General features: G+C 31.6%; 51 protein-coding genes. 20 read left to right on the top strand and 31 right to left on the bottom strand.

All coding sequences use genetic code 11. The features are described from left to right. Nucleotides 1–204 precede the first annotated feature (204 nt). Nucleotides 205–1,209, top strand: coding sequence for an IS30 family transposase (locus ABD766_RS08110; RefSeq protein ID WP_344816200.1), 1,005 nt, complete (start codon nucleotides 205–207; stop codon nucleotides 1,207–1,209). A 233-nt stretch (nucleotides 1,210–1,442) separates the two neighbouring features. Here the strand turns inward: ABD766_RS08110 and ABD766_RS08115 are convergent, their stop codons facing one another. The 10 genes from ABD766_RS08115 to ABD766_RS08160 all read right to left on the bottom strand — a co-directional run bounded on the left by ABD766_RS08115 (nucleotide 1,443) and on the right by ABD766_RS08160 (nucleotide 11,179). Further along, nucleotides 1,443–2,984, bottom strand: a complete 1,542-nt coding sequence (locus tag ABD766_RS08115; RefSeq protein WP_298303206.1) for an acyl-CoA carboxylase subunit beta — start codon at nucleotides 2,982–2,984, stop codon at nucleotides 1,443–1,445. Between the two features lie 102 nt (nucleotides 2,985–3,086). Continuing rightward, a complete protein-coding gene (gene accC / locus ABD766_RS08120) occupies nucleotides 3,087–4,529 on the bottom strand; it encodes an acetyl-CoA carboxylase biotin carboxylase subunit (protein ID WP_425556575.1) in 1,443 nt (480 codons plus the stop codon). An 80-nt stretch (nucleotides 4,530–4,609) separates the two neighbouring features. Continuing rightward, nucleotides 4,610–5,095, bottom strand: coding sequence for a biotin/lipoyl-containing protein (locus tag ABD766_RS08125; protein WP_344816202.1), 486 nt, complete (start codon nucleotides 5,093–5,095; stop codon nucleotides 4,610–4,612). A gap of 151 nt (nucleotides 5,096–5,246) precedes the next feature. Continuing rightward, entirely contained in the window at nucleotides 5,247–5,792 is a 546-nt protein-coding gene (locus tag ABD766_RS08130; protein ID WP_344816203.1) for a YceI family protein, read from the bottom strand. Nucleotides 5,793–5,809: 17 nt separating this feature from the next. Then, nucleotides 5,810–6,157, bottom strand: a complete 348-nt coding sequence (locus ABD766_RS08135; protein ID WP_344816204.1) for a hypothetical protein — start codon at nucleotides 6,155–6,157, stop codon at nucleotides 5,810–5,812. Nucleotides 6,158–6,160: 3 nt separating this feature from the next. Further along, on the bottom strand, nucleotides 6,161–7,024 hold the full coding sequence (locus ABD766_RS08140) for a DUF5777 family beta-barrel protein (RefSeq protein WP_344816205.1): 864 nt from the start codon (nucleotides 7,022–7,024) through the stop codon (nucleotides 6,161–6,163). 11 nt (nucleotides 7,025–7,035) lie between these two features. Continuing rightward, nucleotides 7,036–7,422: an OB-fold protein gene (locus ABD766_RS08145; RefSeq protein WP_344816206.1), complete on the bottom strand. Its 387-nt coding sequence runs from the start codon at nucleotides 7,420–7,422 to the stop codon at nucleotides 7,036–7,038. Nucleotides 7,423–7,485: 63 nt separating this feature from the next. Beyond that, entirely contained in the window at nucleotides 7,486–8,253 is a 768-nt protein-coding gene (locus ABD766_RS08150) for a T9SS type A sorting domain-containing protein (protein WP_344816207.1), read from the bottom strand. A gap of 6 nt (nucleotides 8,254–8,259) precedes the next feature. Beyond that, nucleotides 8,260–8,772, bottom strand: coding sequence for an ankyrin repeat domain-containing protein (locus ABD766_RS08155; protein ID WP_344816208.1), 513 nt, complete (start codon nucleotides 8,770–8,772; stop codon nucleotides 8,260–8,262). A gap of 202 nt (nucleotides 8,773–8,974) precedes the next feature. Further along, nucleotides 8,975–11,179 (bottom strand): B12-binding domain-containing radical SAM protein, encoded by a 2,205-nt coding sequence (locus ABD766_RS08160; protein WP_344816210.1) that lies wholly within the window; start codon nucleotides 11,177–11,179, stop codon nucleotides 8,975–8,977. A gap of 113 nt (nucleotides 11,180–11,292) precedes the next feature. Here ABD766_RS08160 and bshC point away from each other — a divergent pair, with 113 nt between their 5' ends. Beyond that, entirely contained in the window at nucleotides 11,293–12,885 is a 1,593-nt protein-coding gene (gene bshC / locus ABD766_RS08165; RefSeq protein WP_344816211.1) for a bacillithiol biosynthesis cysteine-adding enzyme BshC, read from the top strand. A gap of 81 nt (nucleotides 12,886–12,966) precedes the next feature. Beyond that, nucleotides 12,967–13,386 (top strand): nucleoside-diphosphate kinase, encoded by a 420-nt coding sequence (locus ABD766_RS08170; protein ID WP_008253880.1) that lies wholly within the window; start codon nucleotides 12,967–12,969, stop codon nucleotides 13,384–13,386. Between the two features lie 83 nt (nucleotides 13,387–13,469). Here ABD766_RS08170 and ABD766_RS08175 read toward each other — a convergent pair whose 3' ends face one another. Further along, nucleotides 13,470–13,766: a DciA family protein gene (locus tag ABD766_RS08175; RefSeq protein ID WP_344816212.1), complete on the bottom strand. Its 297-nt coding sequence runs from the start codon at nucleotides 13,764–13,766 to the stop codon at nucleotides 13,470–13,472. Nucleotides 13,767–13,773: 7 nt separating this feature from the next. Beyond that, nucleotides 13,774–14,211, bottom strand: coding sequence for a hypothetical protein (locus ABD766_RS08180; protein WP_344816213.1), 438 nt, complete (start codon nucleotides 14,209–14,211; stop codon nucleotides 13,774–13,776). 104 nt (nucleotides 14,212–14,315) lie between these two features. Between ABD766_RS08180 and ABD766_RS08185 the strand changes: the two genes are divergently transcribed. After that, nucleotides 14,316–15,395 carry a serine hydrolase domain-containing protein gene (locus ABD766_RS08185; RefSeq protein ID WP_344816214.1) on the top strand — a complete coding sequence of 360 codons (1,080 nt, stop codon included), beginning with the start codon at nucleotides 14,316–14,318 and terminating at the stop codon, nucleotides 15,393–15,395. A 12-nt stretch (nucleotides 15,396–15,407) separates the two neighbouring features. Here ABD766_RS08185 and ABD766_RS08190 read toward each other — a convergent pair whose 3' ends face one another. From ABD766_RS08190 to ABD766_RS08240, 11 genes are all read right to left on the bottom strand, one after another. Continuing rightward, complete coding sequence (locus tag ABD766_RS08190; protein ID WP_344816215.1) at nucleotides 15,408–15,596, bottom strand: hypothetical protein; 189 nt, start codon at nucleotides 15,594–15,596, stop codon at nucleotides 15,408–15,410. Between the two features lie 26 nt (nucleotides 15,597–15,622). Further along, entirely contained in the window at nucleotides 15,623–16,576 is a 954-nt protein-coding gene (gene ftsY, locus ABD766_RS08195; RefSeq protein ID WP_298303240.1) for a signal recognition particle-docking protein FtsY, read from the bottom strand. Between the two features lie 133 nt (nucleotides 16,577–16,709). Beyond that, on the bottom strand, nucleotides 16,710–16,862 hold the full coding sequence (locus ABD766_RS08200) for a DUF4295 domain-containing protein (RefSeq protein WP_298303242.1): 153 nt from the start codon (nucleotides 16,860–16,862) through the stop codon (nucleotides 16,710–16,712). Nucleotides 16,863–16,906: 44 nt separating this feature from the next. Then, entirely contained in the window at nucleotides 16,907–17,089 is a 183-nt protein-coding gene (gene rpmG, locus ABD766_RS08205; RefSeq protein ID WP_344816217.1) for a 50S ribosomal protein L33, read from the bottom strand. Between the two features lie 27 nt (nucleotides 17,090–17,116). Beyond that, a complete protein-coding gene (rpmB, locus tag ABD766_RS08210) occupies nucleotides 17,117–17,353 on the bottom strand; it encodes a 50S ribosomal protein L28 (protein ID WP_035126302.1) in 237 nt (78 codons plus the stop codon). Between the two features lie 74 nt (nucleotides 17,354–17,427). Further along, on the bottom strand, nucleotides 17,428–18,678 hold the full coding sequence (locus tag ABD766_RS08215) for a CinA family nicotinamide mononucleotide deamidase-related protein (protein WP_344816218.1): 1,251 nt from the start codon (nucleotides 18,676–18,678) through the stop codon (nucleotides 17,428–17,430). 253 nt (nucleotides 18,679–18,931) lie between these two features. Continuing rightward, nucleotides 18,932–19,276: an Hpt domain-containing protein gene (locus tag ABD766_RS08220; protein WP_344816219.1), complete on the bottom strand. Its 345-nt coding sequence runs from the start codon at nucleotides 19,274–19,276 to the stop codon at nucleotides 18,932–18,934. Next, the gene (locus ABD766_RS08225) at nucleotides 19,276–19,887 is read right to left on the bottom strand and encodes a fumarylacetoacetate hydrolase family protein (RefSeq protein ID WP_344816220.1); all 612 of its coding nucleotides are present in this window, start codon (nucleotides 19,885–19,887) and stop codon (nucleotides 19,276–19,278) included. Before ABD766_RS08225 ends, ABD766_RS08220 begins: the two co-directional genes overlap by 1 nt. A gap of 58 nt (nucleotides 19,888–19,945) precedes the next feature. After that, nucleotides 19,946–20,716, bottom strand: coding sequence for an exonuclease domain-containing protein (locus ABD766_RS08230; RefSeq protein WP_344816221.1), 771 nt, complete (start codon nucleotides 20,714–20,716; stop codon nucleotides 19,946–19,948). Between the two features lie 133 nt (nucleotides 20,717–20,849). Beyond that, nucleotides 20,850–22,157: a dihydrolipoamide acetyltransferase family protein gene (locus ABD766_RS08235; protein ID WP_344816222.1), complete on the bottom strand. Its 1,308-nt coding sequence runs from the start codon at nucleotides 22,155–22,157 to the stop codon at nucleotides 20,850–20,852. A 76-nt stretch (nucleotides 22,158–22,233) separates the two neighbouring features. Continuing rightward, on the bottom strand, nucleotides 22,234–23,358 hold the full coding sequence (locus ABD766_RS08240) for a glycosyltransferase family 2 protein (RefSeq protein WP_344816223.1): 1,125 nt from the start codon (nucleotides 23,356–23,358) through the stop codon (nucleotides 22,234–22,236). A 39-nt stretch (nucleotides 23,359–23,397) separates the two neighbouring features. Between ABD766_RS08240 and ABD766_RS08245 the strand changes: the two genes are divergently transcribed. Then, entirely contained in the window at nucleotides 23,398–25,254 is a 1,857-nt protein-coding gene (locus ABD766_RS08245) for an ABC-F family ATP-binding cassette domain-containing protein (RefSeq protein WP_344816224.1), read from the top strand. A gap of 73 nt (nucleotides 25,255–25,327) precedes the next feature. After that, nucleotides 25,328–26,107, top strand: a complete 780-nt coding sequence (locus tag ABD766_RS08250; RefSeq protein WP_344816225.1) for an O-methyltransferase — start codon at nucleotides 25,328–25,330, stop codon at nucleotides 26,105–26,107. Between the two features lie 58 nt (nucleotides 26,108–26,165). Here the strand turns inward: ABD766_RS08250 and ABD766_RS08255 are convergent, their stop codons facing one another. Further along, entirely contained in the window at nucleotides 26,166–26,843 is a 678-nt protein-coding gene (locus ABD766_RS08255) for a hypothetical protein (protein ID WP_344816226.1), read from the bottom strand. Nucleotides 26,844–27,000: 157 nt separating this feature from the next. Here ABD766_RS08255 and ABD766_RS08260 point away from each other — a divergent pair, with 157 nt between their 5' ends. The 7 genes from ABD766_RS08260 (at nucleotide 27,001) to ABD766_RS08290 (ending at nucleotide 34,602) form a co-directional block, all read left to right on the top strand. Beyond that, a complete protein-coding gene (locus tag ABD766_RS08260; protein ID WP_344816227.1) occupies nucleotides 27,001–27,699 on the top strand; it encodes an ABC transporter ATP-binding protein in 699 nt (232 codons plus the stop codon). A gap of 194 nt (nucleotides 27,700–27,893) precedes the next feature. Continuing rightward, nucleotides 27,894–28,463, top strand: a complete 570-nt coding sequence (locus ABD766_RS08265) for a cob(I)yrinic acid a,c-diamide adenosyltransferase (RefSeq protein WP_344816228.1) — start codon at nucleotides 27,894–27,896, stop codon at nucleotides 28,461–28,463. Nucleotides 28,464–28,657: 194 nt separating this feature from the next. Continuing rightward, nucleotides 28,658–28,879, top strand: coding sequence for a DUF2795 domain-containing protein (locus ABD766_RS08270; RefSeq protein ID WP_022828503.1), 222 nt, complete (start codon nucleotides 28,658–28,660; stop codon nucleotides 28,877–28,879). Between the two features lie 106 nt (nucleotides 28,880–28,985). Continuing rightward, the gene (gene secA / locus ABD766_RS08275) at nucleotides 28,986–32,336 is read left to right on the top strand and encodes a preprotein translocase subunit SecA (protein WP_344816229.1); all 3,351 of its coding nucleotides are present in this window, start codon (nucleotides 28,986–28,988) and stop codon (nucleotides 32,334–32,336) included. A gap of 75 nt (nucleotides 32,337–32,411) precedes the next feature. Next, nucleotides 32,412–32,753, top strand: coding sequence for a hypothetical protein (locus tag ABD766_RS08280; RefSeq protein WP_344816230.1), 342 nt, complete (start codon nucleotides 32,412–32,414; stop codon nucleotides 32,751–32,753). A 6-nt stretch (nucleotides 32,754–32,759) separates the two neighbouring features. Beyond that, the gene (gene pepT / locus ABD766_RS08285; protein ID WP_344816231.1) at nucleotides 32,760–34,013 is read left to right on the top strand and encodes a peptidase T; all 1,254 of its coding nucleotides are present in this window, start codon (nucleotides 32,760–32,762) and stop codon (nucleotides 34,011–34,013) included. A gap of 13 nt (nucleotides 34,014–34,026) precedes the next feature. Then, complete coding sequence (locus tag ABD766_RS08290) at nucleotides 34,027–34,602, top strand: YdeI/OmpD-associated family protein (RefSeq protein ID WP_344816232.1); 576 nt, start codon at nucleotides 34,027–34,029, stop codon at nucleotides 34,600–34,602. 69 nt (nucleotides 34,603–34,671) lie between these two features. On the opposite strand, the gene yajC is transcribed toward ABD766_RS08290, so the two are convergent. From yajC to ABD766_RS08305, 3 genes are all read right to left on the bottom strand, one after another. Beyond that, on the bottom strand, nucleotides 34,672–34,947 hold the full coding sequence (yajC, locus tag ABD766_RS08295; protein WP_344816233.1) for a preprotein translocase subunit YajC: 276 nt from the start codon (nucleotides 34,945–34,947) through the stop codon (nucleotides 34,672–34,674). An 18-nt stretch (nucleotides 34,948–34,965) separates the two neighbouring features. Next, nucleotides 34,966–35,874, bottom strand: coding sequence for a transcription antitermination factor NusB (gene nusB, locus ABD766_RS08300; RefSeq protein ID WP_344816246.1), 909 nt, complete (start codon nucleotides 35,872–35,874; stop codon nucleotides 34,966–34,968). 118 nt (nucleotides 35,875–35,992) lie between these two features. Further along, the gene (locus ABD766_RS08305; protein WP_298303278.1) at nucleotides 35,993–37,096 is read right to left on the bottom strand and encodes a Glu/Leu/Phe/Val family dehydrogenase; all 1,104 of its coding nucleotides are present in this window, start codon (nucleotides 37,094–37,096) and stop codon (nucleotides 35,993–35,995) included. 194 nt (nucleotides 37,097–37,290) lie between these two features. Between ABD766_RS08305 and ABD766_RS08310 the strand changes: the two genes are divergently transcribed. From ABD766_RS08310 to ABD766_RS08325, 4 genes are all read left to right on the top strand, one after another. Beyond that, nucleotides 37,291–39,048, top strand: coding sequence for an ABC transporter ATP-binding protein (locus ABD766_RS08310; RefSeq protein WP_344816234.1), 1,758 nt, complete (start codon nucleotides 37,291–37,293; stop codon nucleotides 39,046–39,048). 68 nt (nucleotides 39,049–39,116) lie between these two features. After that, a complete protein-coding gene (locus ABD766_RS08315) occupies nucleotides 39,117–39,497 on the top strand; it encodes a PUR family DNA/RNA-binding protein (RefSeq protein ID WP_298302381.1) in 381 nt (126 codons plus the stop codon). 67 nt (nucleotides 39,498–39,564) lie between these two features. Then, the gene (locus ABD766_RS08320) at nucleotides 39,565–40,356 is read left to right on the top strand and encodes a WG repeat-containing protein (protein WP_344816235.1); all 792 of its coding nucleotides are present in this window, start codon (nucleotides 39,565–39,567) and stop codon (nucleotides 40,354–40,356) included. A 12-nt stretch (nucleotides 40,357–40,368) separates the two neighbouring features. Further along, complete coding sequence (locus ABD766_RS08325; protein ID WP_344816236.1) at nucleotides 40,369–40,584, top strand: hypothetical protein; 216 nt, start codon at nucleotides 40,369–40,371, stop codon at nucleotides 40,582–40,584. A 387-nt stretch (nucleotides 40,585–40,971) separates the two neighbouring features. Here ABD766_RS08325 and ABD766_RS08330 read toward each other — a convergent pair whose 3' ends face one another. Further along, the gene (locus ABD766_RS08330; protein WP_344816237.1) at nucleotides 40,972–41,307 is read right to left on the bottom strand and encodes a tRNA-binding protein; all 336 of its coding nucleotides are present in this window, start codon (nucleotides 41,305–41,307) and stop codon (nucleotides 40,972–40,974) included. A 116-nt stretch (nucleotides 41,308–41,423) separates the two neighbouring features. On the opposite strand from ABD766_RS08330, the gene glgA reads away from it, so the two are divergent. Together glgA and ABD766_RS08340 are read left to right on the top strand one after the other, a co-directional pair. Beyond that, the gene (gene glgA / locus ABD766_RS08335; RefSeq protein WP_344816238.1) at nucleotides 41,424–42,650 is read left to right on the top strand and encodes a glycogen synthase; all 1,227 of its coding nucleotides are present in this window, start codon (nucleotides 41,424–41,426) and stop codon (nucleotides 42,648–42,650) included. 11 nt (nucleotides 42,651–42,661) lie between these two features. Further along, nucleotides 42,662–43,933, top strand: coding sequence for a glucose-1-phosphate adenylyltransferase (locus tag ABD766_RS08340; protein WP_344816239.1), 1,272 nt, complete (start codon nucleotides 42,662–42,664; stop codon nucleotides 43,931–43,933). A gap of 5 nt (nucleotides 43,934–43,938) precedes the next feature. Here ABD766_RS08340 and ABD766_RS08345 read toward each other — a convergent pair whose 3' ends face one another. The 3 genes from ABD766_RS08345 to ABD766_RS08355 form a co-directional block, all read right to left on the bottom strand. Further along, complete coding sequence (locus ABD766_RS08345) at nucleotides 43,939–44,493, bottom strand: hypothetical protein (RefSeq protein WP_344816240.1); 555 nt, start codon at nucleotides 44,491–44,493, stop codon at nucleotides 43,939–43,941. A gap of 76 nt (nucleotides 44,494–44,569) precedes the next feature. Continuing rightward, on the bottom strand, nucleotides 44,570–44,869 hold the full coding sequence (locus tag ABD766_RS08350; protein WP_344816241.1) for a c-type cytochrome: 300 nt from the start codon (nucleotides 44,867–44,869) through the stop codon (nucleotides 44,570–44,572). A gap of 86 nt (nucleotides 44,870–44,955) precedes the next feature. After that, entirely contained in the window at nucleotides 44,956–45,888 is a 933-nt protein-coding gene (locus tag ABD766_RS08355; protein ID WP_344816242.1) for a peptidylprolyl isomerase, read from the bottom strand. An 87-nt stretch (nucleotides 45,889–45,975) separates the two neighbouring features. Here ABD766_RS08355 and ABD766_RS08360 point away from each other — a divergent pair, with 87 nt between their 5' ends. After that, a complete protein-coding gene (locus ABD766_RS08360; RefSeq protein WP_344816243.1) occupies nucleotides 45,976–46,776 on the top strand; it encodes a class I SAM-dependent methyltransferase in 801 nt (266 codons plus the stop codon). Nucleotides 46,777–46,965: the final 189 nt, after the last annotated feature.

Genomic DNA, 46,965 nt, shown 5'->3' on the forward strand with positions numbered 1-46,965 from the left:
AAAACGAGTTATAACAGTGGTTTGGCAATATTGCCGTTTAGTTTTTCAGCGGAAAATCCGCAATTAAATCATATTTATTTTTTCAATTCACGTTCACGGTTCGGCAACATCGCCAAGCCACAAACGTTGTGAGCCATTTGAAACAACTAAGGACGAATTCAATAACTTAATGCAACAAATGATAAATTTTATCTTTGTTGAATTATGGAAAAATTACGCAGACGATTAAACTTAAATGAACGGATTGTTATTGAGACTTTACTCAATGAAAATAGATCCAAAAGCTACATTGCAATTCAACTTAAAAGAAACAGATCTACTATAACTCGTGAAGTTAATAATTGGATTAAAAAACCTTCCGATAAATACAACGCAACAATAGCTCACTTCTTTGCTAAAGAAGAATATTTAAACAAAAGAAATCTAGACAAAATCAACACACACAAAAGGCTTAAATCTTTTGTTTACAGAGGATTATTATCTGGTTTTAGTCCAGAACAAATTGCTGGTAGAATTAAAATCGTTTATCCAAATGACACAACTATGTCAATATCACACGAAGCTATTTATCAACATATTTACAAGCATCGACAATCTTATTTAGGTAAAAAACTTATTAAACTCCTTCCCTATCACCATCACAAAAGAAGAGAGAAAAGAAAGTTTGGCAAAAATAGAGTTCGCATTAAAGACCAAGTCAATATTAGTCAAAGACCTAAACACGTTGAATTACGCATTGAAGTTGGACATTGGGAAGGTGATTTAATGATTGGAACAGGACAAAAAAGCGCTATTGGAACAATTGTAGAAAGAAAAACCAGATACACTTTTATTGTCAAAATAGAAAACAGAAAATCTAAAACTGTAACTCAACAATTTGCTAAACTTTTAAATACATTACCTAAATACATCAGAAAAACAATGACTTACGACAACGGAATTGAAATGGCTAACCACAAATGGCTTTCTAATAACACTGGAATGGATATTTATTTTGCTAATCCTTATTCTTCTTGGGAAAGAGGAACTAACGAAAATACTAACGGATTAATTAGACGATTTTTTCCAAAAGGAACTGACTTCAATAAAATAACTAATGAACAGCTTAAACAAGCCCAATTTGCTTTAAACAATAGACCTAGAAAAATTTTAGGATACAAAACTCCTAAGGAAATTATGAACCAAGAAATCACCAATTATGCAGCGTAGACCAAGCCAATTTCGGAAATAACTTTTGGCTAATTTAAAAAGCCAAAAAAGTTATTCTGAAATTATGCTGAATTGAAATAAAAAACTAAATTTGATTATTACAATATTAACTGACCTTGTTGCATTAAGGTCTTGAATCCGCCGGCTACTCGCCATTTTTGAGCAATTAAAACCTATCAAAAAAAACCCGTTTTGCAATACAAAACGGGTTTTTAACTTATGAAAAAAAATAATTATAACGGAATGTTTCCGTGTTTACGTTTTGGTGTATCAACTACTTTATTTTCTAGCATACTGAATGCTTTTAATAGTTTTCTACGAGTATCTTTTGGTAAGATAACCTCATCAATAAAACCACGTTGCGCTGCTGTGTAAGGATTAGCAAACAACTCAGCATATTCTGCTTCTTTTTCTAATAATTTAGCTGCTGGATCGGCTGCTTCGCTAATTTCTTTTTTGAAGATAATTTCTGAAGCTCCTTTTGCTCCCATTACAGCAATTTCTGCACTTGGCCAAGCAAAGTTCATATCGGCACCAATGTGTTTAGAGTTCATTACGTCATACGCACCACCATAAGCTTTACGAGTAATTACAGTAACTCTAGGCACTGTAGCTTCACTGAAAGCATATAATAATTTCGCTCCATGAACGATGATACCATTCCACTCTTGGTCGGTTCCAGGCAAGAATCCAGGAACGTCTTCTAAAACCAATAAAGGAATATTAAAACAATCGCAGAAACGTACAAATCGAGCCGCTTTGATAGAAGATTTCACATCCAAACATCCTGCTAAAAACTTAGGATTGTTTGCTACAATTCCTATGCTTCTTCCTCCTAAACGAGCAAAACCTACAATGATATTTTCAGCAAAATCTTTATGAATTTCAAAGAAAGAATCTTCGTCGATGATGTTGTCAATTACATCATGCATATCATAAGGCTTGTTGGCATTATCAGGAACTATAGTATCCAATTTTTCGCGAACTTCTTCGTTGGTTACGTAAGGTAATTTTGGCGTAGTTTCTCTGTTGTTTTGTGGCAAATAACTCAATAGTTTTTTGATGTCTTCCAAACATTCAATTCCGTTTGGAGAAGTAATATGTGCTACACCAGATTTAGTTGAATGCGTACTTGCTCCACCTAATTCTTCTGAAGTAACTTCTTCATTAGTCACCGTTTTCACAACATTTGGACCAGTTACAAACATATAACTGTTTCCTTCAACCATCATAGTGAAATCGGTCATAGCAGGCGAATAAACTGCTCCACCAGCACAAGGTCCCATAATGGCAGAAATCTGCGGAATTACACCACTTGATTGTACATTTCTGTAAAAAATATCGGCATAACCACCAAGCGAACGAACACCTTCTTGAATTCTTGCTCCACCAGAGTCGTTCAATCCAATCATTGGCGCACCACTTTTTAGAGCCATGTCCATAACTTTACATATTTTCTCAGCATGAGTTTCTGATAATGAACCTCCAAAAACAGTAAAATCTTGTGCAAAAACATACACTACTCTACCATTAATTGTTCCGTAACCAGTTACAACACCATCGCCATAAACGATTTCTTTTTCCATTCCAAAGTCAGTCGTTCTGTGCGTTACCAACATTCCGATTTCTTCAAAAGAACCTTCATCCATAAGATATTCGACACGCTCACGAGCCGTTAATTTCTTTTTGGCATGATGTGATGCAATTCTCTTTTCGCCTCCACCTAATTTGGCTAAAGCTATTTTATCGTTTAATATTTTAATTTTATCTTCCATTTTAATTTTAAGTTTAAAAGTTTAAGTGTTTAAAAGTTTAAAAGTTATATTTAGTAATACAACATCTTAATACTTAATACTAACATCTTAATACTATTTTCTTTACTCTATTGGTAATCTTAAGATTTTTTTATCAGCAACATATTGTTTTAAAGCTACCATCGCTGCAATTTCAGCTTCTATATCTAGATTTGCTTTCAGTTTTTCAGGACTGTAATACGCTTTTACAAAACCTGTATCAAAATCACCTGAACGGAAGGCTTCGTGTTCCATTACAAATTTTCCGAATGGTAAAGTTGTAGCAACACCTTCTACGTGATAGTTATCGATAGCTTTAATCATTAACTCGATAGATTCTTCACGAGTTTTTCCATAAGTCACCAATTTGGAAAGCATTGGATCATAATAAATTGGCACATCCATTCCTTCTTCGATACCATTATCTACACGAATTCCTTCGCCTTCTGGTAACTTATAAGTACTTAAATTTCCAACATTTGGTAAAAAATCATTCATTGGATCTTCGGCATATACACGAAGTTCCATAGCATGACCGTGAATTACTAAATCTTCTTGTTTGATTTCTAAAGCTTCTCCACGAGCTACTTTTATTTGCAATTCGACCAAGTCTAAACCAGAAACCATTTCAGTAACTGGATGTTCTACTTGCAAACGCGTATTCATTTCCAAGAAATAGAAATTGTGTTTATCGTCTAATAAAAACTCAACAGTTCCAGCTCCAAGATAATCACAAGCACGAGCTACTTTTACAGCGGCTTCTCCCATTTTTTTACGCATTTCTGGAGTTAAAATAGATGATGGTGCTTCTTCTACTACTTTTTGATGGCGACGTTGAATACTACATTCTCTTTCAAATACATACAAAACATTTCCATGACTATCAGCCATAATTTGAATTTCGATATGACGCGGTTTGGTTACATATTTTTCAATAAAAACCGAACCATCTCCAAAAGCATTGGTTGCTTCAGAAATAGCACGTTCCATTTGAGATTCGAAATCTTCTTCTTTCTCTACAATACGCATTCCTTTTCCACCACCACCAGCAGAGGCTTTAATCAAAATTGGGAACCCAACTTGCTGTGCGGTTCTTTTAGCTTCTTCTACATCAATAATAGCATGGTCAACTCCAGGAACCATTGGAATATCATATTTCATAACCGCTTCTTTTGCGGCTAATTTACTTCCCATCATTTCGATGGCTTTAGATTTTGGTCCGATGAAAATGATGTTGTTGTTTTCACATTCTTCAGCGAAAGCGGAATTTTCACTTAAAAATCCGTATCCCGGATGAACTGCATCAACACCAAGTTCTTTACAAACTTCAATGATTTTATCTCCGCGTAAATACGATTGACTTGAAGCTGCTTCACCAATACAAACCGCTTCGTCTGCATATTTTACGTGAAGTGCATTTCTATCGGCAGTTGAAAATACAGCTACCGTTTTGATGCCCATTTTCTTTGCTGTTTTCATTACCCTTATGGCAATTTCACCACGATTGGCAACTAATATTTTGGTTATTTTTTTCATTTATATTGAATTTATTTCAGTATCTCAACTTCTTACAAAGTCTTAATACTTAATACTTTTATCTTAATACTCTATTCGAATTCAATTAACAATTGTCCTTTGTCAACAGCGTGACCTTTTTCTACAGCAATAGATTTAATTACTCCATCACGAGGTGAAAGAAAACTATTTTCCATTTTCATGGCTTCAAGAATTAATAAAGGATCATTTTCTTTAACTGTTTGTCCAACTTCTACATTGATTTCTAGAATTAATCCTGGCATTGGAGCTTTGATAGCATTAACCACTTTAGTTCTGCCTCGTTCAATTCCCATACTTTTGATTTGGATATCTAAAGCATCTTCAATAGCAACTTCATACGTATTGTTATTTACTTTAACAGTATACTTTTTTGCTAAAAAATCGGATGAAACAATTTCGGCTTTGTAAGGTTTGTGATTTTTCAAAACGTGAAACTTGTCTTTTTCCACACTAACAGCATCAAGGTTTTTGAGATCACTTTCCGCTAAATCATATGCATTAGAATGATTTACAGATAGTTTATAAGTATTGCTCATATTGATTAGTTTTTGTTGGTAGTAAAATTAGGAAAAGAAAACGTTTTCGTAACTGATAATTGTCAGAAAATTGGAAAATTAATATAGTTTTAATACAAAAAAAACTCCAACTAATAAGCTGGAGTCTTTTTTTATGGTTTTGAATTTAAAATTATACTTTCTTTTCTAAATCGAATTTTAAATCAATTTCTACTGATTCTGCAATTTTACTTTTAACCACAGAAGGAATTTTGATATTATAATCTGCAGGTTTAACTTTAAAACTACAAGTTGCCACCAGCTTTTCACCTGATTGTACAAATGTTACTTTGGTCTTTACTTTTTTGGTAACACCATGTAAAGTTAAATCACCTTCAACATCGAAAGTTGCTTTACCTGCAGCTACTTTTGCAGCATCAAAATTGGTAACTTTTCCTTTAAAGGTAGCTTTTGGAAATTTATCACTTTCAATATAATTTTCATTAAAGTGTTCTTCCATTAAAGGCACTTTAAATCGGAATGCTTTCACCAACGCCAAAACAGCAATATCACCAGTAGATTTATCAAAAATACAAGAAACAGTGTTATTTTTAGCTGCTACTTCCTCAAAAGCAGGCATTGATGCTTCAAATTTAATCTCTCCTGAACGTGTCATCATCTTTTGTGAAAACAAGCTTGTGGAGCATAACAAACCAATAAATAATACTATCTTTCTCATATGCTTAAATTTTAGTTTTAGTTTGGATATCCGTTAGCTGCCCATTTTTTGATTGTATTAATTCTTGTTTGCGGCATTCTTCCTGATTGTGGCATCACTGCACCACAAGATTGGTCGTCAATTCTACAAATCATGTTTCCGTTTTCTGCTGCATCTCTTACTTGTGCATAGGTTTCCATTGTTGGTAATTCGCCTCCTGCAACGCTATGACATGACAAACAATTGTTTACAATAATGGGTTTTACATTGTCTGTGTATGTTGGATTAGCAACCTCTCCAGAAATTTCTGTATAGGTTTGTGACTCACATGAAAACCCAATAAAACAGGCAATCATCAATACTATTATAATTTTTAATGCTCTCATAATTTAGAATACTCTATACATGTTAAACCCAAAATAAATTCCTTTTCCTTCTGTAATTCCGTTAGCATTAGTAAAATAACTAACATCATTCATTGCTTGACTGTTAGAGAAAACCAATTGGAATATATGTCCACCTGTTTCAATATCCATACCAATTGATAGAGGATTATGATAAAAACTTGTTTCTCTTGCATTCAATCGAGCTGCATATTCCATATTCATACTGATTCTTTTAGACAATTTATATCTTCCGCCAAGTGCTAAAAGAAAATTATCTTTTTCTTCAAATAATGGCTCATATAAGTTTTTGTGAATGTAAATCGGATTTAGTTCCATCGAAAAACTATTAGAAAACTTTCTTGATATTGGTAATTGCGTACTAAAAGCAAATCTGCTTGATGATTTTAATTCTGGAAATTCATCTTTACTTAATTTAGAATTGATGTCCATAGTATTGTAACCAACAATGGTTACAGGAAAACCATTAACTTCTTGATTTGCAAATTTATACTTTGCAGTAAACTCATAGTTTTTATTTAATGTATGACGAGAAAAACCAAGAGTTAGCCAATCGGTTGCACCATACAAACCTCCAATTTTAGTTAAGGCATTGTCTAAACCAAAAAAGTTGTCTAAACCATCTGTTAAATCGCCAAATCTATGTGCTACTAAAAAATACCACTCGCCTTTTGCAGCAAGTTTAGTCGATTGCATTGTGCATATTTGTAAACCTTTGAATGCAGCAATTTCAATCTCTTTTTTTCCTTTATTCTCAGAATCTAATTCATTCAATAAATCATCTTGTGCATTGGAAAATCCAAATACAAATAGAAAAAATACTGAAAAAGCAATTTTAGATAATTTCATTTTTCTTGTTCTTATTTTACGATTAAACATTGATCTAATTTTAATTCTTCTAAAAGGTCGTCATAACCAGTTACACGTCCTTTAATGTTAACTTGACTTCCAATAGCCACTTTTTCAGCAACTTGTAATTGACAAGAAACCTTCTCATCTAAAGTGATTACATTTTCACCAACATTGGTGACTTTTCCTGAAATTTCAACTGTTTTGTTTAAATACTTGGCAGTTGCAGTTTCTGAGTTATTTGAAAACTCACTAAAAACATCAGTTGCTGATGTAGTGAATTCCGATTTTTCAGTTTGAATATCTCTAGCTCCACCAGTCATTATATAATTGTATCCAAAATAACCTGCAGCTACAATCACAATTAGTCCAATTAATAACTTTACTTTTTTACTCATGTTTTTAAAAAAATATAGAGTTCACAATTAAGCAAACTCTATTGTTTATAGATTTTACTTATATTAGTTAATGATAACCTTTTTCCAAGATTTTTCAGAATCATTTTGCAATTCTAAAAAGTAAACTCCAGATTGAAGTCCGCTAACTTTTAGTTGAACTTCGTTAGATTCATCTGTAACTTCAATTGTTTTAACTAAAGCTCCTGTTTGACTATATACGTTTACTTTAGATAGATTGGTTTTAGTTTTGATTGAAAATTCTCCAGAAGAAGGATTTGGAAAAATTGAAGTAGCATTTAAAGAAAAATCTTCAGTTCCTAGAATTGTAAATGAACCAGTTGCAAAACCTCTATTTGAAGAGCCATGATTAGCTAAACTTGTAGAAGGACTACTTGATCTAGCCCATGCTACACTGATAGAATTTGTTGAAGCATAAGGTAACTGAAAATCGTCAGCATCAGAATTAGTTAAATTTCTTTCTAAAGTTAAAGTTCTCACACCAGACACAACATTGTTAGAAACAGTAGTCCAATCTTGACTTGCATCAGCAGCAGGAGAAGTAAATCCAGCATAATTTCTATCATTTAATGAAGTGGTGTAAACAACAACATCGCCTTCTGACATTGAAAACCCAGCTGTAACACCTAAACCAAGAGCAAACCATCTATCTGATGGGCCTGTTAAAACCAAAGTAACCTTGGAAGTTGAGCTGTTTAATGTAAATTGAGCAGTCATGTTTGAAGTTAAATTGATAATTGGTGTTGCTTTTGATTGTGAAAATCCCTTGACACCAAATGCAAGAGCAAATAATAAAATAGTAATTTTTTTCATAGTAATTTATTTTAGCAAGTTTATAATTTCTTCGTAATTAAATTCTACGGCATACTCAAAAGCCGTTTTATTTTGATTGCATTTTAGTTCTTTATTAGCCTTTTCTTCTACTAATTTTTTAACCATTTCTGGATTATTAAATTGAACCGCCAACATCAATGCTGTCATTCCGTTTTGATCTTTTAAATCTATATTTGCTCCATTAAGAAGCAATTTATCTACCAATTCAAATTCACCTTTTACAACGCAAGCCATTAATGCAGTTCCATTTTTTGAAACATAATTTACTTCTGCTTTGTTGTCAATTAAAAAGTTCGCCACTGCATCATTACCTCTATAACAAGCTAATATAAGCATACTTGAGCCTTTATCATCAATGGCGTTAACAACGCTTTTATCTTTTTCAAAAAGCGATTTAATATCAGATAAAATGCCTTTTCTAGCCACATCAAAACAATTAACATCTTGAGCAAAAACAGCATTTATTGACAATAAAAAAATTAACAGAATCTTTCGCAATTTATCTTTTTTTATACAAATTTATTAATTTTATGATATATATCATTGTTTCAGTGTAAATAAATGTTTACGAAATAGAATTTTTCAACTCTTGATGATTATATATACGATATGAATTAGAATTTGTATTTACAAATTGATTAATTAATTTGAAATAGAATATAAAAAACTATTCAAAGTATAATTTGAATAATAAAAGAATTTATAAAACCAAAAGTCCAAAACCTCTCAAAGTAGCAATCGATTTGGAATACCAAAACAATTCGAAATCCTCAAAATGTGTTTCGAAATCTGATTTTAATTGAGTGAATGTAGACTTAGATTCACCATAAACTGAGATTTTTTCTAAAGTAATGACCAACCAATCTGCCTTATCTTTTTCTAAAGAAATATCAAACGTTTCGGTTTTGTCATGAAAAGTCAATTTGGTCATTTCCCACGAGTTTCCTTTTTTGGATTTTGTGAAAGTTTCTGAAGTTGGCTTTCCTCCTATCCAAACAATTTTTGCTGAAGGTTTTATGTTGAAATCCGTTTCTTTTTCAAGACAAGAAACAATATAATCGGAAGGGATTTTTGTATTTGGAATTTTAAAATCAAACCAATCTTGTAGGTCATAGTCGAAGCAAATTCCGTGCATATAATTAAACAATGACTTTTTTAATCCGAAACTAAATTTGTCGTGGTTGATTCCGGTTTTGTCTTTAAAGTTGATGTCATTATTGGCGAATGTGATTTCGTTTTGTTCAGGAATTACACCAAATTCCTCAGGAAACATTCCAACAGGCGAATGTGCTGTCATGGCAAATTGATGCCAAAAACCCGATTGTAATATTCCTAATTCAAAAAGTTGACGCACCATTTCTAAACTATCAACCGTTTCTTGAACCGTTTGCGTTGGATAACCATACATCAAATAAGCATGAACCATAATTCCAGATTCTGTGAAATTTCTTGTTACTTGCGCTACTTGTTCAACGGTTACACCTTTTTTAATTAATTCTAAAAGTCTATCTGAAGCAACTTCCAAACCGCCAGAAACAGCAATACAACCAGATGCTTTTAATAAAACACACAAATCGGAAGTAAAACTTTTCTCAAATCGAATATTAGTCCACCAAGAAACTACTAATCTTCTTTTGATAATTTCTAGAGCAACTTCACGCATCAAAGCTGGTGGCGCTGCTTCGTCAACAAAATGGAATCCGTTTTCGCCAGTTTGCGCAATTAATTCCTCCATTCTATCTACTAAAATTTTAGCAGCGATTGGCTCGTATAATTTTATGTAATCTAACGAAATATCACAAAACGTACATTTTCCCCAATAACATCCATGTGCCATGGTAAGTTTATTCCATCGACCATCGCTCCACAAACTGTGCATTGGATTGGCAATTTCTATAACCGAAATATAATTTTGAAGTTGTAAATCAGAATAATCTGGAGTTCCTACTTCGCTTTGTCTGTAGTCTTGACGTGTTGAATTATTAATGTAAGTTACTTCTTTGTTTTGAAGAATAAAAGTTCGTTTAAAATCAACATTACTTTCCTTCAAAGCACCTCGACTGCGCTCGGTGTGACAAACCGCATTAAAAAGTAACTCAATTGGAAGTTCGCCATCATCTAAAGTTATAAAATCGAAGAACTCAAAAACGCGATTATCTTTAAGTTCGCGAAGTTCCGTATTAGGAAAACCACCGCCCATTGCGATTTTAATCTTTGGAAAATGGGTTTTAATGAATTGAGCACATCTGAAAGCACTGTATAAATTTCCTGGAAAAGGAACTGAAAAGCATACTAATTTTGGTTGCACATCTTCAATTCTTTCTTTCAGAATTTTGAGTGAAATTTTATCGATGTAAGTTGGTTCACTTTGAAGATGATTGTACAATTCATCAAACGAATTAGCGCTTCTTCCCAAACGTTCGGCATAGCGACTGAAACCAAAATTTTCATCGACACATTCCACAATAAAATCGGATAAATCTTCTAGATATAACGTGGCTAAATGTTTGGCTTTGTCTTGCATTCCCATAGTTCCAAAAGCCCATTCCATATCGTCTAATTGAGAAAATCGAGAAGCTTCGGGAAGGAAATTACCACTACAAATTTGACGTGCTAAAGAAGGATTTTTACCTTGAAGAAATGCAATTACAGAATTAATTGTATTGATGTAATCTTCTTTTAAGGAATAAATTCTTTGGTTGTTGGGTGATGGATGATGGGTGATGGATGAAAAAATCTCGGTTAAACCCTTTTTGGAAAACAATTCTAAAATCACTTCAATTCCTAAATCCATTTGGAAAGCAGAAATTCCTTTAGTATTTAGAAAACCTTTAATATAAGCTGTTGCTGGATAAGGTGTATTCAGTTGGGTAAAAGGTGGCGTTATTAGAAGAAGGTCTTTCAATAAAAATGTTTTTGCAAAAGTAAAATTAAAAATTAAGGTTTTAACTATTTTTTGTGAATTTGAAAATGTATTTTGAACTTGATTTTTAAGTATTTTTACAAAAAATTTCAAACATGCCAAGCGACTGTATAACGTACCAAAATTCTGGATATTTCACTAAATTGATGATAGATTATTTAGATGAAACGTCAGAGTTGAAGCCGTTTTACAATCATTTTCCGAAAATAGAGAATTTCAAAAGTCAGATAGAAGAAAAAAGTAGCAACTTCAATAGCTATGGTAAAAGACAAGTTTTAGTTTCTGAACTTGAAAGACAATATCAAAATTTTAATGTTTCCAAAACAACTTTAAACAACATTGAACTTTTAAACGATTCAAATACTTTCACAATTACTACTGGTCATCAATTAAATTTATTTACAGGACCATTATATTTTTTATACAAAATTGTTTCTACAATCAATCTTTGCAAACAATTAAAAAAAGAATTTCCTGAGCATAATTTCGTACCTATTTATTGGATGGCTACCGAAGATCATGATTTTGATGAAATCAATTATTTTAATTACCAAGGTAAAGTTTTTAGATGGAATCGTGAGAGTTCTGGACCTGTTGGAAGATTGTCTACAGAAGGTTTAGATAAAGTTTTCGATTTATTTTCTAAAGAGATTGGAACTTCAAATAATGCCAATTTTTTAAAAAAACTATTTGAAAATGCTTATTTAAAACATTCTAATTTAGCCGATGCTACTCGATATTTGGCTAACGAATTGTTCCAAAATGAAGGTTTAGTGATTATTGATGGTGATTCAATTGAATTAAAGAAACTATTCATTCCTTTTGTTAAAAAAGAGCTTTTAGAACAAACATCATTCAAAAAAGTTACAGAAACCAACGAACTTTTGAAAGATTATTTCGTACAAGTAAATCCGCGTGAAATCAATTTATTTTACATTGAAGATAATTTACGTGAACGAATTATTTTTGAAAACGGAACATATAAAGTTAACAATACTTCAACTCAATTTTCTGAAAGTGAAATTCTAACAGAATTAGAAAATCATCCTGAAAAGTTTAGTCCAAATGTAATTACACGACCTTTATACCAAGAAGTAATTTTGCCAAATTTATGCTATATCGGTGGCGGTGGCGAAATAGCATACTGGCTAGAATTAAAATCTAGTTTTGAAGAAAACAACATTACTTTTCCTATGTTGTTGCTAAGAAATTCGGTTCTTTTAGCAATACGAAAGCAAGCTGAAAAAGCAGATAAATTAAAACTATCATGGAGTGATTTATTTTCAAATCAAAGAGTATTATTAGATTCAAAAACTAAAGATTTCTCACAATTTAAAATAGATTTTTCCGAACAAAAAGAGTATTTGAAAAAGCAATTTGATAACTTATACACGATTGCTAATCAAACCGACAAATCATTTATTGGAGCAGTAAAAGCTCAAGAAATCAAACAATTAAAAGGTTTAGATAATCTTGAAAAACGCCTTTTGAAAGCTGAAAAAAGAATTCATAAAGAAAAACTTGAGAGAATTGTTTCACTACAAAACGAACTGTTTCCAGGTCAAAGTCTTCAAGAGCGAAAAGCTAATTTTTCAGAATTTTACTTAGAATTTGGAAACAAATTAATTGAAGAATTATTAACAGAACTCAATGCGCTTTCACAAGAATTCAAAATCATCACTTTATAAACGATATTTTCTTGTAATTCTTTAAAAAAACACTACTTTTGCACCCGAATTGAAATAAAAAACAAATAAATTAAAATAAAAATGGCTACAAATAGAACATTTACAATGATTAAGCCTGATGCTGTTGAAAACGGACACATCGGTGGGATTTTAAATATGATTACAGAAGGTGGTTTCAAAATCGTTTCTTTGAAATTAACTCAATTAACTATTGCTGATGCTCAAGCTTTTTATGCTGTTCACGCTGCAAGACCATTCTTTGGTGAGTTAGTTGAATTCATGACAAGAGGTCCAATCGTTGCTGCAATTTTAGAAAAAGAAAATGCTGTTGAAGATTTCAGAACTTTAATCGGTGCTACAAATCCAGCTGATGCTGCTGAAGGAACTATCCGTAAAAAATATGCTACTTCAATCGGAGAAAATGCAGTTCACGGTTCAGATTCAGATGAAAATGCTGCTATCGAAGGTGCTTTCCATTTTTCTGGAAGAGAGCAATTCTAGTATTCAGTGTTCAGTCGCAGTTGGCAGTAATGTAAATTGTACAAAATACAAAATCCCGAATCTTAGCTGAATCGGGATTTTTTTTATCTTAAGACTAAATTTTTTACAATTTCTTTTCGAAGTTCTTCATTGAGCATCGCAATTATTTTTTGCTTTCCGTAACTCAATTCTTCTCTTAAAACAGCCGAAGTTAGTTTTACATATAGAGTGCTTCCTTTTAAAATTACTTCCTGTGTATAACTATTTACACCATTTCCCATAAGTGATTTCCAAGCTTGTTCTACATCAATTTTATCCATACCAGCTTCTAGTTTATTAGCTTGAATAAACTGTTGCAAAACCTCTGAAATAGAACTTTCGTTGCTTGTTCTTTTTGCCATTTTAAAATTACTTTAAAGAAAAAGGTTTATATCTTTTATAATTATATTCTAAATCATCTTTATTTTTAAGAACTAAAACAGAATCTTGAATCTCAATTATTTCCTCTTTCCATTTACCATAACTAGTTGTATAATTAACAAAATAACTACCGTTTTCATTGGAAATCGAAATCTCTTCTTTCAAATTATTGGTTTTATAAGTCCCATCAAGTTGTGGCATCACTTTTTGACGAAAACCATTCCATTTTTTGTCAGACTGAGCTTGTCGAAGTTGGAAATAATCAATTGTTTCATTGATTTTGTAATCTTTCTTCTCACCGTCTTTTAAAACAACCTTTTTTATTTCCCAATAGCCATTTAATTTAGCAATATCTTTATCTGTAATAGACTGATTACAAGAAACTAAAAGCAATAACGATAGAAAAAGTGTAATTGTATTTTTCATAATTTTAATAAAACCTAAAATTACAACATATTTTAAATAATAAAAAAGTATTTTTGATTAAACCTTTTTGAAAATTTATTGTCTTAATTGAAAACCTACCAATTATGAGAAAATATATTACCCTTTTAGCGCTTTCACTACTAACTTTCGGTTGTAGTTCCGATGATGATACAAATAGCTCTAACACTACAGAAGAAACTATGTATTTTCCTCCAAATGATGGAAGTAATACATGGGAAACGAAATCAATTTCTTCTTTAGGCTGGAATCAAAGTGCGGTTCAACCTTTATTAGATTATTTACAATTAAAGCATTCCAAATCATTTATAATATTGGTAAATGGAAGAATCGTTTTAGAAAATTATTTCAACGGACATTCTGCTACAACTCCATGGTATTGGGCAAGTGCAGGTAAAACATTAACAACAACTGTCACAGGAATTGCCGAACAAGAAGGATTAATCAACATCAACAACAAAGTATCTGATTATTTAGGAACTGGTTGGACAAGCGCTCCATTAGCAAAAGAAAACTTAATAACATGTAAAAATCTTTTGTCCATGAACTCTGGATTAAACGAGACGCTTGGAGATAACGTATCACCAGCAAATCTTCAGTATGTTGCAGATGCAGGTACACGTTGGGCTTACCATAATGTTTATGTAAAACTTCAAGATGTTATTGCTCAACAAAGTGGACAAACTTGGACCAACTACTTCAACACAAAACTAAGAGATAAACTTGGCATGACAGGAGGAGCTTGGATAAATTCTGGTGATGGGCTTAGTGTTTATTGGAGTACTTCAAGAAATATGGCTCGTTTCGGATTAATGGCTTTAAATAAAGGAAAATGGAATGGTAACCAAATAGTAAATGAAGCATTTTTTAATAATGCTACAACTACATCGCAAAGCATTAATCAATCGTATGGCTATTTGTGGTGGCTAAATGGAAAGTCTTCTTATCGTTTGCCACAAACACAATTTCAATTCAACGGAAGTATAATTCCGAGTGCTCCAAGTGATATGTATTGTGCCTTGGGCAAAGATGATCAAAAAATTTATGTTATACCAAGTAAAAAAATGGTAATTATTCGAATGGGAGATGCTGCAGACACAGTAAATATGGCATTGTCTGATTTTGATGATGTTCTTTGGCAAAAAATAAGCGCTTTATATCAATAAAGCGCTTATTTTTTATTTAAATATTTTATCAAATATTCTTTTCAGTGCATACACAAATAATATAAAAGTTATAAGCTGTAAGCCCATAGCTATATCTGAGGATTTCTTTTCTATAAGTTTTGCTAAAACACCTAATCCGAAACAAATTAAAATCAAAATTATCGGAGAGGATGTTTTAAAAAAAGATACAATTTTATTCATATAGGTAAAATTTGATTTTTGAGCAATTATTTAAAAAAGCTATCTACAAATTCATATTTATTAAAAACTTGTAAATCTTCAATTCCTTCACCTACACCAATATATTTAACTGGAATTTGAAATTGATCAGAAATACCAATAACAACACCACCTTTTGCAGTTCCGTCTAGTTTTGTTACAGCTAAACAAGAAACTTCAGTTGCAGCAGTAAATTGCTTGGCTTGTTCAAATGCATTTTGCCCAGTAGAACCATCTAAAACTAAAAGGACATCATTTGGTGTGTCTTCAACCACTTTCTGCATTACTTTTTTAACTTTAGAAAGTTCGTTCATTAAACCTACTTTGTTATGCAAACGTCCAGCTGTATCAATGATTACAACATCGGCATTCTGAGCTACTGCACTTTGTAAAGTATCAAAAGCTACAGAAGCAGGATCACTTCCCATTTGTTGTTTAACGATTGGCACACCTACTCTATCAGCCCAAATTTGCAATTGGTCAATTGCAGCGGCACGAAAGGTATCTGCAGCGCCAAGAACAACTTTATAACCTGCTTTTTTAAACTGAAAAGCCAACTTACCTATAGTTGTTGTTTTTCCTACTCCATTAACTCCTACAACCATAATTACGTATGGTTTTTTATTGGCTGGAATTTTAAATTCTGATTCTTCTCCAGATTTAGTTTCAGACAATAAAGAAGCTATTTCTTCACGCAGGATTTGATTTAACTCTTCTGTTCCTAGATATTTATCATTTGAAACTCTTGTTTCAATTCTTTTTATGATTTTTAATGTTGTTTCAACACCAACATCTGATGAAACCAAAATCTCTTCAAGGTTATCTAAAACCTCATCATCAACTTTAGATTTACCAGCAATAGCTTTCGTTAATTTAGAAAAAAACGTTGTTTTAGTTTTTTCTAAACCTTTATCTAGTGTTTCTTTTTTTTCGGATGAAAATATTCTTTTAAAAAAACTCATTTCTTCAATTTATGTATTAAAAATAAGGATGCTAGAAAAGATTTTAGTCCTTATCAATAAAATTAGAGACAAATATAAAAATAAAAAAGCTACTTCCATACGAAAGTAGCTTTGATATATATTTAATTAGGAATTATTTCTTTGATAAGAAAGCATCCACTTCTTCTGGAGTCATAATGCTTTCAACAAAAGTATAAGCACCTGTTTTAGGAGATTTTACCATTTTGATAGCTTTTGTTAATCTCTTAGAAGCTGTTTGTAACGTTGCAACGGTTTTCTTTGCCATGATTAAAATGTGTATTTGAAATTCAACAAATGTGAAATCTCTAATTATTTAATTTCTTTATGAACAGTCATTCTCTTTAAGATTGGATTAAATTTCTTAATCTCTAATCTATCTGGAGTATTTTTTTTGTTTTTGTTTGTAATGTAACGTGAAGTTCCAGGAAGACCTGCTCCTTTGTGCTCAGTACACTCTAAAATTACTTGGATTCTATTACCTTTCTTTGCCATCTTGCTTTATTTTTATTGGATAAGGAATTATTTAATAAAACCATTAGCTTTAGCCGTTTTTAACACAGCAGCTAATCCATTTTTATTGATTGTTTTAATTGTAGAAGCAGCTACTCTTAAAGTAACCCATCTGTCTTCTTCAGCAAGATAGAAACGTTTTTTAACTAAGTTTACAGAAAATTTTCTCTTAGTTTTGTTCATTGCGTGAGAAACATTATTTCCTACCATCGCTCTTTTACCTGTAAGGTCACAAACTCTTGACATTATGCTTATCTTTTATCGTTATTCAAATCGAGGGTGCAAAGAAACAAAAAAGAAACCTTATACACAAAAAAATATTACAGATTTTTTAAAATTTCTTTTTGCAACATTTCAAATGCTTTATTTACTGCTCTATCTATCACTTTCTCACGTGGTTGACCAAAATTAAATTCTTCTACTATTACTTCACTTGGTGTAGCTAAAGCTAAAAAAACGGTTCCAACCTCTGCATCAGCATCACCTTTTGATGGTCCAGCATTGCCAGTTGTAGCAATTGCGTAATCTGTTTTCATTAATTTTTGAATTCCAAGCGCCATTTCTTTTGCAACTTGGGCACTAACAACTGTATATTTATTTATTGTTTCCTCAGAAACTCCTAAAACTGAAACTTTTGTATCTGTTGCATAAGAAACAACACTTCCTCTAAAATAATTTGAAGCACCTGAAACTGATGTCAAAACTTGTGCAATTTTTCCTCCAGTACAACTTTCAGCTGTTGATATTGTTTTGTTTTGTTGCGTTAACAATCTTCCTATAACGACTTCAATAGTTTCATCTTCATCAAATCCTACAATAATATCTCCAATTATTTTAGCCAACGATGTTACGTTTTCATTGATTGCTTTTTCGAGAATTTCTTTCTCAGTTCCGCGTGCCGTTAAACGCAAACGAACTCTTCCAGGAGCAGGTAGATAAGCTAATTTTACAAAATCTGGTAAATTGTTTTCCCAATGCTCAATTCGTTCAGCCACAAGACTTTCTCCTTGTCCATAGGTCATTATTGTTTTGTGTAAAATGTTAGGTCGTTTGTACTCTTTTACTATTTTAGGAATGATTTCGTTTTCGACAATATATTTCATTTCGTAAGGAACGCCTGGAAGCGAAATAAAGACTGTATTTTCTTTTTTCATCCACATACCAGGTGCAGTTCCGACTTTATTGAAAAGAACCTCGCATTTTGATGGAACCAGCGCTTGATCTTTGTTCATCTGAGAGGCTGGACGTTTCATTACCGATTCAATCAATTCGATAACATGTGATTCAACTTCTTTATTTATAACTAATGTATCGTTGAAGTATTCGCAAAATGTATGCTTTGTGATATCATCTTTTGTTGGACCTAATCCACCAGTTATAACAACAAAATCTACTTTGTTTTGCAGCGACTTAAAAGTGTCTAAAATGTGTTGCTTATCATCACTTATTGATAGTAGTTCGTGGGTTTGAACTCCAATTTTATCTAATGCTTTTGCGATGTATCCGGAATTGGTATCAATGATTTGTCCTATTAGGATTTCGTCACCTATGGTAACTATGGCTGCTTTCATTTGAAGTTTAGTATTTGTTTTTCAACTGTCTAATGCAGTTACTTCAATCATATCAAAAAAATATTGATTTCGATTATTGATTTGATTAGCAAAGATAGTACAAATAAAAAAATGAATTACTTTTTTAGCCCAGATTGGAGTAAGTATCCTTTTATTTTGTTGCCTGAGGCTCTCGAAGGCAACAAAATAAAAGATACTGCGGAAAGCTGGAAAATGGCTTGCAGATAAATCCCAAGCCATTCGCTTCTTACTATTATATTTCGAAATCTTTTTTGATTTCTTTTATTGCTTTATCAACTTGATCTTGAATGCTTTCAAAAGTAGCTTCAATTTCTTTTCTCTTACCTTCTGATCTTGTCCAAGCTTCAACTTGAAGTATCTCTTCATAAGCCATTGTCATCCCTAATAAGTCTAGAGTTGGCTTAATCTTGTGTGCATAAGCATAAGCTTGCTTGTGATCTTTATCTTTAATACCTTGCACTATTTGTTTCAAATCTTGAGGCACTTCGGTTACAAAAAGTGAGATAATTTGCATTACAAATTCCGGATCATTATCCGAAAGAGCGTAAACTTTTGAGAGGTTATAATTTATTGCCATTATTTAACTTGTATTCTAAATGATTTTTTATTTTCTATGAATCCTTCTAATATATCGTTTGGTTTTACAGCACTTACTCCTTCTGGAGTTCCTGTAAAAATAATATCTCCTTTTTTTAATGTGAAAAATTGAGAAACGTGTGAAATAAGTTCATCAATTTTCCAAATCATGTGACTCGAATTTCCTTTTTGAACTACATTTCCATTGCTATGTAACTCAAAGTTAATATTTTCTAATGAAATAAAATCATTTTTCGGATAAAATTCACCAATTACCGCTGAACCATCAAAAGCTTTAGATTTTTCCCAAGGCAAACCTTTTTCTTTAAGCTTAGTTTGCAAATCTCTTGCTGTAAAATCGATTCCTAATCCGATTTCATCGTAATAATTGTGAGCTAATTTTGCATCTATATATTTTCCAACTTTATTTATTTTAACCAAAACTTCAACTTCATGGTGCACATCATCACTAAACTCTGGAATTACAAAAGGATGTTGTTTTAACAAAATTGCAGAATCCGGTTTTAAGAAAACTACAGGCTCATCAGGACGTTCATTTTGAAGTTCCTCGATGTGTTTAACGTAATTTCTTCCGATGCAAATTATTTTCATAGTTTTCAGTCTCAGTTTTCAGTCCTCAGTCTGCAAACTGCAAACTGTGACTGTAAACTTATTTTGTATTTAATTTTCTTAATTTAATTCCTGTCAATACTTTTTTAGTGTAAAGAGGAAAATCAGCACCTTGAATCCAACCATAGTAACCTGGTTCTTTTTCAAGCACTTCCTCTACTAATTGACCTTTGTTTTTTCCGAAAGTAAAAATTTCTTTTCCTTCATTATTCAAAGCAATAAAACCGGCAAAATCAACTGATTTTTTACGAGTTGTAAATTCAGCTAATGATTTCATGTCATTTTCTAAATCGTCATATCTGTCTAATTGTGCTTTTAGAATTTCATAAGTTGCCATAGTATCCGCTTCTGCAGAATGTGCGTTCTCTAAATTGGTACCACAATAAAATTTCAAAGCTGCACTTAAAGTTCGCTCTTCTTTTTTGTGAAAAATAGTTTGAACATCTACAGAAACTCTGTTTTTCATATCAAAATCAACTTCAGCACGAAGTAATTCTTCAGCTAAAAGTGGAATATCAAATCTATCTGAATTAAATCCAGCCAAATCAGAATCCTTAATCATATTATGAACTTGTGATGCTAATTCTTTAAACGTTGGCTCATTAGCAACTTTTTCATTGGTAATACCATGAACAGCGGTTGTTTGAGGTGGAATTGGAATTGTTGGGTTTACTAACCATGTCTTGCTTTCTTTATTTCCGTTAGGATATACTTTGAAGATTGAGATTTCTACAATTCTATCCTTCGCAACATCAATTCCTGTAGTTTCAAGGTCGAAAAAGCAAATTGGTCTGTTTAATTTTAATTCCATTTTTTAAAAATGTTAGCTGACAAATATAAAATAATGTTGTTACCGTTTATCGATTATTTTATTTTTTTATATTCTTTCAAACAAAAAACCCTTTCACAATAAGGAAAGGGTTGATTTACAATTATCTATACTATTAATATTCTCTATTTACATCAAATGCTTCTAAATACTCAGCTACACGTTTTACGAAACTTCCGCCAAGTGCACCATCTACAACTCTGTGGTCATAAGAATGTGATAAGAACATTTTCTGACGAATTCCGATGAAATCACCTTCTGGAGTTTCGATAACTGCCGGTACTTTTCTTATTGCGCCAAGAGCTAGAATTCCGACTTGTGGTTGGTTGATAATTGGAGTTCCAAATACCGAACCAAAAGTTCCTACGTTTGTAACTGTATATGTTCCTCCTTGTGTATCGTCTGGTTTTAATTTTCCTGCTTTAGCTCTATTTCCTAAATCGTTTACAGCTTTTGCCATTCCAACCAAATTCAATTGATCAGCATTTTTAATTACTGGAACGATAAGATTTCCGTTCGGCAAAGCAGCAGCCATTCCTAAATTGATGTTTTTCTTTTTAATGATGTAATCACCATCAACAGAAATATTCATTCCTGGAAAATCTTTTATTGCTTTTGCAACTGCTTCCATGAATATAGGTGTAAAAGTTAATTTCTCACCTTCGCGTTTTTCGAAAGCACCTTTTACTTTATCTCTCCATTTTACAATATTAGTTACATCAACCTCAATAAACGATTGCACGTGAGCAGACGTTTGAACCGAAGCGACCATGTAACCAGAAATCAATTTACGCATTCTGTCCATTTCTACAATTTCATCACCACCATTTACAGAAACTGGAACAGCAGAAGTTGTTGTAGATTGAACAGGTTGTGTTATAGGTTGTGCAACTGGAGTAACAGTTTGTGCTACAACTGGCTGACTTGTTCTATTCTTTACAAAATTTAATATATCTTCTTTAGTAACACGACCCTCTTTTCCTGAACCTGAAATACTTTCTAATTCAGCAACTGAAACACCTTCTTCTTTAGCAATATTTTTTACTAATGGCGAAAAGAATTTATCAGAACCACTAAAATCAGCTGGTGCAACATTTTCTTTAGCTACTTCAACTGTTTTAGCAACTTCAGCAACAATTGGAGCAGCAACTTCAGCAGTTTTAGGTGCTTCTACGCTTCCGCCTTCTGTTTCAATAATTGCAATAGTTTGACCCACTTTTACCACATCATCTTTCCCAAAAAGTTGTTCTACTAAAACACCTGAAACTTCACTTGGTACTTCACTATCCACTTTATCGGTAGCAATTTCAAGAACTGCTTCGTCCATTGCGATAGTATCTCCAACGTTTTTTAACCAATTGGTAATTGTTGCTTCAGCAACGCTTTCACCCATTTTAGGTAATTTCAATTCAAACTTTGCCATATCTTTAAACTAAAGTTGTGTTTTTTTATAATGATTGCAAAATTAGTAATTTTATCTTCATTTTGTAAAGAATACACTAATTTTTTAATGTTATGATTTCTCCTCTATCAATTGAATTATTGCTTCCAATAAGGTAATTAGAATTAGAAATATAATTCTTAAATGTTAAATTCTTACTTTTATTTGAATTCATAAAATCTATAATTTCTTTATAACCAAATGATTTTGTATCAAAAATGATTTCAGTATTCAAATTTACATTGTTTTTGAATTCTGAAAAATCATTTAAAATTGTTTCTTTTTTGTTCAAATCCAATTGTAATGAATCTTTAGAAAAAATTATATATTCATAAATCGTTCTTTTTATTTCTTTAGATTGATTTTTCTTAATAAACGAAAAAACAAAAACACCAATTTTCATAAAAAAGTCGAATACAACTGATTTCTTAAAATGTTTAGTATAAAAGAAATTCATAGCTTCTTGAAAGCGCTTCATATACTTTTCATCTCGAATAGTGCTTTCTCCTTTATAATGTATTACAGTTGTTTCATGAAAATAATAATTGGTTTTACCTTTTTTCAAAGCCATGTAACTCAAATCAATATCGTCAGAATACATGAAGCAATTTTCATCGAAACCTCCAATTTCATTATATAATTCGAGTTTCATTACCATAAAAGCACCAACCAAAATATCAACTTTTCCAGATTGATTTTCAGTTAAATGTTGCGCATAATACTTCCCAAAAAAATTTGAAATTTTATACAATCCGAAGATTTTAGTGAAGGCAACCCATGGAGTTGGTATGCCACGCTTACTTTCGGGTAGAAACTTTCCAGTTCCGTCAATAAGTTTACAACCAATTATTCCGGTGTTTGGCTTCCAATTTTTAGTATCAAGTATTTTAATAAAAGTATCTTCGGCAACTACTGTATCAGGATTTAAAATACAAATATAGTCGCCTTTGGCTTGTGCTACTCCAATGTTATTTCCTTTTGGAAAACCAAGATTCTCCTTGTTTTCAATAAGTTTTACATTTGGAAACAATTCTTTCATCATCACACAACTATCATCAGAAGAATTGTTATCAATTACAATGATTTCGCCATCAATGTTTTCAAGTGCTTTTTGAACACTTAAAACGCATTGCTCTAAAAAATAGCGCACATTATAATTTAGGATGATAACCGATAGTTGCATTTGACAAATATAATCTACTTTTGCAAAAAAAATACCACTGTGAATTACCTTTCTGTAGAAAATATTTCGAAATCATTTGGAGAACGTACATTGTTCAAAGACATTTCGTTTGGAATAAATAAAGACCAAAAAATTGCTTTTATTGCTAAAAATGGTTCTGGCAAAACATCGATAATGAAAATTATAAATGGTGAAGATGAGCCCGATACTGGACAAGTAGTAATAAGAAAAGAAATCAAAATGGCTTTTCTATCGCAAGTCCCTCAATTGCAAGATGAATTGACTGTTGAAGAAAGTATTTTTGCGTCAGACAATGAAATTCTACATGTAATTGAACGCTATGAAAAAGCATTAGAAAACCCAGAAGATACTGAAGCTTATGAGAAAGCTTTTGATGATATGGACCGACATAATGCTTGGGATTTTGAAACACAATTCAAGCAAATTTTGTTCAAATTGAAGTTGGAAGATTTTAAATTGAAAGTAAAAAACATGTCTGGTGGGCAGAAAAAGCGTCTATCGTTGGCGATTATTCTTATCAACAAACCTGATTTATTAATATTAGACGAGCCAACCAATCACTTGGATTTGGAAATGATTGAATGGTTGGAAAGTTATTTTGCAAAAGAAAATATTACGTTGTTTATGGTTACGCACGACCGTTTCTTTTTAGAACGCGTTTGTAACGAAATCATAGAATTGGATAACGGAAAATTATACAGTTACAAAGGGAATTATTCTTATTATTTAGAGAAAAAAGAAGAACGATTAGCTTCAGAAAATGCTTCTATTGATAAGGCACAAAATCTTTTTGTAAAAGAACTGGCTTGGATGCGAAGACAACCTAAAGCTAGAACTACCAAATCAAAATCACGTCAAGATGACTTTTATGTTATCAAAGAAAAAGCAGAAAGCAGAAGAAAAGAAAATAAAATCGAACTAGAAATCAACATGGAACGTCTTGGAAGCAAGATTATTGAGTTGCATAAAATTTCAAAAAAGTTTGGCGATAAAAAGATTTTAGAGAATTTTAGTTTCGATTTTCAACGTGGTGCTCGAATTGGGATTATTGGTAAAAACGGAACTGGAAAATCGACTTTTTTGAATTTATTGACGCAAACCATTCCAACCGATTCTGGAAAAGTTATTACTGGTGATACGATTAAAATTGGCTATTATACACAAAGCGGAATCAATCCAAAACCAGGACAACGCGTTATCGATATTATTAAGGAATACGGAGAATATATTCCGTTGATGAAAGGAAAATTGATTTCTGCAAGTCAATTATTGGAGCGATTTTTATTTGACAGCAAGAAACAATATGATTTTGTAGAAAAATTGAGTGGTGGCGAATTGAAACGATTATATTTATGTACGGTTTTGATTCAGAATCCGAATTTCTTGATTTTGGATGAGCCAACAAATGATTTGGATATTGTAACTTTGAATGTATTAGAAAGTTTCTTGTTGGACTTTCCGGGTTGCTTGCTTGTAGTTTCGCACGACAGATATTTCATGGACAAAATTGTAGATGATTTATTTGTTTTTAGAGGTGACGGAATTGTCGAAAACTTTCCAGGAAATTACTCTGATTTTAGAGCCTATGAAGATTCGGCTGAGCCAACAAATAAAGACGATAACAAGGAAAAGAACAATTGGAAAACTAAAACTATTTCTTCTGGTTTAGATTTTAATGAGCAAAAAGAGTTCAACAAAATTGAGAAAGAAATCAAAGATTTAGAATTCCAAAAGAAACAAATCGAGCAACTATTCTCTGACGGAAAAGTAGCCGATAAGGATATAGAAACCAAAGCTAACGAACTTCAAAAAGTGATTAAAACACTTGAAGAAAAAGAAGAACGTTGGTTTGAATTGAGTTCAAAAATGGAATAATAAACAGTAATTAGTGAATAGTGATTAGTGAATAGTGGACTAATTACTAGTTACTATTTACTAATAACTAAAAATGTTACACATAATAAAATCATACCTAAACTTCCATTGGAACTCCAAAAATGAACATGGAGTACATTCTCCATTTGTGTTTGATTTGGTTACCAAATGTTTTTATGATAAGAAAAAACATCCTGAATATTCTATTTTAAAAAACTACAGGAATTCACTTTTACAAAATAAAAACACGATTGAAGTAACCGATTTTGGTGCTGGTTCGAGAGTTTTTAAAAGTAATACAAGAGCCATAAACCAAATTGCAAAAAACGCTGGAATTTCTCCAAAAAGAGCGAAACTTTTATTTAGAATTGTAAATTATTTTCAACCAAATACAATTTTAGAAATTGGAACTTCTTTAGGATTAGCGACTTCTGCTCTATCTTTAGGGAGTAAAAATGCCAAAGTCATTACTTTAGAAGGTTGTCCAAATACAATGACAATTGCAAAAAATCAATGTGAATTGCAAAATCTAAATAACATTGAATTTATAAACACAAAATTTGAAGACTATCTAAGTAACTGTCAACTGAACACTGAACACTGCCAACTGATATACTTCGATGGCAATCATTCTAAAAAAGCTACTTTAGACTATTTTGAACTTTTAGTTCCGACAATTACCAACGATTCTGTATGGATATTCGACGATATTCATTGGAGTAAAGACATGGAAGAAGCTTGGCAAACAATTAAAAACCATCCAAAAATTACCGTAACTATTGATACCTTTCAATGGGGAATAGTTTTTTTTAGAACGGAACAAGAAAAAGAGCATTTTGTAATTAGAGCATAAAAAAATGGCAACCATCCCTGATTGCCATTTTCCTGAATTAATAATAAACAAAAAACCTTTATTCTTTAGCTTCTGCTGTTTCTCTACTTTTTGCACCCATTCTGTTTAATTTAAACATTGGTCCAAATTTGAATTTTATTGAAGCTATTGAGCTATTATCGTCAGATGTTAATCCTTCTTTTTCAACGGTATTTTTTCTGCTATCTAATGCTTCATACATTAGTTTAATTTCATCATAATCTTCTCTAGAAAAATCTTCTTTATTGTCTTTATAAGATTGGAAAAAAGTTTCATATGTTTTCAAGATATTATCTTTATTAACCCATGCAAAACTCATATCGTCGCCTATTTTTCCAGCACCAAAAAGTCTATCTCTTAAAAGCTGACTTGGATTTGGTTTAGCCGAAATTGTTACTGCTTTTTTTGTTTCCATACTTAACTTCAACTCATCATATTTTGCAACAGTTGCATTAATTTTTTCTTGAGATGCAGTTTTTGTAGCTTCATCAAGTGCAACTAAAGATTCATTTGCATCAGCACTTTTTCTATCAAAATCAGTAGCAATTTGATCCCAATTTGCCATCATTTCATCTGTGTCAGCCATTTTCAATGAATCTACATAGCTTTCAAGTTCACTGATTCTTTTATCTGCAGCCTCTTTTTCCTTATTTTGACAAGAAACCATTCCTATTAGAACCATCGAAAGGATTCCAAATTTTAACATACTTTTTTTCATAATTTATAAGTTTTAATATTTATGTAAAACTACTTCCAACATCCATTTGTAATGTTATATAATTAAATGTTAAACTTATATAAATGTCATTTTTTAGTTTTGAATTTGTAACTTTATACAGTTTTAAACTACTAATCATTTATTAGTCCAAATTATCATGTCAAACACTCTTATAAAAATCTCAGACATCAAAAGAGATTTCATCCTCGGAAACGAAACTATTTATGTATTAAAAGGAATTGATTTGCAAATCAATAAAGGTGAATATGTTGCTTTAATGGGACCTTCTGGTTCAGGAAAATCAACCTTGATGAATATTTTAGGATGTTTAGACACACCAACCTCTGGAACCTACATTCTTAACGGAAAAGATGTTTCTCAAATGCACGATGATGATTTGGCAGAAGTTCGTAACAAAGAAATTGGTTTTGTTTTTCAAACTTTTAATCTTTTGCCAAGAACAACCGCTTTAGATAACGTTGCTTTACCAATGATTTATGCAGGTTATCCAAAATCTGAAAGAAATAAAAGAGCTACAGAAGTACTTACCCAAGTTAATCTTTCTGACAGAATGGATCACCAACCTAATCAACTTTCTGGTGGTCAACGTCAGCGTGTAGCAGTTGCAAGAGCTTTGGTTAACAAACCATCCATCATTCTTGCCGATGAACCGACCGGTAACCTTGATAGTAAAACATCGGTAGAAATCATGAAACTTTTTGGAGACATTCACGCATCTGGAAACACTGTAATTCTTGTAACTCACGAAGAAGACATTGCCAAATATGCTCACAGAATCATCCGATTACGTGACGGAATTATCGAAAGTGATAAATTAAATGAAGGTCATTTATAAACCTTTCTTTTAGTTTTAATGGATTTTAGGAGCGAGTCGCTTGGACTTTATCTATAATCCTTATTCCTGCTGTCCATTCTGTCTCGTCCCAAAAGACGAGACGCCATTCCCATCAGGGCTAGTTGGTAATCCATATTAATTTTTGTTACCTTTGAAAAACTAATTACTAATTACTTTTCACTAATCACACAACAATGAAAGTATATACAAAAACTGGTGACACCGGTACAACTGCCCTTTTTGGCGGAACACGAGTTCCAAAACACCATATTAGAATTGAAAGCTATGGAACTGTTGACGAATTAAATTCACATATTGGATTAATTCGCGACCAAGAAATAAATTCGCACTATAAAGACGTTTTAATTGAAGTTCAAGATCGACTTTTTACTGTTGGAGCAATATTAGCAACTCCACCTGAAAAAGAAACGCTTAAAAATGGCGAAAAACGTTTACAAAATCTAGGGATTTTAGAAACTGACATTGACTATTTAGAAAAAGAAATTGATGCAATGGAAGATAGTTTACCACAAATGACACATTTTGTGCTTCCTGGTGGTCATACAACGGTGTCATATTGTCATATAGCTCGCTGTGTATGCCGTCGTGCCGAACGTTTAGCAGTACATTTAAATGACATAGAACCAACAGATGAACTAGTAATTAAATACCTAAACCGACTTTCTGACTATCTTTTTGTCTTGGCACGAAAGTTGTCCTTTGACCTAAAAGCTGATGAAGTTCAGTGGATACCAAGAAAATAGTATTTTCTAAAAATCCAAAAATAAAAATGCAAATTCCAAATTTTGGCAACAAAATCAAGGGTTTTGGGATTTGGAATTTAAAAATTGGAATTTAAAAAAGCACGTTCTTAACTTTAATTATAAAATAAATCAATTTTTACTTGACTATTTCAGTTAAAAATTTATTTTTGCATAAATTATAAAATCGAAAGCAGATGTATTGGACATTAGAATTAGCATCTTATTTAAGTGATGCACCGTGGCCTGCAACCAAAGATGAACTTATAGACTACGCAATTAGAGCTGGTGCTCCGCTTGAGGTAGTTGAAAACCTTCAGTCTATTGAAGATGAAGGCGAAATATATGAATCAATGGAAGAAATTTGGCCAGATTATCCAACTGACGAAGATTATCTTTGGAACGAGGACGAATATTAAAAAAAATAAACTAACACAACAGAAAAAAGTCTCCTTTGGGGCTTTTTTTTTGTTTAAATTTGCACACCCAAATTAGGGATAATAAAAAAATAAATACAAACCCATTATGAGTTTCATTAATAATATACTTAAAATTTTCGTAGGTGATAAATCTGAAAAAGATGTAAAAGCTACACAACCTTATATTGCTAAAATTAAAGCACTTGAACCAGCATTAATGGCTTTATCTCACGATGAGTTAAGAGCAAAAACTGCCGAATTCAAAGAAAAAATTAAGCTAGCTCGTGCAAAACAAGATTCTGAAATTGCTGCAAAAAAAGCAGATGCTGAAAACACATCAGATATCGATTTAAGAGAAGATATCTATAATGCTATTGATACTCTAGAAAAAGAAGCATACGAAATTTCAGAAAAAGTATTAATGGAAATTCTTCCTGAAGCTTTTGCAGTTGTAAAAGAAACTGCAAGACGTTTTAAAGAAAATTCAACTATAACAGTTACTGCAACATCAAAAGACAGAGAACTTTCAGCTACAAAATCTTACATCACATTGGATGGCGATAAATCTATCTGGGCAAACCAGTGGAATGCGGCTGGTAAAGAAATCACTTGGGATATGATTCACTATGATGTTCAGTTGATTGGTGGTATCGTTTTACATCAAGGAAAAATAGCCGAAATGCAAACAGGAGAAGGAAAAACATTGGTGGCTACTCTTCCTCTTTACTTGAATGCGTTAACTGGAAATGGAGTTCATTTAGTAACTGTAAATGACTACTTAGCAAAACGTGACAGTACTTGGAAAGCTCCTCTATTTGAATTCCATGGATTAACTGTCGATTGTATTGACAATCATTCTCCAAATTCTGATGCAAGAAGAAAAGCTTATGAAGCTGATATTACTTATGGTACAAACAATGAATTTGGTTTTGATTACCTAAGAGATAACATGGCACATTCGCCAGAAGATTTGGTTCAAAGAAAACACAATTATGCTATTGTTGACGAGGTTGACTCTGTATTGATTGATGATGCAAGAACACCATTAATTATTTCTGGTCCAGTTCCTGATGGTGATCGTCATGAATTTAACGAATTGAAACCAAAAATTGAAAATTTATTCAATCTTCAACGTCAACTTGCTAATGGATTTTTAGCAGAAGCTAGAAAATTGATTAAAGAAGGAAATACTAAAGATGGTGGTTTTCAGTTGTTGAGAGCTTATCGTTCGCTTCCAAAAAACAAAGCACTTATTAAATTTTTAAGTGAAGAAGGTGTAAAAGCACTTTTACAAAAAACTGAAAATGAATACATGCAAGACAACAACCGCAAAATGCCAATTGTTGACGAAGCATTATACTTTGTAATTGAAGAAAAAAACAATCAAGTAGAATTGACTGATAATGGAATCAAATTCCTATCACAAGATACTGATGAAAACTTTTTCGTACTTCCAGATATTGGAACTGAAATTGCTGCTATAGAAAAACAAAATCTAGAGAAAGATAAAGAAGCTGAAGCAAAAGAAAAATTATTTCAAGACTTCGGAATCAAATCGGAACGTATTCATACGCTTACACAATTATTAAAAGCTTACACTCTTTTTGAAAAAGATGTAGAATATGTTATCATGGATAACAAAATTCTTATTGTTGATGAGCAAACTGGTCGTATTATGGATGGTCGTCGTTATTCAGACGGATTACACCAAGCCATTGAGGCAAAAGAACAAGTAACCATTGAAGCTGCAACGCAAACTTTTGCTACAATTACACTTCAAAACTACTTTCGTATGTATAGCAAATTAGCTGGTATGACAGGAACTGCAGTTACAGAAGCTGGTGAGCTTTGGGAAATTTACAAATTAGACGTAGTTGAAATTCCAACAAACAGAGGAATTTCTCGAAACGATAAAGAAGATTTAATCTATCGTTCTGTTCGTGAAAAATTTAATGCTGTAATTGAAGATGTAACTCAATTATCTGCATCAGGAAGACCTGTATTAATTGGAACAACATCAGTTGAAATTTCAGAATTATTGAGTAGAATGTTAAAAATGCGTGGCGTTGCTCACAATGTATTGAATGCTAAAATGCACAAAAGTGAAGCAGAAATTGTTGCTGAAGCAGGAAAACCTGGAGTAGTAACAATTGCAACCAATATGGCTGGTCGTGGAACTGATATTAAATTAACTCCAGAAGTAAAAGCTGCTGGTGGTTTAGCAATTATTGGTACTGAGCGTCACGATTCGCGTCGTGTTGACCGTCAGTTAAGAGGTCGTGCTGGTCGTCAAGGAGATCCAGGAAGTTCTCAATTTTATGTTTCTCTTGAAGATAACTTAATGCGTTTATTTGGTTCCGATAGAGTTGCAAAAGTGATGGACAGAATGGGATTAAAAGAAGGTGAAGTTATTCAACATTCTATGATGACTAAATCTATCGAAAGAGCTCAGAAAAAAGTAGAAGAAAATAACTTTGGTACTCGTAAACGTTTGTTAGAATATGATGACGTTATGAATGCACAAAGAGAAGTAGTTTACAAACGTCGTCGCCATGCTTTACATGGAGAACGTTTGAAACTAGATATTGCAAATATGATGTATGATACTTGCGAAGTAATCGTTGGTGATAATAAAGCAAGTAATGATTTTAAAAACTTTGAATTCGAATTAATTCGTTATTTCTCGATAACTTCACCGGTATCAGAAGGTGATTTTGCAAAATTATCAGAAATGGAATTGACTGGTAAAGTTTATAAAGCTGCAATGCAATATTACACTGAAAAAACAGAAAGAAGTGCAAGAGAAGCATTCCCTATCATTGCTAATGTTTATGAGAAAGAAGGAAATACGTTTGAGAGAATTATAGTTCCTTTTACAGATGGTATCAAATCATTAAATGTTGTTACCGATTTGAAAAAAGCATACGAATCTCATGGAACACAATTAATTGCTGATTTTGAGAAGAATATCACACTAGCAATCGTTGATGAAGCTTGGAAAAAGCACTTACGTAAAATGGATGAATTGAAACAATCAGTTCAACTTGCTGTTCACGAACAAAAAGATCCATTACTGATTTATAAATTAGAAGCTTTTAATTTATTTAGAACCATGTTAGATGGCGTAAATAAAGAAGTTATTTCGTTCTTGTTTAAAGGTGATTTACCACAGCAAAACAATAATATACAAGAAGCAAGAGAAGTAAAACGTAAGCAAGATTACATTGAATCTAAAGATGAAATCCCAAATAGCGACACCCTAGCGGAACAAAACCGTGAAGCTGGACAAACGCAACAACGTCAAGTAACAGAGACTATCGTTCGTGATCAACCTAAGATTAACAGAAACGATAACGTTACAATCAAACACGTTATGAGTGGAAAAACAGAAAGCTTGAAATACAAAAAAGCTGAAAGTATGATTGCAAGTGGTGAATGGGTTATCGTTAACGAATAAGTAAATTTGCTCAAAATACAATCCTCAATTGTGAAAGCAGTTGAGGATTTTTTTATATTTGAAAAAAATAATTATATGTTTGAAAACAAAACATTATCTGATCAAGAAAACCCAAAAAGCATACAAGAGTATGTTATTTCAAGCCTTATTGCTGAACAACCTAAACGACTAATTATTGCTGCTTTATTAGAAAATGGAATCGACGAAGAAGCAGCAAAAAAACTAATTGCTGATGGCGAAGACAAATTAATGGATGCTGAAAGAGCAGAAGCTAACAAAGATATACTATATGGAGCCATTTGGCTTGTAGTTGGAATCGCAATTACCTTTTCGGGAGTTGGATTAATAACCTACGGAGCTATAATTTATGGTTTATTTAGATTATTCAAAGGATTAAGTAATACAAATATTTTATAAAAAAACATGCAAAACATCATCGACCGCTTTATAAGCTATGTCATTATCGATACTGAATCGGATGCAAATTCTCCGACGACACCAAGTACTAAAAAACAATTAGATCTTGCCAATTTATTAGTTAAAGAATTAAATACTATCGGATTAACCGAAGTTACCATTGATGAAAATGGCTACGTTATGGGAACATTACCTAGCAATGTTGACCATGAAGTTCCAACAATAGGATTTGTTTCCCATTATGATACATCTCCAGATTTTACTGGTAAAGATGTAAAACCACAAATTATAGAAAACTATGATGGTGGCGATATTGTTTTAAATAAAGAGCAAAATATCATTCTTTCTCCAAGTTATTTTAAAGATTTATTATTGTATAAAGGACAAACTTTAATTACAACAAACGGATTAACACTTTTAGGCGCTGATGATAAAGCTGGCTTAACAGAAATTGTTACCGCTATGGAATATTTAGTGCAACATCCTGAAATTAAGCATGGAAAAATAAGAGTTGGATTTACACCTGATGAAGAAATTGGTCGTGGTGCCGATATTTTTGATGTAGAGAAGTTTGGTGCAAAATGGGCTTACACTATGGACGGAAGTCAAATTGGTGAATTAGAGTATGAAAACTTTAATGCTGCTGGAGCAAAAATCAAATTCAAAGGAAAAAGTGTACATCCTGGTTATGCCAAAGGTAAAATGATAAACTCAATGCTTATTGCAAATGATTTTATAAACCAATTACCAAAGAATGAAATTCCACAAGAAACAGCAGATTATGAAGGATTTTACCATGTTGTAGGTCTTTCAGGAAGTATTGAAGAAAGTGTAGTTGAATTGATTATTCGTGATCATGATGCCAATTTATTTCAAGAAAGAAAAAATAAAGTTTTAGAAATTGCTGAAGGAATTAATAAAAAATTCGCTCAACAATTTGGCGAAGATATTTGTATTGCAGAAGTAAAAGACCAATACTACAACATGCGTGAAAAAGTTGAACCAATGATGTTTATTGTAGATTTAGCCGAAGAAGCTATGAAGCAATTAGGAATCACACCGTTAATAAAACCAATACGTGGAGGAACAGACGGCTCAAGATTATCTTACATGGGATTACCGTGTCCGAATATATTTGCTGGAGGGCATAATTTTCATGGAAAATATGAATATGTTCCAGTAGAAAGTATGCAAAAAGCCGTTGATGTAATTGTAAAAATTGCTGAGTTAACAGCTACAACAGATTTTTCAAATAAGTAATCCTTTTTTTTGTATGGACGAAAAAAATCCTTGGATGAAATATGATTATTGGGACGATGAAATTGAAATAATTAAATCAATTCTCAATAAAACCGAATTAATTGAAACTACAAAATGGGGTGGAATTGTTTATACCATAAATAACAAAAACGTCATTGGAGTTGGAGCTTTCAAAAATTATTTTGCTCTTTGGTTTTATAATGGAGTATTTCTAAAAGATGAATTAAATGTTTTAGTTAATGCCAATGAAGGCGTGACCAAAGCACTTCGTCAATGGCGATTTACTTCTAAAGAGGAAATCAACGAAAAAAAGATTTTAGCTTACATCAATGAAGCAATTGCAAATGAGAAAGAAGGAAAATCAATTAAACCAACTAAGAAAGCAAGAATTGTTTGTGCGTTTTTAGATGCCGAATTAGAATCAGATAAAGAACTTTCTATTGCTTTTGAAAAATTTACATCTTCAAAACAAAATGAGTTTCTTGAATATATTGAAACCGCAAAGCAAGAAAAAACTAAACTTGCAAGATTTGAAAAAATCAAACCTATGATTTTAAATAATATAGGTTTGAATGATAAATACAGATAAAATAGTCAAAAAAAAAATCCCAAACTTCATCATTTGAAATTTGGGATTTTTTAATATTGGAATCTAAACTTATGCTTTCTTGTTCAAAGCAGCACTCATATCAAGAGATATAGCAGACTTTTCCATTTTTAATTTTCCTGACATTGTTTCAATAACAACTGTAGTTTCAGCTAATTCAGCAATTTTACCATGAAAACCACTTTTAGTGACTATTTTATCACCTACTTTCAAACTACTTTCAAACTCTTTCTCTTTTTTAGCTTTCTTTTGTTGTGGCACTATCATAAATAAATAGATTACAACAAACATTAGAATAAACGGTAAAAACTGACTTATCTGTTCCATATTTTTTATTATTTAAATTTATATTAAACCTCTTCCGGCTTTATTAACTCTATTATTTTTTTGGAAATCTTTTACAAGATTATCTAAAATTCCATTAATAAAAAGACTACTTTTTGGTGTTGAGTATTCTTTTGCAAGTTCTAAATATTCATTAATAGTAACTTTCAAAGGAATTGATGGAAACTTCAAAAACTCACAAATAGCCATTTTTAAAATTATCGTATCCAATTCTGCTATTCTTTCGACATCCCAATTTGGCGTTTTATCAATAAATTCTTTTGCTAATTCACTTTCGTTTAAAACCGTTTTTCTAAACAATGCTGATGCAAAATCTTTATCTTCTTCGTCTTTATAAATTGCAGGAACTTTTATCAAATCAGCATCAGCTGACATATGACGCAATTGCTTTTGAATTTGAGTATTTACAACAGGAATATCGTCTACCCAAGTCAATTTAAAATCCTCTAAGTAAGAATATAATTTTTCATTTGGAGCAATCAATTCAGAGAACATATCTACCACAAAAAAACGCTCTTCTTCAAAAGTAACCGCTTTTTTAGCCATGTAATTCTGATACAAATCACTTTGCTTTAAATCTTGTAAAAGCAACAAAATTGTATCATCATTTGCCTGCCAGTTGTTGATTTTCCTTTTTTCTAAAGCAATACTCAATGAATTACTTTCTTCTAAAGCAACAAGAATAGGATTGTTTACAAAACGTTGATTTGGATTTCGCTCTTCAGGTGTAGCAAGATGCTTTTTCTGAGCAATTTCGATATATTCTATTTCCTTTTTTCGAATTTCGACTAAAGAAGACAACATTATTAGATATAAATCTAAAATATTTTCTAGACTAGCTTGCAAAAATTTTTCTTGTTTTTCAAGATCGTCAGAACCACTTTGGTGCATAGCATAAATAGCTTGCATCACTTTTATACGGATATGTCTTCTGTTTAACACGGATAAGAACTTTTAAAAATTAACAAAGCGAAAGAAAATGCTCTTTCGCTTTGCAAAAATAAAACTATTTTTTTTAAACACTTAACTATTTAGCGTTTTCTTTTTTTCTTTGTTCGATTCTAAGTTCTGCAATTGCCATTGCTGCTTTTTGAGGCGTCAAATTGTTTGCTTTAGCATAATCAAAAATCTCTAAAGTTGTATTGTAGATGTTTTCTGTTCTACGCATTGATTCTGCTTTGTCATAATGAGCAATTTCTGCATAAACATTGATAATTCCACCTGCGTTGATTAAGAAATCTGGCGCATAAACAATGCCTCTTTCTTGTAAAATTGGTCCGTGAACGTTTTCATTTGCCAACTGATTGTTAGCCGCTCCTGCAATAACTTTAGCATTTATCTTGTAAACTGTATCGTCATTAATTGTAGCTCCAAGTGCGCAAGGTGCATAAATATCAACATCTGCAGTATATAAATCGCTTCCTGTATAAATTGAAGCGCCATATTTTTTACTTACTTCTTCAAGACGTCCTTCGTTTATATCTGCAATTTGAACCAAAGCTCCTTCTTTAGTTAAATACTCAACTAAAGTTTCACCAACGTGACCAATTCCTTGAACTAATATTTTTTTACCGTCTAAATTATCTGAACCAAATTGGTATTTAGCAGCAGCTTTCATTCCCATATAAACACCATAAGCGGTTACTGGAGAAGGATTACCAGATCCACCACGAGATTCTGAAATTCCTGTAACGTATGGAGTTACATCGCGAACAGTATCCATATCGGCAGTTACCATACCAACATCTTCTGCTGTAATGTATCTTCCTGATAAAGAATGAACAAACTCACCAAATTTACGCATCATTTCTGGCGTTTTTTGAGTTTTAGCGTCACCAATAATAACTGCTTTTCCTCCACCTAGATCTAAACCTGTAATTGCAGATTTATAAGTCATACCACGAGAAAGACGTAAAACATCATTTAATGCTTCCCATTCGTTTGCATAATTCCACATTCTAGTTCCACCCAAAGCTGGCCCTAAAACTGAATTGTGAATACCAATTATTGCTTTTAATCCTGTATCTTTGTCGTTGCAAAAAACAATTTGCTCGTGATTATCAAATGATAGTTGTCCGAAGACCGGATCCATTTTTTGAAGCTCTTTTGGAGTTGTGATTTCTGTAGTCATAAAAATATATTTGGGTTGCGACTTTATCAATAAGTCATCGCAAATTTAACTTTTTATTCAAAATAATTCATGAAATTTAGTTTTAATTAGCATATTGTTAATAAAATTAATTTTTACTGAATATTTTAAAAATGAATTATTTCTATCATTTTAACAATTATAGAAGTATTTCTGTAAACAATTAAAGAATTAAAATGAAAGAATTACAATATTTAAATAAATATTTTGTCAAATATAAATACCGATTTTTATTAGGTATTGTCATCACAATTGTTGCACAAATCTTTAGATTGTTTACACCAAAATTGATTAGTAAGTCATTTAAAGCCATTGAGGACTTTCACAAAAACAACATAAGTAACGAAATAATTAAAAGTCAATTGATAGAAAATATCCTTTTAATTGTTGGAACTACAATAATTGCAGGGATTTTAACTTTCTTGATGCGTCAAACTTTAATTGTAATGTCGCGTCATATCGAATTTGATTTAAAAAATGAAGTTTTTAAGCATTATGAGGTTTTAGATCAGAACTTTTACAAACAAAATCGTACTGGAGATTTGATGAGTAGAATTAGTGAAGACGTTGCCAAAGTGCGAATGTATGTTGGACCAGCTGTGATGTACACTATAAATACGTTAATTACTTTTACAATTGTGATTATATATATGTATAATGTTTCACCAAGATTAACATTATACACACTTCTACCCTTGCCTATTTTATCGTTTATCATTTTCAAATTGAGTGTTGAAATCAACAAACGAAGTACTATTTTTCAGCAATATTTATCTAAAATTTCAAGTTACACACAAGAAGTTTTTTCAGGAATTAGAGTTATAAAAGCTTATGGTTTGGAAAAACAACATCAAAACAACATTATTGATTTAGCAAAAGAAAGCAAATCAAAGAGTATGAGTTTGGCCAATGTTCAATCCTTTTTTGGTCCGTTGATGGTTACTTTAATTGGAGTGAGTAACTTGGTTGTGATTTATTTTGGTGGAATGATGTACATCAATGGCGAAATTGATAGCATCGGAAAAATTGCAGAATTCATTTTATATGTAAACATGCTAACTTGGCCTGTTGCCACAATTGGTTGGGTTTCATCGTTAGTTCAAGAAGCTGAAGCATCACAAAAAAGATTGAACGAATTCTTGAAAGTGGAACCTGAAATTAAAAATACCAATCCAAATCATTCTATAATTAAAGGTGAAATTGAATTTAAAAATGTGAGTTTTACTTACGATGATACCAATATTGAAGCTTTAAAAGATGTTTCCTTTAAAGTTGCAAAAGGACAAACTCTAGCCATTTTGGGTAAAACAGGTTCAGGAAAATCGAGTATTCTAACTTTAATTACTAGAATGCACGATGTAAAAGTTGGCAAAATTTTAATGGATGGAACTCCTTTGGCGGAACTAAATCTATATGATTTAAGAAACAGCATCGGAATTGTTCCACAAGATGCCTTTTTATTTTCTGATTCTATAAAGAATAATATTAAGTTCGGAAAAGAAAATGCTACTGACGAAGAAGTATTTGAAGCAGCTAGAAAATCAGTAGTTCATGATAATATCATTCAGTTCAACCAACAATATGAAACCATTCTTGGTGAAAGAGGAATTACACTTTCTGGCGGACAAAAACAACGTGTTTCTATAGCAAGAGCGATTATAAAAAATCCAGAAATTCTTCTTTTTGACGATTGTCTTTCAGCTGTAGATACAGAAACCGAAGAACAAATTTTGAATAATTTATTGGAAATTTCTAAAGATAAAACCACAATAATTGTTAGTCATAGAGTTTCCTCAGCAAAAAATGCTGATATAATTATAATTTTAGAGGAAGGAAAAATCATCCAACAAGGTTCTCATAATCAATTAGTAAACCAAGAAGGCTATTACAAAGAACTTTATTACAAACAACTTTCTGAAAAAGAAGTAGAATAATTCTTGCATCGTAACATTTTTTTTATCATTTTCGTAAAAGAAAAACTACACTAATTGACAGAACGAATATGAGAGAACACGACATGTTAGAAAAAGATGAAATTTTTTCTAAAGTATTGAGAGCAGGAAGAAGAACCTATTTCTTTGATGTAAGAGCTACAAAAGCTGAAGATTACTACATTACCATTACTGAAAGTAAAAAATTTACCGAAGAAGATGGATCATTTCACTTTAAAAAGCATAAAATTTATTTGTACAAGGAAGATTTTACAGCTTTCAAAGAAATTTTAGACGAAATGACATCGTTTGTATTGAACAATAAAGGTGAAGAAGTAATTTCTGAACGACACCAAAAAGATTTCAAAAAAGAATATTTCACCGAAAAAACAGAAGGCGAAGAAGAACCAAAGACAACTAGCTTTACCGATATTGATTTTGATGATATTTAAAATAAAAACAGACTCCAAAAGTTGAAAGATTTTTGGAGTTTTTAATTTCTAGTCATTTTTTAAAGTTATGAAGCATTTAATCTTTTATTTATTGGTTTGTTATACTGCATTTGCACAAAATAATTTAGTTAAAAAGGAAGATACTGTTTTAAATAACGCTAAAATTCAATACAATAGTAACGGCTATAAAAAAGTAACAAACAATTCTAAATTTGGAGTAGTTGATAGCACAGGCGTAGAAACTATTCCATCAATTTATGACCAAATGGGTTTCTTTTCTGAAGATAAAATCTGGGTGAAATTGGGAGATAAAATGGGTTCGTTTTCAAAAACTGGACAAGAAATCATTCCTCTTATATATGATTATGTTGGAAACTTTAAAGATGAAAGAGCGGTTGTTGTAAATAAAGGAAAATACGGTTATTGCAATGCCGATGGCAAAGTAGCGATTCCGTTAATCTATGACATTGCTGACCAATTTAAAAACGGTATCGCTATTGTAAGAAAATCAGGTAAATGTGGCATAATTGATGTCAACGGAAAAGTTTTACTTCCTCTAATTTATGACACAATTGATGGCTTTGATAATGGTGTGGCAAGAGTTTATCGCAATAAAAAATGGGGTTATGTTGATACCAATTTTAAAGAAATAATTCCTTGTATTTATGAAAGAGCCAACTTTTTTAGAGATGGATTATGTCTTTTATTGTTAAATGGAAAGATTGGCTTCGCTGACAAATCTGGAAAAATTGCAATTCCTATTATCTATGAAATGGCCGAGAATTTTAAAAATGGCACCACTACAGTAACTTTAAATGGAAAAACTTTTATCATTGACAAACAAGGAAATAAAATATAAAATACTCACACTATGCAAAAAATTCTAGCTTTTTTAAACAAGTATGCTTTTCATTTGAATCTAACAATAATTTTATTTTGGTTGTATATTATTTATGAAAATTACCAACATATTCAACAAAACGATTCCTTTGAAGAGCGAAAATTCTACTTTGTTGTTCCGGTATTATTTATTTTACTTTCAGTTTTTAATATGTATATGGCTAATAAACGTAGAAAACAAAACTAAGCAATTCGCATCCTATGAAAAACTCTGTATTACAAGAAAGAATATTTTGAGTAGCTTGTTATCAAAAAGTAATAATATGGATTTATATATATTTTTTTTAGGGATTTTATTTTTTTTTGGAGGCGTGTTATTTTTGATTATGGAAATTGCACATACAAAAAAATCACTTGACATGTACAGAATTCGAATATATGGTGGCCTTTTTGGCTTTATTATTTTAGGTCTTTGGCTAATTTATTCTGAATTATCAAAGTTATGATGTTGAACTGATTAATTTTTTAAATGAATCTGATTTAATTATGAAAATTTTACTTAACACATTTAAATTATTCTATTAAAACTCCGCATTCTATGATAAAAAAAACATCAAAAATAAATTGGAGTTTTTTATGCAATTCGCAAACCGTTTTCTACTTTTAAATCGGATGATAAAAGAACTACTTCATCCTCATTTACGGAACCTAAAACTAAACATTCACTCATGAATTTTCCAATTTGTTTCTTTGGGAAGTTCACAACTGCTATAATTTGTTTTCCAACCAAATCTACTTTATCATATCGCTTTGTGATTTGAGCCGACGATTTTTTTATTCCGATTTCAGCACCAAAATCTATCGTCAATTGATAAGCAGGTTTTCTGGCTTCAGGAAAATCATTGGCTTCAATTATTGTTCCTACTCGCATTTCTACTTTTTCAAAATCATTCCAAGTAATTGGTTCCATAAAATTGCATTTAGATACAAAAATACAATTTGTATAGTTTTTATGTTATTAAAAAACGAATTGATTAAATAAATTCCCTAACTTTATGATTCACAAATTATGACCTTTCATCCTACATGAGAATAGCACTTTTTTCCAATGAATTTCCGCCTAATATCTATGGTGGCGCAGGAGTACATATCGATTTTTTAAGTCAAGAATTAGCAAAACTCGGACAAGTTGAAGTACGATGTTTTGGAAATCAACCAGAAGAAAAAGATGCTATGAACATTATTGGAATTCAATCTTCGTTGACTAAAATGGAAGATGCATCGAATCCGCACATCAAAATGTTTAATAATTTGAGTAAAAATGTTGAAATGTCGCAACACACTTTACTTGCAGATGTAATTCATTGTCATACTTGGTATACACATTTAGCAGGAATTTTTTCGAGAGAATTATTGCAAGTTCCATTGATATTAACAACGCATAGCCTTGAAACTCATCGACCTTGGAAAGTAGAACAATTAGGAAATGGTTATTTTCTTTCTCGTTGGATTGAAAATCATGCATACAATACAGCTGATGGCGTAATTGCTGTTAGCGAACAAATGAAAACTGATGTCGTTGAAGCTTATGGAATTAATCCTGAAAAAGTTACTGTAATCCATAACGGAATTGATCCTGAATTTTACAAACCAACATTTGACAACAATTTATTGTTAGAATATGATATAAATCCTGATATTCCATTTGTGCTTTTTGTTGGAAGAATTACTAGACAAAAAGGGATTTCGCAGTTGATTTCGGCAGCTAAATATTTTAATAAAAATTGTCAAATTGTTTTGTGTGCAGGCGCACCTGATACTGAAGAAATTGCAAAAGAAACAGAAGATTTAATTGCAGAATTGAAATCACAAAGAGACGGAGTTATCTTAATTTCTGAAATGCTTCCGAGAGAAAAAATCAAAGTATTGTACAGTCATGCAAGAGTTTTTGCTTGTCCATCATTGTACGAACCATTTGGAATCATAAATCTTGAAGCGTTGTCTTGCGAAACTCCAGTTGTAGGAAGTGCTGTTGGTGGAATTCCTGAAATTATTACCGAAGATGAAACTGGTTATTTAATTCCGCTAGAAAGTGTATCAAGAACTGATTTTAATCCGAAAAACCCAGAAGAATTTCAGCGTAATTTTGCTTCTAAAATAAATTTATTACTTGAAAATGAAACTTTGGCGACAACAATGGGACAAGCCGGAAGAAAAAGAGTTTTAGAAAAATTTAGTTGGGAATCTATTTCAAAAACAACTTACAACTATTACGAAGAAGTGATTTCAAAATTTGAAAAAGAAAAAGCATAAATACTAAAAAAATGAAAAAAAGTACATTAGCCATTATTTTGGGTGGCGGACAAGGTTCAAGATTATCTCCATTGACAGAAAGCCGTTCAAAACCTGCCGTTCCAATTGCAGGAAAATATCGATTAGTGGATATTCCGATTTCAAATTGTATTAATTCTGATATTAAAAGGATGTTTGTTTTGACACAATTTAATTCGGCTTCGTTAAATCAACACATCAAAAACACGTATCACTTTAGTCATTTTAGTACCGCTTTTGTAGATATTTTGGCAGCTGAACAAACTCCAGATAATCCAACTTGGTTTCAAGGAACAGCTGATGCCGTTAGACAATGTATGAATCATTTTTTGAATCACGATTTTGATTATGCGCTTATACTTTCTGGTGATCAATTGTATCAAATGAATTTTAACGAAATGATAAAAGCGCATCAAGAAAGTGGTGCCGATATTTCCATTGCAACTTTGCCTGTTTCTGCAAAAGAAGCTCCTGAATTTGGAATATTAAAAACCGATTCTGAAAATTTTATTACGTCATTTATTGAAAAACCAAAGGCCGATTTATTACCTGAATGGACATCGGAAGTTAGCGAAGAATCTAAAGCGGAAGGAAAACATTATTTGGCTTCAATGGGAATTTACATATTCAACAGAAATTTATTGATTGAATTAATGTCGAATCAAGAAACCAAAGACTTTGGAAAAGAAATTATTCCACAAGCTATAGGAAAACAAAAAATATTAAGTTATCAATATGAAGGATACTGGACCGATATTGGAAACATTGATTCATTTTTTGAAGCTAATTTAGGATTGACAGACGACATTCCGAAGTTTAATTTATTTGATAATTCAGGTAAAATTTACACTCGTGCCAGAGTTTTGCCTCCTTCAAAAATCACAGGTGGAACAACCGTTGACAAGTCAATTATTGCTGAAGGTTGTATAATTAACGGTACTAAAATTGAACATTCGGTTATTGGAATTCGAACTCGAATTAATCGCGATTCAATTATAACAAATTCCTATTTGATGGGTAATGATTATTATCAAAATTTAGATGAAATTAGCCATAATACATACAACAATATAACAAATATAGGAATTGGTGAACGTTGTTTTATAAACAACACTATTGTAGATAAAAACTGTAAAATTGGAAATGATGTAAAACTTAACGGTGGTAAACATTTAAAAGATGCTAACACTGATTTGTACACAATAAAGGATGGAATTATTGTAATTAAAAAAGGTGTTACGTTACCTAACGGATTTACGATATAAAATATCTATTTATGTATTTTCTTAAGAATCACTTCTAGCGGTTTATTTGCTTTTCTGCCAAATTGAGTTACATATTCTTGTGCTTGATTAGTGCATAAAACAAACATATCAAAAAATCCTAAATCAACGATTTGAGTTTCAAAAAATCCACCGTTTTCTTTACCATCAATGTCTTCAATCTTTACTTTCACTTCGTCAGCAGGAAATGAATTGATTATTGACATAAAATAATTGTCTTTTGCATAAGGGAAAAACCAACGTTCTTTTTTATTTTCGGAAGGAATTTCAGATTTTACTTCGTCTTCAATTTTATAATTGAATGAAAAAATTAAGGGCTTATTTTCTTCTTTCCAACTGTATTTATTATTTATATTTATCAGTTCATTTCCTTCTAAATCAACCAATGTCAATTTCAATCCTTTAATATTTTGCTTTGCTCCTTCTTCATGAACATCCAAAACTAAATAAGAAGTAAAGTCATAACCACAATGTTGCGCCTGACTCATATCTTGTGCCTGAATTGAAAAAGTTGCCAGTAAAAAAATAATTAAATAACGCATTGAAGGTAAATAAAGTTCAAAGATAATAACTCAAAAACTATTCCTATAAAAAATCCGCCAAAAGACGGATTGATTTTTAGTTTGCAGTTACATAATTATATATTTTATCTCTTTGTTCATCAGAAATTTTTGCTTTTTTCTGCATGTCTAAAAGAATTGGTTTCCATTGTTCTGCAGAAAAATCTTTTGGTTTAAAAAGATCATGACATTTTGCACAATTGTTTTCGTATAAACTTTTTCCTTCGGCCAAGTCAGAGGCGTTCTCTGGTTGTTTTGCCTCAACAGCTGGTGGCGGCGGTGGTGGAACCGATTTAGATCCTCCACATGAGTAAAGTACAATTGCAAAAAGTACAACTGCTAAAATTTTTGTTTTCATAATTATTGGTTTAGATAAAGTAAAAATAAAAAAAATCCCAACAGAATATCTATCGGGATTATTTTTTTACATTTAATTTACAATATTTACTTAACGTCCATTAGTTCAACGTCAAATACTAAAGTTGCATTTGGTGGAATTACACCTCCTGCACCGCTTGCTCCATATCCTAAATATGATGGAATTACAAAACGTGCTTTGTCACCAACTTCTAACAATTGAATACCTTCGTCCCAACCTTCAATAACATGACCTTTTCCTAATGGAAATTCAATTGGTTTTTTTCTTGGATAAGAGGAATCAAAAGTTTTTCCATTATCTAATTGACCTGTATAGTGAACAGAAACCGTTTTTCCTGCTTCTGCTTTTTTACCATTTCCTTTTTGGATTATTTTATATCTTAATCCACTTTCTGTTTTATCAAAACCAGCAGCTAATTTTTCCATTGCTTCTTCAGCTTGCTTTTTAGCTTCTTCTAATTTTCTCAATCTTGAACCTTCAAATGTTCTGAATGCTTCAATTGCATTCCATTTTTCAGCTTCTTCTCCTACTCTAATAATCTCTAAAGTTTCTATTAAATCACCTTGAGCTACAGCATCTACAACATCTTGACCTTCTACAACATGACCAAAAACCGTGTGCTTTCCATCTAACCAACTTGTTGGAACATGTGTTATAAAGAATTGAGTTCCGTTAGTTCCTGGACCAGCATTTGCCATTGACAAAACTCCTGGTCTATCATGCTTCAAACTTGGATGAAATTCGTCATCAAATTTGTATCCTCCATCACCTGTACCAATTCCTTGTGGACAACCACCTTGAATCATAAAATCTGGAATTACTCTATGAAATTTTAATCCATCGTAATATGGTTTTCCCATTGGTTTTGCAGTGTTTTCTAATTGACCTTCTGCCAATCCTACAAAGTTTCCAACTGTTCCTGGTGTTAAATCGTGTGTAAGTTTTACTAAAATTGAACCTTTTGAGGTATTGAATTTAGCATATATTCCGTTTTCCATTCTATTGTATTTTTATTTGAAGTGCAAAATTACAAAATTTTAATTGTTTCGATTTAAATAGTACATTTGATTTTAAAATATTTTGAAATGGAAAATAAATTGGATTACATAAACATAAATAAACAAACTTGGAATAATAAAACTGATGTTCATATTGCGTCTGAATTTTATGATATGCAAGGTTTTTTGGATGGAAAATCTACTTTAAATTCAATTGAATTAGAATTACTTGGAGATATAAAAGGAAAAAATATTTTGCATTTACAATGCCATTTTGGTCAAAATACGATGACATTTTCGAGAATGGGTGCAAAAGCAACTGGTGTTGATTTGTCTGATAAAGCTGTTGAAAGAGCAAGAGAATTTGCAGCAAAATTGAATTTAGATACCACATTTGTATGCTGTGATATTTATGATGCTCCAAAGTTTATTGATGAAAAATTTGATATTGTTTTCACAAGTTATGGAACTATTGGTTGGTTTCCAGATTTAGATAAATGGGCAAAAGTTATTTCACATTTTTTAAAACCTGACGGAAAATTTATAATGGCTGATTTTCATCCTGTTGTTTGGATGTTTGACAATGATTTTAAGGAGATTTTTTATAACTATTTCAATGTCGAACCTATTATTGAAGACGAATCTGGAACTTATGCTGATAAAAAAGCTGAACTTTCAACACAAACGATGACTTGGAATCACCCAACATCTGAATTATTAAATTCTTTGATTAATAATGGTTTGGAAATTAATTGTTTTAATGAATATGATTATTCGCCTTACAATTGCTTTAATGAAATGGAAGAATTTGAGCCAAATAAATTTAGGATAAAACATTTTGGCAATAAGATTCCAATGGTATATTCTATTTTAGCATATAAGAAATAAAAAAGAACCGCTCAATTACTTGAACGGTTCCCAGGGTTTAAACAATTGTATATTAAATAATCTACAATTTAGTAATAATAAATTCAGATCTTCTGTTGGCTTGGTGTTGGTCTTCAGTACAACTTGATTGGTTTGTTGGTTCACAACCACAATCGTTTACTAGTTGCGACTCACCATATCCTTTTCCTG

The organism is Flavobacterium cheonanense (genome assembly GCF_039539185.1).
Taxonomy (GTDB): Bacteria; Bacteroidota; Bacteroidia; order Flavobacteriales; family Flavobacteriaceae; genus Flavobacterium; species Flavobacterium cheonanense.

What these genes read in the sequence shown, in the direction of transcription:
- ABD766_RS08110 (WP_344816200.1), top strand. Translation starts at nt 205, where the DNA reads ATGGAAAAATTACGCAGACGATTAAACTTAAATGAACGGATTGTTATT.
- ABD766_RS08115 (WP_298303206.1), bottom strand. Translation starts at nt 2,984, where the DNA reads ATGGAAGATAAAATTAAAATATTAAACGATAAAATAGCTTTAGCCAAA.
- ABD766_RS08125 (WP_344816202.1), bottom strand. Translation starts at nt 5,095, where the DNA reads ATGAGCAATACTTATAAACTATCTGTAAATCATTCTAATGCATATGAT.
- ABD766_RS08130 (WP_344816203.1), bottom strand. Translation starts at nt 5,792, where the DNA reads ATGAGAAAGATAGTATTATTTATTGGTTTGTTATGCTCCACAAGCTTG.
- ABD766_RS08135 (WP_344816204.1), bottom strand. Translation starts at nt 6,157, where the DNA reads ATGAGAGCATTAAAAATTATAATAGTATTGATGATTGCCTGTTTTATT.
- ABD766_RS08140 (WP_344816205.1), bottom strand. Translation starts at nt 7,024, where the DNA reads ATGAAATTATCTAAAATTGCTTTTTCAGTATTTTTTCTATTTGTATTT.
- ABD766_RS08145 (WP_344816206.1), bottom strand. Translation starts at nt 7,422, where the DNA reads ATGAGTAAAAAAGTAAAGTTATTAATTGGACTAATTGTGATTGTAGCT.
- ABD766_RS08150 (WP_344816207.1), bottom strand. Translation starts at nt 8,253, where the DNA reads ATGAAAAAAATTACTATTTTATTATTTGCTCTTGCATTTGGTGTCAAG.
- bshC (WP_344816211.1), top strand. Translation starts at nt 11,293, where the DNA reads ATGCCAAGCGACTGTATAACGTACCAAAATTCTGGATATTTCACTAAA.
- ABD766_RS08170 (WP_008253880.1), top strand. Translation starts at nt 12,967, where the DNA reads ATGGCTACAAATAGAACATTTACAATGATTAAGCCTGATGCTGTTGAA.
- ABD766_RS08175 (WP_344816212.1), bottom strand. Translation starts at nt 13,766, where the DNA reads ATGGCAAAAAGAACAAGCAACGAAAGTTCTATTTCAGAGGTTTTGCAA.
- ABD766_RS08180 (WP_344816213.1), bottom strand. Translation starts at nt 14,211, where the DNA reads ATGAAAAATACAATTACACTTTTTCTATCGTTATTGCTTTTAGTTTCT.
- ABD766_RS08185 (WP_344816214.1), top strand. Translation starts at nt 14,316, where the DNA reads ATGAGAAAATATATTACCCTTTTAGCGCTTTCACTACTAACTTTCGGT.
- ABD766_RS08190 (WP_344816215.1), bottom strand. Translation starts at nt 15,596, where the DNA reads ATGAATAAAATTGTATCTTTTTTTAAAACATCCTCTCCGATAATTTTG.
- ftsY (WP_298303240.1), bottom strand. Translation starts at nt 16,576, where the DNA reads ATGAGTTTTTTTAAAAGAATATTTTCATCCGAAAAAAAAGAAACACTA.
- ABD766_RS08200 (WP_298303242.1), bottom strand. Translation starts at nt 16,862, where the DNA reads ATGGCAAAGAAAACCGTTGCAACGTTACAAACAGCTTCTAAGAGATTA.
- rpmG (WP_344816217.1), bottom strand. Translation starts at nt 17,089, where the DNA reads ATGGCAAAGAAAGGTAATAGAATCCAAGTAATTTTAGAGTGTACTGAG.
- rpmB (WP_035126302.1), bottom strand. Translation starts at nt 17,353, where the DNA reads ATGTCAAGAGTTTGTGACCTTACAGGTAAAAGAGCGATGGTAGGAAAT.
- ABD766_RS08215 (WP_344816218.1), bottom strand. Translation starts at nt 18,678, where the DNA reads ATGAAAGCAGCCATAGTTACCATAGGTGACGAAATCCTAATAGGACAA.
- ABD766_RS08220 (WP_344816219.1), bottom strand. Translation starts at nt 19,276, where the DNA reads ATGGCAATAAATTATAACCTCTCAAAAGTTTACGCTCTTTCGGATAAT.
- ABD766_RS08225 (WP_344816220.1), bottom strand. Translation starts at nt 19,887, where the DNA reads ATGAAAATAATTTGCATCGGAAGAAATTACGTTAAACACATCGAGGAA.
- ABD766_RS08230 (WP_344816221.1), bottom strand. Translation starts at nt 20,716, where the DNA reads ATGGAATTAAAATTAAACAGACCAATTTGCTTTTTCGACCTTGAAACT.
- ABD766_RS08235 (WP_344816222.1), bottom strand. Translation starts at nt 22,157, where the DNA reads ATGGCAAAGTTTGAATTGAAATTACCTAAAATGGGTGAAAGCGTTGCT.
- ABD766_RS08240 (WP_344816223.1), bottom strand. Translation starts at nt 23,358, where the DNA reads ATGCAACTATCGGTTATCATCCTAAATTATAATGTGCGCTATTTTTTA.
- ABD766_RS08250 (WP_344816225.1), top strand. Translation starts at nt 25,328, where the DNA reads ATGTTACACATAATAAAATCATACCTAAACTTCCATTGGAACTCCAAA.
- ABD766_RS08255 (WP_344816226.1), bottom strand. Translation starts at nt 26,843, where the DNA reads ATGAAAAAAAGTATGTTAAAATTTGGAATCCTTTCGATGGTTCTAATA.
- ABD766_RS08260 (WP_344816227.1), top strand. Translation starts at nt 27,001, where the DNA reads ATGTCAAACACTCTTATAAAAATCTCAGACATCAAAAGAGATTTCATC.
- ABD766_RS08265 (WP_344816228.1), top strand. Translation starts at nt 27,894, where the DNA reads ATGAAAGTATATACAAAAACTGGTGACACCGGTACAACTGCCCTTTTT.
- ABD766_RS08270 (WP_022828503.1), top strand. Translation starts at nt 28,658, where the DNA reads ATGTATTGGACATTAGAATTAGCATCTTATTTAAGTGATGCACCGTGG.
- secA (WP_344816229.1), top strand. Translation starts at nt 28,986, where the DNA reads ATGAGTTTCATTAATAATATACTTAAAATTTTCGTAGGTGATAAATCT.
- ABD766_RS08280 (WP_344816230.1), top strand. Translation starts at nt 32,412, where the DNA reads ATGTTTGAAAACAAAACATTATCTGATCAAGAAAACCCAAAAAGCATA.
- pepT (WP_344816231.1), top strand. Translation starts at nt 32,760, where the DNA reads ATGCAAAACATCATCGACCGCTTTATAAGCTATGTCATTATCGATACT.
- ABD766_RS08290 (WP_344816232.1), top strand. Translation starts at nt 34,027, where the DNA reads ATGGACGAAAAAAATCCTTGGATGAAATATGATTATTGGGACGATGAA.
- yajC (WP_344816233.1), bottom strand. Translation starts at nt 34,947, where the DNA reads ATGGAACAGATAAGTCAGTTTTTACCGTTTATTCTAATGTTTGTTGTA.
- nusB (WP_344816246.1), bottom strand. Translation starts at nt 35,874, where the DNA reads ATGCAAGCTATTTATGCTATGCACCAAAGTGGTTCTGACGATCTTGAA.
- ABD766_RS08305 (WP_298303278.1), bottom strand. Translation starts at nt 37,096, where the DNA reads ATGACTACAGAAATCACAACTCCAAAAGAGCTTCAAAAAATGGATCCG.
- ABD766_RS08310 (WP_344816234.1), top strand. Translation starts at nt 37,291, where the DNA reads ATGAAAGAATTACAATATTTAAATAAATATTTTGTCAAATATAAATAC.
- ABD766_RS08315 (WP_298302381.1), top strand. Translation starts at nt 39,117, where the DNA reads ATGAGAGAACACGACATGTTAGAAAAAGATGAAATTTTTTCTAAAGTA.
- ABD766_RS08320 (WP_344816235.1), top strand. Translation starts at nt 39,565, where the DNA reads ATGAAGCATTTAATCTTTTATTTATTGGTTTGTTATACTGCATTTGCA.
- ABD766_RS08325 (WP_344816236.1), top strand. Translation starts at nt 40,369, where the DNA reads ATGCAAAAAATTCTAGCTTTTTTAAACAAGTATGCTTTTCATTTGAAT.
- ABD766_RS08330 (WP_344816237.1), bottom strand. Translation starts at nt 41,307, where the DNA reads ATGGAACCAATTACTTGGAATGATTTTGAAAAAGTAGAAATGCGAGTA.
- glgA (WP_344816238.1), top strand. Translation starts at nt 41,424, where the DNA reads ATGAGAATAGCACTTTTTTCCAATGAATTTCCGCCTAATATCTATGGT.
- ABD766_RS08340 (WP_344816239.1), top strand. Translation starts at nt 42,662, where the DNA reads ATGAAAAAAAGTACATTAGCCATTATTTTGGGTGGCGGACAAGGTTCA.
- ABD766_RS08345 (WP_344816240.1), bottom strand. Translation starts at nt 44,493, where the DNA reads ATGCGTTATTTAATTATTTTTTTACTGGCAACTTTTTCAATTCAGGCA.
- ABD766_RS08350 (WP_344816241.1), bottom strand. Translation starts at nt 44,869, where the DNA reads ATGAAAACAAAAATTTTAGCAGTTGTACTTTTTGCAATTGTACTTTAC.
- ABD766_RS08355 (WP_344816242.1), bottom strand. Translation starts at nt 45,888, where the DNA reads ATGGAAAACGGAATATATGCTAAATTCAATACCTCAAAAGGTTCAATT.
- ABD766_RS08360 (WP_344816243.1), top strand. Translation starts at nt 45,976, where the DNA reads ATGGAAAATAAATTGGATTACATAAACATAAATAAACAAACTTGGAAT.